This window comes from Arthrobacter sp. LT660, from assembly GCF_056172845.1.
The window spans coordinates 3182835-3240505 of sequence record NZ_CM149651.1 but is presented as its reverse complement, the minus strand read 5'-3'; the positions used below and the strand labels follow the sequence as shown (position 1 = coordinate 3240505).

The 57671-nt window shown below is 68.2% G+C and carries 50 protein-coding genes and 3 pseudogenes (2 of these 53 cut by a window edge); 41 read left to right on the top strand and 12 right to left on the bottom strand.

Features of this window, described 5'->3' with window-relative positions:
• From AC0QSG_RS15140 to AC0QSG_RS15085, 12 genes are all read left to right on the top strand, one after another.
• Positions 1-212 carry the 3' portion of a hypothetical protein gene (locus AC0QSG_RS15140; RefSeq protein WP_475375998.1) on the top strand. It extends 103 nt beyond the left edge of the window, so 212 of the gene's 315 nt are visible here — the last part of the coding sequence; its start codon lies off the left edge, out of view; the stop codon is at positions 210-212.
• Positions 209-805: a hypothetical protein gene (locus tag AC0QSG_RS15135; protein WP_475375997.1), complete on the top strand. Its 597-nt coding sequence runs from the start codon at positions 209-211 to the stop codon at positions 803-805. The genes AC0QSG_RS15140 and AC0QSG_RS15135 overlap by 4 nt, the downstream gene beginning before the upstream one ends.
• Complete coding sequence (locus tag AC0QSG_RS15130; protein WP_475375996.1) at positions 802-993, top strand: hypothetical protein; 192 nt, start codon at positions 802-804, stop codon at positions 991-993. Before AC0QSG_RS15135 ends, AC0QSG_RS15130 begins: the two co-directional genes overlap by 4 nt.
• The gene (locus AC0QSG_RS15125; RefSeq protein ID WP_475375995.1) at positions 990-1175 is read left to right on the top strand and encodes a hypothetical protein; all 186 of its coding nucleotides are present in this window, start codon (positions 990-992) and stop codon (positions 1173-1175) included. Before AC0QSG_RS15130 ends, AC0QSG_RS15125 begins: the two co-directional genes overlap by 4 nt.
• 384 nt (positions 1176-1559) lie before the next feature.
• Positions 1560-3038 (top strand): terminase large subunit domain-containing protein, encoded by a 1479-nt coding sequence (locus AC0QSG_RS15120; RefSeq protein WP_475375994.1) that lies wholly within the window; start codon positions 1560-1562, stop codon positions 3036-3038.
• The gene (locus tag AC0QSG_RS15115; RefSeq protein WP_475375993.1) at positions 3035-4360 is read left to right on the top strand and encodes a phage portal protein; all 1326 of its coding nucleotides are present in this window, start codon (positions 3035-3037) and stop codon (positions 4358-4360) included. Before AC0QSG_RS15120 ends, AC0QSG_RS15115 begins: the two co-directional genes overlap by 4 nt.
• Positions 4357-4884, top strand: coding sequence for a hypothetical protein (locus tag AC0QSG_RS15110; RefSeq protein ID WP_475375992.1), 528 nt, complete (start codon positions 4357-4359; stop codon positions 4882-4884). Before AC0QSG_RS15115 ends, AC0QSG_RS15110 begins: the two co-directional genes overlap by 4 nt.
• A gap of 5 nt (positions 4885-4889) precedes the next feature.
• Positions 4890-5351, top strand: a complete 462-nt coding sequence (locus tag AC0QSG_RS15105; protein ID WP_475375991.1) for a hypothetical protein — start codon at positions 4890-4892, stop codon at positions 5349-5351.
• Positions 5352-5360: 9 nt separating this feature from the next.
• Positions 5361-5768 carry a hypothetical protein gene (locus AC0QSG_RS15100; protein WP_475375990.1) on the top strand — a complete coding sequence of 136 codons (408 nt, stop codon included), beginning with the start codon at positions 5361-5363 and terminating at the stop codon, positions 5766-5768.
• A gap of 111 nt (positions 5769-5879) precedes the next feature.
• Positions 5880-6716: a phage major capsid protein gene (locus AC0QSG_RS15095; protein WP_475375989.1), complete on the top strand. Its 837-nt coding sequence runs from the start codon at positions 5880-5882 to the stop codon at positions 6714-6716.
• Positions 6717-6718: 2 nt separating this feature from the next.
• The gene (locus AC0QSG_RS15090; protein ID WP_475375988.1) at positions 6719-7033 is read left to right on the top strand and encodes a hypothetical protein; all 315 of its coding nucleotides are present in this window, start codon (positions 6719-6721) and stop codon (positions 7031-7033) included.
• Entirely contained in the window at positions 7030-7350 is a 321-nt protein-coding gene (locus AC0QSG_RS15085; RefSeq protein ID WP_475375987.1) for a hypothetical protein, read from the top strand. Before AC0QSG_RS15090 ends, AC0QSG_RS15085 begins: the two co-directional genes overlap by 4 nt.
• 407 nt (positions 7351-7757) lie before the next feature.
• Here AC0QSG_RS15085 and AC0QSG_RS15080 read toward each other — a convergent pair whose 3' ends face one another.
• On the bottom strand, positions 7758-8537 hold the full coding sequence (locus tag AC0QSG_RS15080; RefSeq protein ID WP_475375986.1) for a phosphatase PAP2 family protein: 780 nt from the start codon (positions 8535-8537) through the stop codon (positions 7758-7760).
• Between the two features lie 18 nt (positions 8538-8555).
• Here AC0QSG_RS15080 and AC0QSG_RS15075 point away from each other — a divergent pair, with 18 nt between their 5' ends.
• From AC0QSG_RS15075 to AC0QSG_RS15035, 9 genes are all read left to right on the top strand, one after another.
• Positions 8556-9014: a 23S rRNA (pseudouridine(1915)-N(3))-methyltransferase RlmH gene (locus AC0QSG_RS15075; RefSeq protein ID WP_435728748.1), complete on the top strand. Its 459-nt coding sequence runs from the start codon at positions 8556-8558 to the stop codon at positions 9012-9014.
• Positions 9015-9084: 70 nt separating this feature from the next.
• Positions 9085-9783, top strand: a complete 699-nt coding sequence (locus AC0QSG_RS15070) for a DUF4232 domain-containing protein (RefSeq protein WP_475375985.1) — start codon at positions 9085-9087, stop codon at positions 9781-9783.
• 40 nt (positions 9784-9823) lie between these two features.
• Entirely contained in the window at positions 9824-14668 is a 4845-nt protein-coding gene (locus tag AC0QSG_RS15065; protein ID WP_475375984.1) for an ATP-dependent helicase, read from the top strand.
• A 141-nt stretch (positions 14669-14809) separates the two neighbouring features.
• Positions 14810-15583 carry an Fpg/Nei family DNA glycosylase gene (locus tag AC0QSG_RS15060; RefSeq protein WP_475375983.1) on the top strand — a complete coding sequence of 258 codons (774 nt, stop codon included), beginning with the start codon at positions 14810-14812 and terminating at the stop codon, positions 15581-15583.
• Between the two features lie 112 nt (positions 15584-15695).
• Positions 15696-15905, top strand: coding sequence for a dodecin (locus tag AC0QSG_RS15055; RefSeq protein WP_435728752.1), 210 nt, complete (start codon positions 15696-15698; stop codon positions 15903-15905).
• A gap of 39 nt (positions 15906-15944) precedes the next feature.
• The gene (locus tag AC0QSG_RS15050) at positions 15945-18335 is read left to right on the top strand and encodes an ATP-binding cassette domain-containing protein (RefSeq protein ID WP_475375982.1); all 2391 of its coding nucleotides are present in this window, start codon (positions 15945-15947) and stop codon (positions 18333-18335) included.
• 58 nt (positions 18336-18393) lie between these two features.
• Complete coding sequence (locus AC0QSG_RS15045) at positions 18394-19326, top strand: pseudouridine synthase (RefSeq protein WP_475375981.1); 933 nt, start codon at positions 18394-18396, stop codon at positions 19324-19326.
• Complete coding sequence (locus tag AC0QSG_RS15040; protein WP_435728755.1) at positions 19323-19934, top strand: DedA family protein; 612 nt, start codon at positions 19323-19325, stop codon at positions 19932-19934. The genes AC0QSG_RS15045 and AC0QSG_RS15040 overlap by 4 nt, the downstream gene beginning before the upstream one ends.
• Positions 19927-21525, top strand: a complete 1599-nt coding sequence (locus AC0QSG_RS15035) for a hypothetical protein (RefSeq protein WP_475375980.1) — start codon at positions 19927-19929, stop codon at positions 21523-21525. The genes AC0QSG_RS15040 and AC0QSG_RS15035 overlap by 8 nt, the downstream gene beginning before the upstream one ends.
• 10 nt (positions 21526-21535) lie before the next feature.
• On the opposite strand, the gene AC0QSG_RS15030 is transcribed toward AC0QSG_RS15035, so the two are convergent.
• The gene (locus AC0QSG_RS15030) at positions 21536-21862 is read right to left on the bottom strand and encodes a hypothetical protein (protein ID WP_475375979.1); all 327 of its coding nucleotides are present in this window, start codon (positions 21860-21862) and stop codon (positions 21536-21538) included.
• Between the two features lie 28 nt (positions 21863-21890).
• Between AC0QSG_RS15030 and AC0QSG_RS15025 the strand changes: the two genes are divergently transcribed.
• A complete protein-coding gene (locus tag AC0QSG_RS15025; RefSeq protein WP_475375978.1) occupies positions 21891-22682 on the top strand; it encodes a DUF1684 domain-containing protein in 792 nt (263 codons plus the stop codon).
• A 93-nt stretch (positions 22683-22775) separates the two neighbouring features.
• The gene (locus AC0QSG_RS15020) at positions 22776-25004 is read left to right on the top strand and encodes a GH25 family lysozyme (RefSeq protein WP_475375977.1); all 2229 of its coding nucleotides are present in this window, start codon (positions 22776-22778) and stop codon (positions 25002-25004) included.
• Positions 25005-25056: 52 nt separating this feature from the next.
• Here the strand turns inward: AC0QSG_RS15020 and AC0QSG_RS15015 are convergent, their stop codons facing one another.
• Both AC0QSG_RS15015 and AC0QSG_RS15010 read right to left on the bottom strand, forming a co-directional pair.
• On the bottom strand, positions 25057-26250 hold the full coding sequence (locus AC0QSG_RS15015; protein WP_475375976.1) for an acyl-CoA dehydrogenase family protein: 1194 nt from the start codon (positions 26248-26250) through the stop codon (positions 25057-25059).
• A gap of 5 nt (positions 26251-26255) precedes the next feature.
• Positions 26256-27056, bottom strand: a complete 801-nt coding sequence (locus tag AC0QSG_RS15010) for a 3-hydroxyacyl-CoA dehydrogenase (protein ID WP_475375975.1) — start codon at positions 27054-27056, stop codon at positions 26256-26258.
• Between the two features lie 198 nt (positions 27057-27254).
• Between AC0QSG_RS15010 and AC0QSG_RS15005 the strand changes: the two genes are divergently transcribed.
• The 6 genes from AC0QSG_RS15005 to AC0QSG_RS14980 all read left to right on the top strand — a co-directional run bounded on the left by AC0QSG_RS15005 (position 27255) and on the right by AC0QSG_RS14980 (position 33691).
• Complete coding sequence (locus AC0QSG_RS15005; protein WP_475375974.1) at positions 27255-28313, top strand: iron ABC transporter substrate-binding protein; 1059 nt, start codon at positions 27255-27257, stop codon at positions 28311-28313.
• An 80-nt stretch (positions 28314-28393) separates the two neighbouring features.
• Positions 28394-29929, top strand: coding sequence for an ABC transporter permease (locus tag AC0QSG_RS15000; RefSeq protein ID WP_475375973.1), 1536 nt, complete (start codon positions 28394-28396; stop codon positions 29927-29929).
• Entirely contained in the window at positions 29926-31032 is a 1107-nt protein-coding gene (locus AC0QSG_RS14995) for an ABC transporter ATP-binding protein (RefSeq protein WP_475375972.1), read from the top strand. The genes AC0QSG_RS15000 and AC0QSG_RS14995 overlap by 4 nt, the downstream gene beginning before the upstream one ends.
• A complete protein-coding gene (locus AC0QSG_RS14990; RefSeq protein WP_475375971.1) occupies positions 31032-31811 on the top strand; it encodes a glutamine amidotransferase in 780 nt (259 codons plus the stop codon). The genes AC0QSG_RS14995 and AC0QSG_RS14990 overlap by 1 nt, the downstream gene beginning before the upstream one ends.
• A gap of 9 nt (positions 31812-31820) precedes the next feature.
• Complete coding sequence (locus AC0QSG_RS14985) at positions 31821-32504, top strand: VOC family protein (protein WP_475375970.1); 684 nt, start codon at positions 31821-31823, stop codon at positions 32502-32504.
• A 71-nt stretch (positions 32505-32575) separates the two neighbouring features.
• A complete protein-coding gene (locus AC0QSG_RS14980; protein WP_475375969.1) occupies positions 32576-33691 on the top strand; it encodes an NADH:flavin oxidoreductase/NADH oxidase in 1116 nt (371 codons plus the stop codon).
• A 155-nt stretch (positions 33692-33846) separates the two neighbouring features.
• On the opposite strand, the gene AC0QSG_RS14975 is transcribed toward AC0QSG_RS14980, so the two are convergent.
• Entirely contained in the window at positions 33847-35325 is a 1479-nt protein-coding gene (locus AC0QSG_RS14975) for an MDR family MFS transporter (protein WP_475375968.1), read from the bottom strand.
• Positions 35326-35584: 259 nt separating this feature from the next.
• On the opposite strand from AC0QSG_RS14975, the gene AC0QSG_RS14970 reads away from it, so the two are divergent.
• Positions 35585-36124 (top strand): NUDIX hydrolase family protein, encoded by a 540-nt coding sequence (locus AC0QSG_RS14970; protein ID WP_435728769.1) that lies wholly within the window; start codon positions 35585-35587, stop codon positions 36122-36124.
• A gap of 7 nt (positions 36125-36131) precedes the next feature.
• Positions 36132-37022 (top strand): DUF6707 family protein, encoded by an 891-nt coding sequence (locus tag AC0QSG_RS14965; RefSeq protein ID WP_435728770.1) that lies wholly within the window; start codon positions 36132-36134, stop codon positions 37020-37022.
• A 265-nt stretch (positions 37023-37287) separates the two neighbouring features.
• On the opposite strand, the gene AC0QSG_RS14960 is transcribed toward AC0QSG_RS14965, so the two are convergent.
• The gene (locus AC0QSG_RS14960; RefSeq protein WP_475375142.1) at positions 37288-38682 is read right to left on the bottom strand and encodes an IS1380 family transposase; all 1395 of its coding nucleotides are present in this window, start codon (positions 38680-38682) and stop codon (positions 37288-37290) included.
• A 483-nt stretch (positions 38683-39165) separates the two neighbouring features.
• Between AC0QSG_RS14960 and AC0QSG_RS14955 the strand changes: the two genes are divergently transcribed.
• Entirely contained in the window at positions 39166-41505 is a 2340-nt protein-coding gene (locus tag AC0QSG_RS14955; RefSeq protein WP_475375967.1) for an HNH endonuclease signature motif containing protein, read from the top strand.
• Here AC0QSG_RS14955 and AC0QSG_RS14950 read toward each other — a convergent pair.
• Positions 41502-42575 carry an FUSC family protein gene (locus AC0QSG_RS14950; protein ID WP_475375966.1) on the bottom strand — a complete coding sequence of 358 codons (1074 nt, stop codon included), beginning with the start codon at positions 42573-42575 and terminating at the stop codon, positions 41502-41504. The two genes, AC0QSG_RS14955 and AC0QSG_RS14950, sit on opposite strands and share 4 nt — an antisense overlap.
• Positions 42576-42769: 194 nt before the next feature.
• On the opposite strand from AC0QSG_RS14950, the gene tgt reads away from it, so the two are divergent.
• Positions 42770-44083: a tRNA guanosine(34) transglycosylase Tgt gene (gene tgt, locus AC0QSG_RS14945; protein WP_475377326.1), complete on the top strand. Its 1314-nt coding sequence runs from the start codon at positions 42770-42772 to the stop codon at positions 44081-44083.
• On the opposite strand, the gene AC0QSG_RS14940 is transcribed toward tgt, so the two are convergent.
• From AC0QSG_RS14940 to AC0QSG_RS14930, 3 genes and pseudogenes are all read right to left on the bottom strand, one after another.
• On the bottom strand, positions 44080-44589 hold the full coding sequence (locus AC0QSG_RS14940; protein ID WP_475375965.1) for a hypothetical protein: 510 nt from the start codon (positions 44587-44589) through the stop codon (positions 44080-44082). The genes tgt and AC0QSG_RS14940 overlap by 4 nt on opposite strands.
• A gap of 45 nt (positions 44590-44634) precedes the next feature.
• Positions 44635-45243 (bottom strand): DUF4126 domain-containing protein, encoded by a 609-nt coding sequence (locus tag AC0QSG_RS14935; RefSeq protein ID WP_435728668.1) that lies wholly within the window; start codon positions 45241-45243, stop codon positions 44635-44637.
• Positions 45216-45965 (bottom strand): annotated as a pseudogene (locus tag AC0QSG_RS14930) (queuosine precursor transporter). The gene AC0QSG_RS14935 and the pseudogene AC0QSG_RS14930 overlap by 28 nt, the downstream one beginning before the upstream one ends.
• Positions 45966-46062: 97 nt before the next feature.
• Between AC0QSG_RS14930 and AC0QSG_RS14925 the strand changes: the two are divergent.
• The 5 genes and pseudogenes from AC0QSG_RS14925 to AC0QSG_RS14905 all read left to right on the top strand — a co-directional run bounded on the left by AC0QSG_RS14925 (position 46063) and on the right by AC0QSG_RS14905 (position 50913).
• Positions 46063-46798: pseudogene (locus tag AC0QSG_RS14925) on the top strand (bifunctional hydroxymethylpyrimidine kinase/phosphomethylpyrimidine kinase).
• A 161-nt stretch (positions 46799-46959) separates the two neighbouring features.
• A complete protein-coding gene (locus AC0QSG_RS14920) occupies positions 46960-48930 on the top strand; it encodes an MFS transporter (protein WP_475375964.1) in 1971 nt (656 codons plus the stop codon).
• Positions 48927-49508, top strand: coding sequence for a TetR/AcrR family transcriptional regulator (locus tag AC0QSG_RS14915; protein WP_475375963.1), 582 nt, complete (start codon positions 48927-48929; stop codon positions 49506-49508). Before AC0QSG_RS14920 ends, AC0QSG_RS14915 begins: the two co-directional genes overlap by 4 nt.
• Positions 49505-50221: an alpha/beta fold hydrolase gene (locus AC0QSG_RS14910; RefSeq protein ID WP_475375962.1), complete on the top strand. Its 717-nt coding sequence runs from the start codon at positions 49505-49507 to the stop codon at positions 50219-50221. Before AC0QSG_RS14915 ends, AC0QSG_RS14910 begins: the two co-directional genes overlap by 4 nt.
• Positions 50218-50913, top strand: coding sequence for an esterase/lipase family protein (locus AC0QSG_RS14905; RefSeq protein WP_475375961.1), 696 nt, complete (start codon positions 50218-50220; stop codon positions 50911-50913). Before AC0QSG_RS14910 ends, AC0QSG_RS14905 begins: the two co-directional genes overlap by 4 nt.
• A 13-nt stretch (positions 50914-50926) precedes the next feature.
• Here AC0QSG_RS14905 and AC0QSG_RS14900 read toward each other — a convergent pair whose 3' ends face one another.
• A complete protein-coding gene (locus tag AC0QSG_RS14900) occupies positions 50927-51829 on the bottom strand; it encodes an SDR family oxidoreductase (protein WP_475375960.1) in 903 nt (300 codons plus the stop codon).
• 95 nt (positions 51830-51924) lie between these two features.
• Positions 51925-52455: pseudogene (locus tag AC0QSG_RS14895) on the bottom strand (acyl-CoA dehydrogenase family protein); the annotation flags it as partial.
• A gap of 64 nt (positions 52456-52519) precedes the next feature.
• Here AC0QSG_RS14895 and AC0QSG_RS14890 point away from each other — a divergent pair.
• The 3 genes from AC0QSG_RS14890 to AC0QSG_RS14880 form a co-directional block, all read left to right on the top strand.
• Positions 52520-55612, top strand: a complete 3093-nt coding sequence (locus tag AC0QSG_RS14890; protein WP_237204362.1) for a Tn3 family transposase — start codon at positions 52520-52522, stop codon at positions 55610-55612.
• Between the two features lie 193 nt (positions 55613-55805).
• A complete protein-coding gene (locus AC0QSG_RS14885) occupies positions 55806-57311 on the top strand; it encodes an MFS transporter (RefSeq protein WP_237204363.1) in 1506 nt (501 codons plus the stop codon).
• Positions 57312-57328: 17 nt separating this feature from the next.
• On the top strand, positions 57329-57671 hold the 5' portion of the coding sequence (locus AC0QSG_RS14880) for a TetR/AcrR family transcriptional regulator (protein WP_475375959.1). The gene runs 200 nt beyond the window's last position; the window shows 343 of its 543 coding nt (coding positions 1-343); its start codon is at positions 57329-57331; the stop codon falls past the right edge of the window.

Below are 57671 nucleotides of genomic sequence, written 5' to 3'. Positions count from 1 at the left end.
GAGACGCCGTCGACTTGCTGCACCAGGTTGTTGCCGGCAAGTCCCGGTCATGGTGTGAGCGCAACCTGACCCGCGTTACGGCCATGGACGCCGACGCACTCAGTCACGCGCTCGGCTATGCCGACCCGACCGGAAACGCGGTAGCGCGGAACGTCGACGCGGGCCGAACGTCGCTACGGCGCGAACCAACCAACGGACGGGAGGCTCCGTGAGCTGGGCGAAACTCTCCGACGACTTCGCGGATGACTGCTGGACACTCTCGGACGCCGCGTTCCGTCTGCACACCGAGGGACTGACCTGGAACGGGAGAAAGCTCCTCGACTGCCGACTCCCCAAGAGTGACGTCCGCAGGTTCGCCAAGCATCCCGAGGCCGTCGCCGAACTCGTCGCCACCGGCTGGTGGTCGGATGCGGGAGACAGCTACATCATCCGCCACCATGCCCAATACCAGCGCCTCCGGGAGGAAGTCCTGAAACAACAGGAAGCCAACCGGAGCAACGGGAAGAAGGGCGGGCGCCCGGCCAAGGCGACAAGGGAACGCACGGAGGACGCAACCCAATCGGTTAGCCACTCGGTTACGGAAACCCATTCGCTAAGCGAGTCGACAACCGAAAGGGACAGGACAGGACGGGTCATTGATGAAGAAGTAACTACACAGCAGGAACAACAGGTTCCAGTGACTCCTTCATCGGAAGATCCGTCTGACCCCGGGCAGTGGCAACGGTCACCCGGCCTCGACGCCAGTGGTTGGCCCGCCGTCCCGGGGCACCTGCGAACTCCTCAAGAATTCAGGAAGGCATCATGACCGACCCCGGCCCGAAGCCTGCGAGCTACTGGCGCACCATGGCGAAGAACAGGCAATGGATCATCGGCAAGCTCGAACGGCGCATCGACGCCCTCGAAGAAGAACTACGTGACCTCAAGGAAACCAGGCTGGCAGCGGCTGAAGCTGAGCTTGCCTTGTACCGCGCCCGTGAAAGGACAAGCAAATGACCAACCGAATCAACCACCGCTTCGCGCTCGCCATGACCAAGCTTCAGTACACCGATCCGGCCTCCCACGGCGCGGTACGGGAGAAGCTGGAGGACTTCAGGGCATTCACCCGGTCATGGCAGCGGCGCGCCCTTGCCGCCGAGAGCAGCCTCGCCGCACTCAAGGAGGAGCAGTGTCGCTGAAGCCGTGCATCGCGTGCGGCGAACCCGGCTCCAACGCACGGTGCACCGACTGCCAGACCGCGCACGATGCCAAGTACACGCGCAAGAGCGTGAAGGTCAACGCCTCCGAAAGAGGTTACGACCGACGTTGGAGGGTCTTGTCCGAACGGGCGCGACGTATCCAGCCATGGTGCACCGACTGCGGGACTCCCGACAGGCTCACCGCTGACCACTCCCCCGAGGCATGGGAACGGAAGGCGAAGGGACTGCCAATCCGGCTACAGGACATCGATGTCGTCTGTCAGGCATGCAACAACGACCGAGGCTCAGCACGACCTGGGGGGATGAGGTCAACCATCGGCGCCGCGACCCGCGCCGGTCAGGCCAACAGCGCAAGTATTGCGGGTGATTCTCATTAGGCCGGGGAAGAAAGCCTCAGTAAATGAAGATCCGCTGGTATTTGGCACCCGTGCGTTGGGGGCTGATCGGTTCGCTCGTTTCACGGAGAAATTCATCTTTACTCCGAAGGGTACGGGCGCGCTGAGGCCGATGAAGTTGCGGCCTTGGCAGGTGGATTTGGTGGGTTCTGTGCTGAATCCGGCGCAGCGTCCGCGCACTGCTGGATGGATGATGCCACGGGGCCAGGGCAAGAGCACGCTGGTGGCCGCGCTGGGGCTCTACGACCTGATGTTGGGGGAAGAGGGCGCGTCGGTTGTGGTTGCTGCTGTGGATGAGCGACAGGCGGGGATCGTGTTCAAGACGGCGGCGCGCATGGTGGAACTTTCCGAGGAATTGGAATCACGGGTGCAGGTCTACGCAGACCGGCTGGTGGTTCCTGGCCGTGGTGCAACGTTCCAGTGCTTGCCGGCGTCTCCGAAGTCCTTGGAGGGGCTTGATCCGACACTGGCGATTGTCGATGAAATCGGCGTCGTTAATAAGGACGTGTGGGAGGTTATCGCGCTGGCTCAGGGTAAGCGCGCTCAATCGACGATGATCGGTATCGGCACGCCCGGTCCTGATCCTCACGATTCGGTGCTGACCAATTTGCGGGATTACGCACGGGCTCACCCCGAGGATGCATCACTGGTGTGGCGGGAGTTTTCGGCGGCTGGATTTGAGCATCACCCGGCTGACTGTTTGCACTGCCTGGAGTTGGCTAATCCGGCGTTGGATGACTTTTTGCACCGTGACGCGATTATGGCGCTGCTACCTCCGAAGACTCGGGAGTCCACGTTTAGGCGTGCCCGGTTGTGCCAGTTCGTCACAGAGACGACGGGCGCGTTTCTTCCCGATGGGAAGTGGGAGGCACTGAGCACGGGAGAGGACGTGCCTGATGGTGCCGACGTCGTTGTGGCCCTGGATGGTTCGTTCAACTCCGATGCCACGGCGGTGCTGGTGGCGACGGTGGGTATGCAGCCGCACATGGACGTTGTGGGGCTGTGGGAGCCGCCTGTCGGTGATCCGGCCTACCGCGTCCCCGTGGAGGCCGTGGAGGACACCATCCGGGCGGCGTGCAAGCGGTGGAACGTGGTGGAGATTATCGCCGACCCGTTCCGCTGGACCCGGACCTTGCAGGTACTCGAAAAAGAGGGACTCCCGATCGTGGAATTCCCGTGGTCGACGTCGCGCATCACGCCGGCCACAACAGATTTTTACTCGGCTTGCATCAACGGTGCACTGACCCATTCCGGTAACCCGGACTTTGGGCGGCACATCGGAAACGCGGTGGTCCTGGAGACCGTCCGTGGTGTTCGCCTCGACAAGTCGCGCCGTGGTAGTTCCCGGCACATCGACCTGGCGGCCTGCGCGGTGATGGCCCATTCACGGGCCACATGGCGGGCAATGCGAAAGCAGAAGAAACGGAAAGTTGGGAGCTTTAAATGATCGATGTTTTGACTGGTCTCATGCAGAAACTGGACGAGAGCGAGGCCAAGTACGCCCGCCTCGATACCTACTACCGGGGCAACTCGCCCTTGACCTTTCTCTCCCCCGAGGCGCGGGAGGCGCTGGGCGAACGGTTCGGCACCATGGGCTCGAATCTCTGCCGGCTGGCGGTCACGTCACTGGCCGAACGTCTCCGCGTCACCGGCTTTACCATCGACGGCGTCCCGGCGCCGGACCTCTGGGAGGACTGGATCCGCAACGACCTTGACCAGGTCGCATCCGTGGCGCACCGGGAGGCGTTCATCCTGGGCTCCGCGTTCGTCATCGTCTGGGCTGACGAGGCGGGGCAGCCCTCGATCAGTGTCGAGTCCGCCCGTCAGGTGGCCGTGATCCGCGACCCGGGCACCCGCAAGATCATGGCGGGCGTGAAGCGGTGGGAGACGAAGACGACGACCGAGGCCGTGCTGTACGAGGCCGACACCATCACCCGGCTGCGCGCCAATCACAAGGGCGCAACGGGACCGGCCATGGCGGTGGTGGAGGTGCTGGGCAACCCGCTGGGCGTCCCTCCGATCGTGGAGCTGAAGAACAACGACCGGCTGCTGGACGGCGGCGTCTCGGAACTCACCGACTTGGTGCCGTTGCAGGACGCGCTGAACAAGCTGCTCTCGGACATGATGGTCGGTTCCGAGTACTACGCCCGTCCCCGGCGCTGGGCTTCCGGCGTGGAGCTGGTGGAGGAGGAGGTCCTGGACGAGGCGGGCAACCCGACCGGCGAAGTCGCCACGGTGAACCCGTTCCCCGAGGGCAACCGCATGATGATTGCCGAGGACCCGGGCGCGAAGTTCGGCCAGCTGCCAGCCGCCGACCTTGCCAGCTACAGGTCCGCCATCCAAGTGATCGTGGAACAGATGCAGGCCGTCTCTGGGCTCCCCGCGCACTACGTCGGCGTGACCTCGAACTCCCCGCCGTCCGCTGACGCACTGCGCGCCGCCGAGGCATCCCTGACCGCACGCGCCGAGCAGCGGCAACAGGTGTTTGGGCGGGCGTGGGAGGACGTCGCCAGGTTGGCTCACGCCGTCCGCACCGGCACCGATCCTGAGCAGGCCCGGGTCCGCGTCACTTGGGCAGATCCCGCGACACGGTCAATCGCCCAAGAGGCGGACGCCGTGGTCAAGCTCTACCAGACCGGGCTGCTCCCCGCGTCCTATGCGCTGGCACGTCTGGGCTACTCGGACGACGAGGTTACCGCGATCCGTGGAGCACGTCGCGCCGAGGCCCTAGACACCGCCGGCACCGACCTCACGGCGCTGCTGCCATGACCCTGCACGACGTCATGGGCACGCTCAGCGGGCAGGCTCAGGACGCCGTCGTGGCGCTCTGGGAACGCTGGGACGCCGGGGACATCACCGAGGCCCAATTCAAGGCGCTGGCGGCGGCTGCGCTGGCCCGCTACGGGGCGAAAGGCGCGGCGGTCGCGGATGCAGCACTGTCCGCGTCCCTGACCGCGCTCATGGGCTCCATCGTCGTGGCGACCGGGGACCTGCTGGACCCCACCGAGGGCGCGGGCCGTTCGGTGGAGGAGACGCTGGGCTCCGAGGCGTTCACCCGCGGCCCGTCCGCAGCCATCGGGACCATGGGGTCCGCGTTCGCGCTCTCCTCGATGCAGGACGCCTACAGCAAGGGGATGCAGGACCGAGGCGTGGAGCTATGGGTCCGCGTCCCCAACCCGGGCGCATGTGACATGTGCCAGGACCTCGCGGATGCCGTCATGCCGGTCTCCGTCGATATGTACCACCACCGAGGGTGCCAATGCATCCAAACACCCGTCGAAATGAAGGGCTAGTAGATATGTCTACCACCGAAGAATCCGCAACCACCCCTGAGACGTCCACAGAGACGCCACAGGCGGCCGCAGACGCCACAGAGGCACCGGAGGCCGTTGAGGCCCCCGAGGCGCCCACAGAGGACGCTACAGACACCGCCGAGACGTTCCCCCGCGACTACGTGGAGAAGCTGCGGAAGGAGTCCGCAGGCTACCGCGACCGCGCCAAGCGGGCCGACGACCTCGCCGAGCGACTGCACACCGCGCTGGTCACCGCCACGGGCAAGCTCGCGGACGCCCGGGACCTCCCGTTCAACGAGTCCCACCTGGACGACCCGGACGCGCTCAATGAGGCTATCCAGAGCCTGCTCACTGACCGCCCCCACCTCGGCAGCCGGACCCCACGCGGCAACGTTGGTCAGGGCATCGTGTCGGGGGCCTCCGATACCGTAGATCTCGCCGGGCTACTCCGAGCCCGCGCCAGCTAGGAGGCAACCTTGGAACCATACGTGTGGCGCGAAGCCGAAGTAACTTATCCAGACTATGTAGGCACTGCTCAGCTGGATGAAAAAAAGACGGGAGAGAGCCCTCTCAGTGTCGCGGGAATCGATGAAGACAAGTGGCTCGTCGTTGGTTTCGACATTGGCGGCGGCGAATCGAGCCACAACCTTCATATCGTTGCCGTCGACATGGAACAGGTCCCTGAGGGTGACGGCAATGTGTTTGATCGCCTCATGAAAGAGCATGGACACATTCCCGTGTGCGACCTGCTCCTTCACGACGTGGACCCATACGCGTTCCTGAAGAGTATTTCGCACATGTTTGAGCTCCGTATGCGTGCCCGCAACACCGTGGACAAACAGATCATCGTCACCGAATGTGGCGACATTCGATCTCAGGACTGATACCCCCCGGGGTATGTGATACACTGAAGGGGACGGGCCTGGTGCTCGTCCCCTTCGCTCGTCCCGGCGGCCAGCGTGAAAACCACACTCCCTTTCACGTTAGGAACCGCAATGACACTCGACACCACGACCGGCGCCCCACTCATCCGCGAACAGGTCGCCAACATCCTGGTCGAACCGCTTGAGGCCGCATCCGTCGTCCTCGCAGCCGGCCCCCGCATCTTCGATTCCTCGGAACCGCTGCGCATCCCCACGCTGACCGGCTCCACCGACCCGTCCTGGGTCGCCGAAAACGGGCTCATCCCCGACTCTGACGTCTCGTTCGGTGAAATCAAGCTCATGCCCTCGGACCGCAAGTCCATCAAGGCGCTGACCAAGTTCTCCAACGAGATGGCCCGCCAGTCCAACGTCGGCCTCGACTCGGTCCTCAAGGCCCGCATCGTCAAGGACGTGGCTGACAAGCTGGACACCGCGCTCCTGACCGGCGACGGTGCAGTCAACACGGTGACCGGGCTCATCAACCAGCCCGGCGTGCAGACCGGCGTCCTCGACGCCGCCAACGCCGACTCGTTCCTGGACGCCCTCGCCCTCGCAGCCGCTGCCGAAGTCAACCCGAACCGCTGGTTCATGTCGGGCGCCGACTTCTTCACCGTCCGCAAGCTCAAGGACGTCAACGGCAAGTACCTGCTGGAGTCGGACATCACCGCCGGCACGACCTACCGCCTCTTCGGCGTCCCGGTCACCGTGACAAACAAGCTCGCCACCGGCAAGGCCGTACTTGCCGACATGGCACAGGTCGCCGTCGTCCGCGACATTGACCCGTCCGTGACCGTGCTCTCCGAGCGTTTCGCCGAGTACGACCAGCAGGCCATCCGCGTGGTCACCCGCTACGACCTCGGGCTGCTGCACCCCGAGGGCGTCGTCGTCCTGACGAAGCCAGCGGTCTAACCATGGCAACGGTCACCGGACAAGACGTGGCCGACTTCCTGGGCCAGGGCGACAACACAGAGCTTGTCGCCCTGGCCGGGGAGCACCTGGTCATCACCACCGCCATGGCACGCGCCTACACCCGCAGCGGAGGCTTCACCCTCACGGAGCCCAACGACGAGGTCGCCGCCGTCATCACCACCGCCACCGCCCGTCTCCTCGCCAACCCCGAGCAGATCGACTACAGCGTCGGCGGGACCCGGCTGGGACGCGGCTTTCAAGGCTGGTCCCTCGCGGAGACGTTCGTGCTGAACCGCTACCGGAAGAGGTCCGCGTGATCTTCCACGACCGGATCGAAACGGTGGAACTCATCGAAACCGGGGAGTACGACGACTACGGCAACCCGATCACCGAGGAGATCCGCACGACGCACCGCGCCGACGTGCAGCCCCTCGCCAGCTCCGAGACCGTAGCCGCCGGTCAGCTGGTCGAAACCCGCTACCGGGCCTTCCTCCCCCGCGGCGTCGTCCTGGGCTCCTCAGGCGCGATCTACTGGGACGGGAAGAAGTACGAGGTGGAGGGTGACGTCGAGACTCACAAGGTCCTCGGGCGTCCCCACCACAAGGAGGCCGTGATGCACCGCGTCACCGGCTAACACCTGTTATAGCACCTGCCAGGCAAGTGCTAGTGGGCAGGATCTGTGCCCACATTTTGCCCACACTTACACCTAAAAGCACGTGATTCAGCATGACCCCCGGTGATGAGTTTCCACAGAATCTAGGGGATTTCCACGCCAGCATAGGCCCCGGATAAGGTTTCAAATCCCACCGTCACCGCCAGCCAGAAAGGCCCCCGTTTCCCCTGTTTCAGGTGGATCCGGGGGCTTTTCTCCTGCCACGCCAAACCGATCCGGCCGCCGCACAGCCACGGATGCGCGGCGGCCGGACAGCACAATGCCCCTGCCGGTCTCAGTCGGCAGGGGCATCTCTGTGCTTGTCTCGCGCCGTTGGGTTAGCGAAGAGATGGCACGACAGTACTATTCGGTCACGTTTTTGTAAAACATCAATCCGCGCGTGTCTCCAGGGCGCCCGCCCCGGACGCCGGGAGTCCGCGCTCCCGCCGGACGCTGCGCACGGTGCGGAACACGCGGTGCGCCAACACCACCAAGGCGGCCCACGCCAACCCCAGCGCCCACGCCGCCGCGACGTCCGTGAACCAATGGTGGCCCAGGAACACCCTGCTGATCCCCATCAGCACCACAAACAGCGAGCAGCCCAGGATCACCGCAACCCGGCCCAGCGTGGAGTCGATCTCCAGGCAGCACAGGTACGCGATCACGGCGATGATCGCCGTCGCGTTCAGGGTGTGCCCGCTCGGGAACGACGGCGATGCCTCGTACGGGGGAACGGCGTCGGCCAGGTCCGGCCGCGCACGGCCAATCACGTTCTTGCCCACCACCGTCATCGCCAGGGACCCGAGCGCCGTGATCCCCACCAGGATCAGCGGGCGCCACGACCTGCTCACCCGGGACAGCACGGCGATCACCACCACGGCCAGGGCCGGCATGCCGATGGTCCCGCCGACGTGCGTGAACATCGTGGTCGCCGAACTCAGTTCGGGCGTCCGCAGGCCGATCATCCAGCTCAGCAGCGGCCGGTCCACCCCGGCGACGCCGTTGTCCTCCGCGACCGACTCGTAGACCTCCGCGGCCACGGCCGCCAACGCCACGACGAAGGCCCCGCCGATCAGGAGCGTGATCCACATCGCGCCGTACGGCCCCAGCCCCGTGGGGAGCTTCCCCAACGTCGTCCGCAACCAAGCGGTCACCGGTTCGATTCGCATTCCTGAAAGGATAGACCCATGTCCCTGAAGATCATCGCCATAGGCAAGAAGCACGAATCCTGGGTGGCCGAGGGGATCGGACGCTACGACAAGCGCATGAAGAAACCGTTCGACCTCGCGTGGCAACTCCTCCCCCACTCCTCCCGGGAGGGCACGGCCGCGCGCACCGAGGAATCCGAGCGCATCCTCGCCAAGGTCGGCGAGCGCGACTTCCTCGTCCTCCTCGACGAGCGCGGCAAAAACATCGACTCGCCCGGCCTCGCCGGCACCCTGCGGGCGCCGCTCGACGCCTCGCGGAACGTCGTCCTGGCCATCGGCGGCGCCTACGGGGTCGACGACTCCGTCCACCGGCGCGCCGACTTCGTCTGGAGCCTCTCCAAGCTGGTCTTCCCGCACCAGCTGGTCCGGCTGATCCTCGCCGAGCAGCTCTACCGCGCGCAGGAGATCGCCGCGGGACGCCCGTACCACCACGAATAGTCCGGGAGGTGCCGGCCGGCGCGGGTAGCGTGGTGGTACGGGAACACATCCCTTCGAGGAAGGCAGCACCATGACACGGCGTCCACTGACCCTGATCGCGGCCGCACTGACCATCCCGGCCCTCGCCCTGGCCGGATGCTCGGCCCCCGGGCCCGACGCCGGGACCTCCTCGAACGGGTCGGGTTCGGCCACGCCGTCCTCCCCTTCAACGAGTACGACGCCGGCTCCCTCGCCGTCGTCGGCCGCTTCCTCGTCCGGCTCGGCGGCCGACACTTCGACGCCTTCCGCGGACGAACCCTGCAGCGCGATGAACTTCGAGGTCGCGCTGGAGGACCTCGACGGCGGCGCCGACGCCGGCGGCACCACGCGCTCCCTGCACATCACGAACCAAGGTGACGCCTGCACCCTCGCCGGGCACCCGATCGTCACCCACCAGGTGAACGAGGGCCTGATCGTCGGCGCCCCGGCCCAAAACGCGGGAACGCCGGCTCCCGAGATGGTCGTCGCGCCCGAAGCGACCGTCACGGCCACCGTGCGCGAACGCCAGGCGGGGAAAATCGATCCCGCGGACTGCCGCCCCACCGAGGCGACCCTGCTCGCCGTCGCACTGCGGGACGGGGGCGAAACCAACTACATCAAGCGCAGCGCCACCGCCTGCGCCTCGACGTCGGTCCCCCTGCTCGAGGTCGGCCCCTACGAACTGCCCGAGGAGGAGCCCACGCTCGATTCGGAGTCGGGCACGGAGTCGGACGCCGAGCCCGAGGAGTAGGCCACCCAACCCGTCGGGGGCGCGGCGTAGGCTAAGGCCGATGGCCAAAGAGTCGACCGCAACCTCGGTGCTGGACCGCTTCACCCCGGCCACCCGCGAATGGTTCAGGGGTGCCTTTGCCGCGCCGACCGAGGCGCAGTTGGGTGCCTGGGACGCGGTCTCGGCCGGAGACAACGCGCTGGTGGTCGCCCCGACCGGATCCGGCAAGACGCTCTCGGCGTTCCTCTGGGCGCTGGACTCCTTTATCCGCGAGTCGAACAACCGGCCGGAACCCGAGAAGGCCCCGCGACGCATAACGCGCGTCCTGTACATCTCCCCGCTGAAGGCCCTCGGCGTGGACGTGGAGCGGAACCTCCGGTCCCCGCTGATCGGCATCACCCAGACCGCCGCCCGGCTGGGGCTGCCCGCCCCGGAGATCACGGTCGGCGTCCGTTCCGGGGACACGCCGCCCGCGGACCGCCGCCGCCTGCTCACCCGGCCTCCGGACATCCTGATCACCACCCCGGAGTCGCTGTTCCTGATGCTGACCTCCCGGGCCCGCGAGACGCTCGCGGCCGTCGACACCGTGATCCTGGACGAGGTCCACGCCGTCGCCGGGACCAAGCGCGGCGCCCACCTGGCCGTGTCGCTCGAGCGCCTCGACGCGCTGCTGCCTAAACACGCCCAGCGGATCGGGCTCTCCGCCACCGTCGAGCCCCGCGAGGAGGTGGCCCGGTTCCTCGGCGGCGCCCGGCCCGTCCGGATCGTCGCCCCGCCGTCCACCAAGCGGTGGGACCTTACGGTCACCGTCCCGGTGGAGGACATGACGGACCTGCCCGCGGCCGCGGCCGCCCACGACCTCGGGCCGGCGTCCGGGCTGCAGCCCCAGGCCAGCATCTGGCCCCACGTCGAGGAAAAGATCGTCGACCTGATCGAGGCGAACCGGTCCACGATCGTCTTCGCCAACTCGCGGCGGCTCGCCGAGCGCCTCACGGCCCGGCTGAACGAGATCCACGAACAGCGCGCGATGGCGGGCCCGGACGATCCGTGGGTACGGCCGGACACCGCGCCGGGGACCGGGCCCGGGACCGAGCCGGGGAACGCACCGACCCCGCGGAACGGCCCGCCCGCGGAACTGATGGCGCAGGCGGGCTCGACGTCCGGCGCCGAGCCGCTCCTCGCGCGCGCCCACCACGGCTCGGTGTCCAAGGACCAGCGCGCCCAGATCGAGGACGACCTGAAGTCCGGCCGCCTGCGCTGCGTCGTCGCGACGTCGTCCCTCGAGCTCGGCATCGACATGGGCCTGGTCGATCTCGTGGTCCAGGTCGAATCCCCGAACTCGGTGGCCTCGGGCCTGCAGCGCGTGGGCCGCGCCGGACACCAGGTCGGCGAGGTCTCCCAGGGCGTCTTTTTTCCCAAGCACCGCGGGGACCTGGTCAACACCACGGTGACGGTCGAACGCATGCGCGCCGGCGGCATCGAACCGCTGTCCATCCCCGCGAACCCGCTGGACATCCTCGCGCAGCAGACGGTCGCGGCCACGGCGCTCGGCTCCGTCGACGCGGAGGAGTGGTTCGACGTCGTCCGCCGCTCGGCGCCGTTCGCGTCCCTGCCGCGCTCCGCGTTTGAGGCGACGCTGGACCTGCTGGCCGGCAAGTACCCGTCCGACGAGTTCGCGGAGCTGCGACCGCGGATCGTCTGGGACCGCGGCGCCGGCACCATCCTCGGCCGCCCCGGCGCCCAGCGGCTCGCGGTGACCAGCGGAGGCACCATCCCCGACCGTGGGTTGTTCGGCGTCTTCCTCGTCGGTTCCGAGGACGCCGCCAAGGGCGGACGGCGCGTGGGCGAGCTGGACGAGGAGATGGTCTACGAGTCGCGCGTGGGTGATGTGTTTGCCCTGGGCGCCACCAGCTGGAAGATCGAGGACATCACGCACGACCGCGTCCTGGTCTCCCCAGCTTTCGGCCAACCGGGCAAGCTCCCGTTCTGGAAGGGCGACTCCCTGGGCCGCCCCGTGGAGCTCGGGCGGGCCCTCGGGGCCTTCCGGCGCGAGCTCGCCGCCTCCACCCCGGACGACGCCGGCGCCCGCCTCGCGGCCGCGGGCCTGGACGCGTGGGCGGCCGCCAACGTCACCGCCTACCTGCGCGAACAGCAAGAGGCCACGACCGTGGTCCCGAACGACACGACGCTGGTGGTCGAGCGCTTCCAGGACGAGCTCGGCGACTGGCGCGTGGTGCTGCATTCCCCCTTCGGCCTGCCCGTGCACGCCCCCTGGGCCCTGGCCGTCGGCGCGCGCCTGCACCAGCGCTACGGCCTGGACGGCTCCGCCATGGCGGCGGACGACGGGATCGTGCTCCGCGTCCCGATGATGGAGGACGAACCGCCCGGTGCCGAGCTGTTCCTGTTCGAGGAGGACGAGCTCGACGCGATCGTCACCGCGGAGGTGGGCGGCTCCGCGCTGTTCGCCTCGCGCTTCCGCGAGTGCGCGGCGCGGGCTCTCCTGCTCCCGCGGCAGAACCCCGCCAAGCGGACGCCCCTGTGGCAGCAGCGCCAGCGGTCGGCCCAACTGCTGGACGTCGCCCGGAAGTACCCGACGTTCCCGATCATCCTCGAGACCGTCCGCGAGTGCCTCCAGGACGTGTACGACCTCCCGGCGCTGCGCGCCATCGCCGCGGCCATCGGCAAGCGCGAGCTCCGGATTCTGGAGACCACCACCCGCCAACCGTCGCCGTTCGCGCAGTCCCTGCTGTTCGGCTACGTCGCCCAGTTCCTCTACGAGGGCGATTCCCCGCTGGCAGAGCGCCGCGCCGCCGCCCTGTCGCTGGACCCCGGGCTGCTGAACGACCTGCTGGGCCGAGCCGAACTCCGCGAGCTCCTGGACCCGGCGGTGATCGCCCGCACGGAGGCCGAACTCCAGCGGCTCACCGAGGACCGCAAACTCAAGGGCCTCGAGGGCACCGCGGACCTGCTGCGCCTCTTGGGCCCGCTCGGGGCCGGGGACATCGACCGCCGGCTCCACCCCGATCCGGGGTCGGGGGGCGCCGAGGCCCACGTCCGGGCGCTGGTGCGCGCGAACCGCGCCCTGACCGTCAACGTCGCGGGCCGGCAGGTGCACGCCGCGATCGAGGACGCCTCCCGGCTGCGCGACGCGCTGGGGGTCCCCCTGCCGATCGGCGTGCCGCTGGCCTTCATCGAGCCGGTCGCGGACCCGCTCGGGGACCTCGTCGGACGCTTCGCCCGCACCCACGGCCCGTTCACCGCCGCCGAGGCGGCGGAGCGGCTGGGACTGGGCACCGCCGTCGTGCTCTCGGTGTTGCGGCGGCTGGGCACGGAGGGCCGCGTCGTCGAGGGCGAGTTCCGGCCCACCGAAACCGCGCAGACGGACGACGCCGCGCGCCCGGCGCCCAGCGAATGGTGCGACGCCGAGGTCCTGCGGAAGATCCGCCGCCGTTCCCTGGCCGCGCTCCGGGCCGAGGTCGAGCCCGTGGACACCGACACCTACGGGCGGTTCCTCCCCAAATGGCAGTTCGTCGGCGAGAACCTGCGCGGCATCGACGGGGTCGCGACCGTGATCGACCAGCTCTCCGGCGTCCCGGTCCCGGCGAGCGCCTGGGAGACGTTCGTGCTGCCGGCGCGCGTCCGGGACTACCAGCCGGCGATGCTCGACGAGCTCATGGCCACCGGCGAAGTGCTGTGGTCCGGGGCGGGCGGCCTGGCGGGAAACGACGGCTGGGTGTCGTTGCACCTGGCCGAACACGCGCCGCTGACGCTGACCCCGCAGACGGGTTTCGAGCCGGGCGCGGTGCACCGATCCCTGCTGGACGTCCTCGGCACGGGAGGTGGCTATTTCTTCCGGCAGCTGGCCGAACCGGTGCGGGAAGCCCACCCCGCCCTGAACGACGTGGACATCCTCGGCGCGCTCTGGGAACTGGTGTGGGCCGGCCTCGTCGGGAACGATACCTTCGCCCCGGTCCGCGGCCTGCTGGGTGGGGGACGGACCGCGCACAAGCAGCGCGTCGGCGCTCCCCGCGCCCGCGCGGCCCGCATCGGCCGGCTCCGCGGCATGCGCGGACCCGGAATGCACGACGCCGGCCTCGCCACCGAGGCACGCGGGGCGGGACTGCGGCCCGGCGCTGCCGCGCTCGCCACGCCTTCGCTGCCCGGGGCCGCCGGGCGCTGGTCGCGGCTGCCCGAGCCGGAGGCGGACCCCACACTGCGGGCCCACGCCACGGCGGAGTACCTGTTGGACCGCTACGGCGTGCTGACGCGCGGCTCCGTGATGGCCGAGGACGTCCCCGGGGGGTTCGGGCTGCTGTACCGGGTCCTGAGCCGGCTGGAGGAATCCGGGCGGACCCGCCGCGGCTACTTCATCGAACGCCTCGGGGCGGCCCAGTTCTCCGTCCCGGCGACGGTCGACCGGCTCCGCGGCCACACTCGGGACACCGACCTCGACGCGGTCCACGCGGCGGATTCCGCGGCGGGAGGCGCCGGTTCCTCCGCCGGGACGCCCGGCCGGGTTCCGGCAGGCGTCGCCCTGGCCGCCACCGATCCGGCGAACCCGTACGGGGCCGCCCTCCCGTGGCCCTCTCTGGAGGCGTCCCCGGACTCCCCCGCGGCCACGGGCCACCGCCCCGGGCGGAAGGCGGGCGCCGTCGTCGTGCTGGTGGATGGGGCGCTGTGCCTGTACGTCGAGCGAGGCGGCAAGACCGTGCTGGCGTTCGGGAACGACGCCGGCGCCCTCGCCGCCGCGTCCCGCGCGCTGGTCGCCGCGCTGCGGACCGCCCGGGTGGACAAGATGTCCATGGAACGGGCCAACGGGTTGCCGATCCTGGATTCGGCGCTCGGGTCCGCGCTGCTGGAGGCGGGCTTCTATTCGTCCCCCAGCGGCATCCGGTTCCGCCTGTGAGCACCCCGAACACGGCCGTCCACAGGATCCGCCGGACATTTCCCGCCCGCAACGTGCGCGTTCATGCAAGGATTGCTAGAGGTAGGGGAACCGCAATCGAGGACGTGATGTTCATTGGCTGAGGGAGACAGTGTCCACCGCATGGCGCGGATGCTGGACGCGGCCCTGACCGGTCGTGTCCTGCGCTCGACCGATTTCCGCGTGCCACGTTACATCGGCCTGAGCCTGGCGGGATCCCGCGTGGGATCGGTGGTCTCCCGCGGCAAGCACCTCCTCATCCGCCTGGGTGAACTGAGCATCCACTGCGATCTCGCCGGCGAGGGGCGGTGGGACGTCTACGCCCCCGGCGAGCGCTGGCGCTCACCGGCGTTCAAGGCCAAGTGCGTCCTGAAGAACAACGACTTCCACGCCATCGGCTTCGAGCTGGCGTCCCTGCAGGTGATCCGCACGGTCGAGGAACCCGCCGTCGTCGGACACCTGGGTCCCGACCCCCTGGGCCACTACTGGGACGCCGAAGAGGCCACGCGGCGGTTGCTGCTCTGCCCGGACCGGGCCATCGGCCACGCGCTGGTGGACCAGCGGCTGATCGCCGGGCTCGGCAACGTCTTCCGGTCCGAGATGCTCTTCCTCGCCCGCGTGCACCCGCACCTTCCGGTGAGCGAGGTGCCGGACCTGCGGCTAGTCGTCGACCTGGCCCACCAGTTGCTGCACGCCAACAAGGACAGCGCCCGCCGCGTCACCACCCCGGCCGCGCATCCCGAACCGCACTGGGTCTACGGGCGCGCCGGGCGGCCGTGTCCGCGCTGCGGACAGGACATCGCCCACGAGCTCACCGAAACGGCAGACCTCTACTGGTGCCCCCAGTGCCAGTCGCTGCCGAGCAACGTGGCCGCCTCGGCGGGCACGGCCCGCTGAGGGGACCGCGGACGCCGGCGGCGGACGGCCATGGACGGACGCGCACCGCGGCGGTAGGTTGGCCGAACGGGCCCCGCGCAGGTCGGGGCCGCCGATACTTGGAGGATCTCCCATGGCGAACCACGTGTACAGCGTTTCCGAAATCGTCGGCACGTCCCCGGACGGCGTCGAGGCGGCCGTCGACAACGCCGTGGCCCAGGCGAACAAGACCCTGCGCAACCTGGACTGGTTCGAGGTGGGGCAGATCCGCGGCCACATCGTCGACGGCAAGGTCGCCGACTGGCAGGTGGCGATCAAGCTAGGCTTCCGTATCGACGACTAGCCGCGCCCGGCGGTGCCGGGCCACGACGATGGAGCAGCGATGAGCACGCCAGCGCCGAGGGACGCCCCGGGCGCCGTGCCCCACGCCGCGGACACGCACGCGGTGATCCGCGTGCAGGGCGCCCGGGTGAACAACCTCAGGGACGTCAGCGTCGATATTCCGAAGCGGCGGCTCACGGTGTTCACCGGGGTGTCCGGCTCCGGCAAGAGCTCCCTGGTCTTCGGGACGATCGCCGCCGAGTCCCAGCGCATGATCAACGAGACCTACAGCGCGTTCGTGCAGGGCTTCATGCCCTCGCTGGCGCGCCCCGAGGTCGACGCGCTCGAGGGGCTGACCACCGCCATCCTGGTGGACCAGGAACGGCTGGGCGCCAACCCGCGTTCCACGGTCGGGACGGTCACGGACGCGAACGCGATGCTACGGATCCTGTTCAGCCGGCTCGCAACCCCGTATGTCGGCCCGCCGACCGCGTTCTCCTTCAACGTCCCCACGCGCAAGGCCAGCGGGGTGATGAGCACCGAGAAGGGCGGACGGACCGAGCGGAGCGTGGTGCGCAACGTGGTCTACCTCGGCGGGATGTGCCCGCGTTGCGAAGGCACGGGGGCGGTCTCCGACTTCGACCTCACCGCACTGTACGACGACGACAAGTCCCTCGCCGAGGGCGCGCTGACCATCCCCGGATACAGCATGGACGGCTGGTACGGCCGTATCTTCAGCGGCGCCGGCTTCGACATGGACAAGCCCATCGCGAAGTTCAGCAAGAAGGAACTCGACGACCTCCTGTACAAGGAGCCGACCAAGATCAAGGTCGAGGGCATCAACCTCACCTTCGAGGGCGTGATCCCGAAGATCCAGAAGTCCATGCTCTCCAAGGACGTCGAGGCCATGCAGCCGCACATCCGGGCGTTCGTCGAGCGGGCCATCACGTTCCAGGCCTGCCCCGAGTGCGGCGGGACGCGACTGAGCCCCGAGGCCCGGTCCGCGAAGATCCAGGGCCGGGGCATCGCCGACCTGTGCGCGATGCAGATCAGCGACCTGGCCGCCTGGGTCCGAACCCTCGAGGAGCCCACGGTCGCTCCCCTGTTGAGGGGCCTGCAACACCTGCTCGACTCGTTCGCCGAGATCGGCCTCGGCTACCTCTCCCTGGACCGGCCCGCCGGCACGCTCTCCGGAGGCGAGGCCCAGCGCGCCAAGATGATCCGCCACCTCGGGTCCTCGCTCACCGACGTCACGTACGTCTTCGACGAGCCCACCATTGGCCTCCACCCCCACGACATCGAGCGCATGAACCAGTTGCTGCTGCGATTGCGCGACAAGGGCAACACGGTCCTCGTCGTCGAGCACAAGCCGGAGACGATCGCCATCGCGGACCGCGTCGTCGATCTGGGCCCCGGCGCGGGCACGGAGGGCGGCCGCGTCTGCTTCGAGGGCACCGTGGAGGACCTGCGCGCGAGCGACACCGTCACGGGGCGCCACCTCGACGACCGGGTCCGGTTCAGGGACTCCGTGCGCGCGCCCGCGGGAGCCCTCGAGGTACGCGGCGCGTCGACACACAACCTCCGCTGCGTCGACGTCGACATCCCCCTCGGCATCCTGTGCGTCGTCACCGGCGTCGCGGGTTCCGGCAAGAGCTCGCTGATCAACGGCTCGGTCGCCGGCCGCGAGGGCGTCGTCGTCATCGACCAGGCCGCGATCAAGGGTTCGCGCCGCAGCAACCCGGCAACCTACACGGGACTGCTCGAACCGATCCGCAAGGCGTTCGCCAAGGCCAACGGCGTGAAGCCGGCCCTTTTCAGCTCCAATTCCGAGGGCGCCTGCCCCACCTGCAACGGCGCGGGCGTCCTCTTCACCGAACTCGGCGTGATGGCGACCGTGGAGTCCACGTGCGAAGAATGCGAGGGCCGGCGCTTCCAGGCCGCCGTGCTGGAGTACACCCTCGGCGGCCGCGATATCTCGGAGGTCCTGGCGATGTCCGTGGCCGAGGCGGAGGCGTTCTTCGGCTCCGGGCACGCCCGCACCCCGGCCGCGCACAAGGTCCTGGACCGGCTCGTCGACGTCGGGCTCGGCTACCTCACGCTCGGCCAGCCCCTCACGACGCTGTCCGGCGGCGAGCGGCAACGCGTGAAGCTGGCCACGCAGATGGCCGAAAAGGGCGACGTCTACGTCCTCGACGAGCCGACCTCCGGCCTGCACCTCGCGGACGTCGAAAACCTGTTGGGCCTGCTCGACCGACTCGTCGACTCCGGCAAGTCGGTCATCGTGATCGAGCACCACCAGGCCGTGATGGCGCACGCGGACTGGATCATCGACCTGGGTCCGGGCGCCGGGCACGACGGCGGCAAGGTCGTCTTCGAGGGGACGCCGGCGGACCTGTCGGCCGCCCGCTCCACCCTCACCGGCAAGCACCTCGCCGCGTACGTCGGGGGCTGAACGGACCCGCCGGCGTCGCGGGGCCACGGCCGCACCGTGGGACACTGGGGGGATGGCCATGCAATCCCCCCTCCCCGTGCGCGACGGCGTCAACGCGACGCGACTGCGCCTGCCCAGGGACGGCGAATGGGACACGGTTATGGACTACGTCCTGCACCGGTTCGGCCATGTCGACCCGGACGGGATCGTCCGGCGGTTCCACGACGGCGAGGTGGTGGGGCTCGGCGGCCGTCCCCTCGACGCGCACACCCCGCTGGGCCCGCACGAGTTCCTCTGGTACTACCGGAACCTGCCGGCGGAGGAACCCATCCCGTTCACCGAAACGATCCTGCATCGGGACGACGATCTGCTGGTGGTCGACAAGCCGCATTTCCTGCCGACGACGCCGGGCGGCCGGTTCGTGCAGGAATCGGCCCTGGTCAGGCTGCGCAACCGGCTGGGCCTGCCCGACCTGATTCCCATGCACCGCCTGGACCGCGCGACGGCCGGCGTCATCCTGTTCTCTACGAACCCGCGCACCCGCGGCAAGTACCAGATCCTGTTCGAGAGGCGCCAGATCCGCAAGGAATACGAGTGTGTCAGCGCGCTCCCCGGCGGTTCCGCCCACGACGGTCCCGTCGTCTTCCGGAACCGGATGGCCAAGACGAAGGGCACGCTGCTGTCCGTCGTCGAGCCCGGGACGCCGAACGCCGAGAGCCGGATCTCGCTGCTGCGCACCGGGAAGAGCGCGGGCACGCACGCGGGCACCGACGTCGGGCTGTTCCGTCTCCAGCCGCACACCGGCAAGACGCACCAGCTGCGGGTGCACATGGCCGCGCTCGGACGCGGGATCCTCAACGACGCGTTCTACCCCGCCCTGCTGGACCAGGCCCCCGACGACCATGCGCGCCCCCTGCAACTGCTCGCCCGCTCCATCGCGTTCACCGATCCGCTCTCCGGCGCGGAGGTCGAGTACCGTTCGGGGCAGACGCTTCGCGAGCGGCCGGAGTGAGCCTGGACGCCGCCCTTTCCGGAGACCTCGGATCCTGGTACTACCCGCTGACGTTCGTGCTGGTCGCGCTGGACGCGCTCCTGCCGCCGCTTCCGTCGGAACTGCTCGTGCTCGGCGCCGGCCCGCTCGCGGCAGAGGGGCACCTGCTTTTGCCCGCCGCCGCCCTGGTGGCCGCCGCGGGTTGCTGGGTCGGCGACATCGCCCTCTATCTGGTGTTCCGGCATGGCCTGACGCGCTGGTTCGACCGGTTCGCCTGGGGTCGTTGGATCCACCGCAACACCATTCGGCTGGTCAACCGCGTCGGACGGGAAACCACCTATGCCGGATTGGTGGGCGTGAGGTTCGTCTCCGGCGGTCGGACGGCCTCCGTCGCCGCCGCCGGGATCGCCGGCGTGCCGCTGGCGCCTTTCCTCGTGTTGTCGGGTGTGGGCGCCGCGCTCTGGGCGGTTTGGATGGTGTCGCTGGGTTACGCCACGGGTACGGCAACCGGACTTCCCTCTTGGGCCTCCGCCATGATCGGGATGGCATTGGGTACGCTAGTCGGTGTGGTTCTGGCGGGTTTGATGGCCCTCCACTCGCGATCGAAAGGGATGCACGGCAATGGCTGAGACGCGCGAGGGGACCTCCGCGACTTCGTCGGCGCTCGAGCGGCTCCGTTCGAGCCAGCCGGTCGGCTCCGCAACCTCCGACGCGCCCAGGGCGCCCGGATCCACCGCCGACGCGCACGCCCTTCCGCCTGAGGCGCCGCGCCCCACGGCGCCGGCGAAAAACGCGCCGCGACAGGGCAAGTCCGCCCAGGACAAGCCCGCCCGGCCCACGACCCCACCGACCCCCTCCAGGCCGCCCGCCGCGCGTCACATGGGCACGGGCCGCCCCGCCGTCGACGCGTCGGGCTCCCCCAAGCGACTCAGCGACTGGTTCGACAACCTGCACCAGCCCGACTGGGCTGCGACGCGCGTCCAACTGTCCGACGCCATGGGGCGCCGCCGGGCCGCCGCGGCCGAACGCTCGCGGGAGCGCGCCGCCGCCCGCCGGGTGCGCGAACGCGCCCGCGCCGCCCAGGAAGCCGCCGACCGCGCCGCGGCGGCCGAACGCGCCGAAACGAAGCGGCTGGAGGCCGAACGGGCCGCGGCGGAACGCGCCCGAGAAGAGCTCCTGAAGCGCGAGGAAGCCGAACGGGCGGCCTCGGCCGCCCAACATGCCACCCTCGTCGAAAGAGCGCGCCAGGCGATCGAGACCTCGCACACGCTTCCGCAAAGCCCCATCGACGACCTCCTCGAGGAGGAGGAACTTCCGGACCGGCAGCCCGTCTGGGTCGAGGAGCCGGACGAGGAACCGATCTACATTCCCCCGTACAACCTCCCGTCCACGGACCCGGACCCGGCCGAGAACCGGCAGGACGCCTACCGCCGCGTCGCCGTCTCCGTGGCCGCGGCACTGACACTGTTCCTCGGATTCCCGGCACTGGGCTGGTTCGGCGGAACCACCGTCCATGCCACACCGGATTCCCCGTTCCATCCGGACGTCGCGCTCCTCTCGATCGAAGTCGATTCGTTTGCCCTCTGGGGCGTCGTCTTCCTTGCCCTCGGGGCCTTCGCCGCCTTCCAGTGGCACCCCACGCAACGGTCCTCGCCCCGACAACGGTCGCTCGGTTACGTCGCGGGCGGCGCCGGGGTGTTGGGCGCGCTGTGGCTGCTGGCCGCACGCAACGGCATGGTCTCGACGTCGTTGTGGATCTCCATCGTCACGACGGGTTTGCTCGTCTACGGACTGCGCATGCTCAACCTGCGCACCGCCCGGAGCCGGACGGAGCGGATCCTCGTGGACGCGCCCGTGGGCCTGTACCTCGGATGGATGCTGGTGGTGGCACCCATGAATCTGGGCGTCTGGCTGACCTCGCGCGGCATCGACGTGCTGCTGCCGGAGAGCCTGTGGGGCGTGGTCGCGCTGCTCGGGGCCACGTGGGCCGCGGTGTCGTTCTGCATGTCCGAGCGGGGACGGATCGTGGTGGCCATCGGCTTCGCTTGGGGCCTCTTCTGGCTGATGATGGCCCGGTTGATCGGGCAGAACGAATCCGCCGCGGTGGCGATCATGGCGGGCCTCTGTGCGTTCATCACGCTGCTCGCGACCGAGAACCGGCGCTACCAGATCGGCCACGCCGAACGCCGCGCCGCCCGCGGCCAGCGCACCGAGTTCTAGGACCCGAGTTCTAGGACCCGCCGCCGGGGTGCCGCATCGGGCTCCAGCGTCCGCGGATCCGCCGCAGGACCACCAGCCGCTCCGTCACGGCGACGGCCTCGACGGCGGCCCGCATCCGTGCCGCCGACTCGCACGCACGCCGCGTCTCGCCGTCCCACTCGTCGTCGCCTACCGTGAAGCGCAACGTGATCCTCGGCGTCCCGGCCACGATGTCCAGCTGGTTGGCCTCGACGTGGTGCCGCGCGGCGAGGGATTCCACGGCGGCCTCCATCACCGCCTCGGGGCGGCGCCCGGGGCGTAGCGAGACGATGTTCAGCTGGGCGCGGAAGGAAGGCACCGCTCAACACTAATGGGACACTGGCTGCATGGCAGACGTCGAATCCTGGAAGCGCTGGCGCCGGAACCGCGAGGATTCCCTCGCCTCCGAATACGGCTGGCTCACGTTGACCTCCTTCCAATGGCTACCGGCCGCGCCGGGCAGGATCGATCTGTTCCCCGGCCTGTGGAGCGTCGACGGTGGCGCCGCCGTGCTGGAGGCCGCGGCGCCTGAGGGCATAGTCGAGCACGACGGCGGTGCCTCCACGGAACCGGACGTCCCGTTGGTGGGCACGCACCACCGTTCGCTGGGCGAGGGCGAATCCCTGCTCTGGGTGCGGCACGGCTCGACGGTCGTCGAGCTGGGGCTGCGCGATGCGCGGTACATGGTCCGCACCCGCGAGCGCCGCACCACGGCGCTCGACGATTTCGGCGGCGTCCCGACCTTTCCCCACGACGCGGCGTGGGTCGTGTCCGGCCGGTTCGAACCCGCTGACCGCCCGCGGCGCGTCGGGATCGCCACCTATCGCGACGACACGCGACTGACCGCGACAGCCGTGGGAGAAGTGGTTTTCGAGATAGAAGACCGGGAGCACCGGCTCACGGCGGTGGCCGGGGGCTCCGGTGAATTGATCTTGTCCTTCCACGACCAGACCAACGGGGTCACGACGCCGGCGTGGCGGTTCCTGACCGCCGCGCCGGCCGCTGATGGAACGGTGGTCCTCGACTTCAACCGCACGCTCGACTATCCCTTTGTGTTCACTCCCCACGCGGTGTGCCCGGCACCGGTCGACGGCAACCGCCTGGACCTGTCCGTCACCGCCGGGGAGCAACTGCCCTAGCCTTACGAAACATCGCGGGTACACTGGAAGCACACCAGCCCCATGCTTCCCTGCATTCACACGGCCCCGAGCGGTCGCGACCCCAGGACGTTTATGCTTCACCGCAACCCGGTTTCCCACCTCGTCGCAGCAACGGTCGCTCTGGCGCTGGCCGCATCCGTTGCCCTACCCGCCGGGGCTCAACCCCTGGACGCGCCCGAACCCGCAGTGCGGGTCCCCGTAGCCACGGCACCGGACCCCGCGACCACGGAGCCCGCACCCGATCCCTCGGAGGCCGCCCAGGCCGCCGCGTCTCTGCGCAAGGAATTGGCGGCAGCCGGCGATCCGGGGGCGGCTGAACGCGTCCGGCTCTCGGAGCAGGCCTACGCGGCGCTGGGCACCGGAGCCGCGGACGCCCACATGGGCCAGGGGCTGAAAAGGCTCGAAGAGACCGACAACCCGCAGGCTCCCACGATCGAGGAACTGGAGCGGCTCGCTGCCGCCGCGGAGGATGTCGCCGCCGGAACGGCTGCGGAACAGCCCCAGCAGGGACAGTCCCCCACCGAACAGCCCCAAACCGCACCCGCCCCGGGCACATTCGGGGTGTTCCACGCCGAATCCGCCGCCCTGCAGGTCCAGGCGAACACCGAATCGCTGCGCACCTGGCGTCCGCCCGGCGTGCTGGGCGTCGACGTCTCGGGCCACCAGGGCAACGTGGACTGGAGCTACGCGTGGGGCAAGGGCGCGCGTTTCGCGTACGTCAAGGCCACGGAATCGTGGGGCCCGTACGCCAACCTGTACAAGAACCCCTACTTTCCCCAGCAGTACAACGGATCGGCCAACCAGGGCATGGTGCGCGGCGCGTACCACTTCGCCAAACCCGCGCACTCCTCGGGCAGGGACCAAGCCATCGAGTTCATGGACAACGGCGGAGGCTGGTCCGCCGACGGCAAGACGCTCCCCCCGCTGCTGGACATCGAATGGAACCCGTACACCAGCACGACGTACCCCGAGGGCGAGGGCGACTCGTGCTACGGCCTGACGCCGGCCCAGATGGTGTCGTGGATCGAGGACTTCGGCAGCACCGTCGAGGAACGCACCGGTCGCCTCCCGATGATCTACACGGCCCAATCGTGGTGGGACGTGTGCACGGGCGACTCGACGGCGTTCAAGGACTGGCCGCTCCACGTCTCGCTCGTGCCGACGGCGACCAGCGTGCCGAAGAACGCGCGGGAACTCCCCGAAGGCTGGACGACGTTCAACATCTGGCAGTACACCTTCACCGCCGACCTGATCGGCAGCACACAGGAGGTCGACGGCAACGTCTGGAACGGCGACCTCGCCACGCTCAAGGATTTCGCGAACAACCGGCGGTCAACCCCCTACCGGCTGACCACGGAGTACCTGGGTGACGGCGACGTGTGGCCGACCCGGCTGGCGCCCGTGCGCCTCGGAGGCCCTGAGGGATACTCGACAGCAGTGGCGGCATCCCGCAAGACGTTCCCAACCTCGTCGGCCACCGTTGTCGTTGCATCTGGTGCTGACTTCAGAGAAGCCCTCTCCAGCCCTTCGCTAGCCAGAAAAAATAACGCGCCCTTACTGCTTACAGGAAAATACGATGTCCCTGCAACAACCATGAGTGAGATTCAGCGGCTCTCGCCAAGTAGAATCCTGGTTGTCGGCAGTACCTACACGATCACTTCGGCAGTCGTCAGGCAGCTCTCGGCCATCGCTCCAGTCTCACGTATGTACGGAACGGATCGCTACGGAACTGCCAAGGACGTTTCCGATGCTTGGGCCTCCACAAGCACGGTTTTCCTTGCATCCGGCGAGCGATACCACGACGCCCTTTCGTTGGGCGCTGTCGCAGCGCAACGTAAGCAGCCACTGCTGCTGACGACCGCCAATAACCTTCCATACGCAACGAAGCTCGCCCTGCGACGTCTCCAGCCGCGCATGGTCGTCATTGCCGGGTCAACGAGCACGGTTTCATCGAACGTCGTGTCGCAAATACGTTCGGTTCTCCCCGGCGCCTACGTTGTCCGCCGATCGGGGAGCAACGCGTACGGCGTCTCTTCGAACATCGCGAATGTTTACTTCGGGACGGGCTCGCAGCGCCAGATCCTCTCGGCCGTCAGTGACTTCCCGGGCGGGTTAGCGGGGTCGGCCGTCGCTGCATACAACGGCGCCCCACTGCTCCTCACTCGCGCCGCATGCATGCCGGACCCCATAGCTGCTTCCATGTCGCGAATGAAGGGGTGGACTAACGTCATCATGGGCAGTCCTGATGATCTGTCATCCACCGGCGTCTACTCCGCGGGTGGCGAGCCGAGCGTCTGCTGACGCGCGCGGCGTCCCGGTGCCCCGCCTCCGGCGCCCGGGGCCGTCCGCGGGGCTAGCCGAAGGCCGAAATTCCCGTCACCGCGCGGCCGACGATCAGCGAGTTGATGTCGTAGGTGCCCTCGTAGGTGAAGACCGCCTCGGCATCGGCGAAGATCTTGGCCATGCGCCGGTCCGCGACGATCCCGTTGCCGCCGAGCAGCGCCCGCCCGGCCGCGACGGTCTCGCGCATCCGCAGGGTCGTGAACGATTTGGCGAGCGCCGCCTGCGGCATGTTCTCCTGCCCCACACGCTGCAGGGCCGCGAGCTGCGCCATCATCGTCAACGACGCCGTGGCGTTGCCGAGCATCTGCGCCAGGTGCTGTTGGACCAGTTGGAACGACGCCAGCGGGCGTCCGAACTGCCGCCGACGAAGCACGTAGTCGCGCGCGACGTCGAACGCGGCCAGCTGCTGGCCGACCGCCACCCAGCCGACCATGATGCGGCTGGAGCGCAGCAGCTGGTTGGTGTCCGCGAACGAATCGATGCCGGGGAACCGGTCCAGCTCTGAAATCCGCACGTCGCGCAGCACGATGTCCGCATTCTGCACCGTGCGCAACGCGATCTTGTCCTCGATCCGCGTGGCGGTGAAACCCGGCAGCGAGGTGTCCAGGACGAACCCGCGCACTTCCCCGGTGTCGGCGTCGTTCGCCCAGAGCAGCATGTGGTCGCAGAAGGTCCCGTTGCCGATCCACCGCTTGCGTCCGTTGACGACCCATTCGTCGCCGTCGCGCCGCGCCGTCGTCTCCATGCCGCGGGCAACATCCGAGCCGTGGTCCGGTTCCGTCAGCGCGAACGCGCCGGTGGTGCGCAGGGCCGCCGCGTCCTCCAGATACAGGCTCCGCTGGCGGTCGGTGCCGAACGCGTGCAGCGACTCGACGAAGAGGTCGTGGTGGATCATGAAGAACGTGGCCAGCGACGCGTCGGCGCGCGCCAGCTCGGCGATCAGGAGGCCATGGAACAGGTGCGAATACCCGTGCCGGGTCGGCGTGCTGATGCCGAGCTCGCCGAGCCGGCCCAGCAGGTGGTGCGGGAACTCCTCCCGGCTCCACCAGCCGGAGGCGTGCGGCAGCACCTCGCGGTCCAGGAACTCGCGCACCTCGGCCAGCTTGATGCGTTCGCGCGGCGGAAGCTGCGCCTCCACGGCCAGGAAGTCGGCGTCCGGCAGTCCCGCGGCGGCCGCCGTGGCGTGAGTGTCCTCCCGCGTCACCGCGGTCACCTCGGCGCCATGCGGATGGCGCCGTCCAGCCGGATGGTTTCGCCGTTGAGCATCTGGTTCTCCACGATGTGGCCCACCAGCGCCGCGTACTCGGCTGGCTTCCCGAGCCGGGCCGGGTGCGGCACCTGCTTGCCCAGCGACTCCTGCGCCTGGTCCGGCAGTCCCGCCAGCATCGGGGTTTCGAAGATGCCGGGCGCGATCGTCACGACGCGGATGAGCTTGCCGGCCAGTTCCCGGGCGATCGGCAGCGTCATCGCGGCCACCGCCCCCTTGGACGCGGCGTAGGCCGGCTGGCCGACCTGGCCGTCGAACGCGGCGACGGAGGCCGTGTTGACCACCACGCCGCGCTCCCCGGTGCCGGTCGCCGGATCCACCACCGGCTCCGTCGCGGCGATCGCCTCCGCCGCCAACCGCAGCACGTTGAACGTCCCCACGAGGTTGATCCGCACGACGCGCTCGAACGCCTCCAGCGGCAGCACGCCGTCGCGGCCCAGGACCTTGCCCGGCGTGGCGACGCCGGCGCAGTTGACGGCCACGCGCAGCGGGCCCAGCGAGGAAGCCAGTTCGACGGCGGCGCGGACCTCGCTTTCGCTGGTCACGTCGGCCGCGGCGAACCTCGCGCGGTCGCCCAGGCGTTCGGCCGCGGCCACGCCGTCGGAGGAGGGTAGGTCGACGAGCACGACGTACGCACCGGCGTCGTACAGTGCCTTGGCCGTGGCGGCCCCCAGGCCGGACGCCCCTCCCGTCACGAGCGCGACTGACTCGGCGATCCTCAATGTGGCCTCCTGTGTGGGCATACGGTCATCGGTTAATGGTCATTAACCGAACCCAGCGTAAGTGATGATCCCCGCGCTGGCCAGCACACCCAGAACAGGGAGTCCTTACCGTCACATACGCAATTTGGGTACACGCAGATGGTGTAATAGGCGCTGGTCGTGTATTTGTTGATACTGCCGTCTCGAGCTGACACGGCAAACCCAAGAAAGGCTCCTCGCATGTACCTGAAGCGTCCCGTCGTTGCGGCCGTTGCCGCGGCCGCACTCCTTGGCCTGACCGCCTGCGGAGGTTCGACCGACCCGTCCGGTTCCAGCTCGGCGGACGGCGCCGCGGGATCCACCGAAGACCGCATCACGCTCTACAGCGGTCGCAACGAGGGACTGGTGCAGCCGATCATCGACCGGTTCGTCGAAGAGACCGGAATCGCCGTCGACGTGCGTTACGGAAACACGGCCGCTATGGCCGCCCAGCTGCTGGAGGAGGGCGACAAGTCCCCGGCCGACATCTTCTTGGCGCAGGACGCCGGTGCGCTGGGCGCCGTGGCCGAGGCCGGACTTTTCGAGCCACTGCCCGAATCGCTACTGGAGAGCGTCCCGGCGGAGTTCCGTGACGACGACGGCGAGTGGACCGGCGTCACCGCGCGCGCCCGCGTCCTCGTCTACAACAAGGACATGGTGGAGGAAGCGGATCTCCCCGCCACCGTCGAGGAACTCAACTCCACCGAGTACGCCGGGAAGGTGGGGGTCGCGCCGTCGAATGCTTCCTTCCAGTCGTTCGTGACCGCGCTGCGGGAAATGAAGGGCGACGAAGCCGCCGAGAAGTACTTGGCGGACCTGGCCGGGAACGATCCGGCTATCCGTGACGGAAACAACCCCATCGTCGCCGATGTCAACGCCGGGAAGATCCCGTTCGGCCTCGTCAACCACTACTACCTGTACGAGTTGGCCAAGGAACAGGGCGTTGACGCCGAGGAACTCAAGGCAGCCAACCACATGTTCACCGGTGGCGACGTCGGCGCCCTAGTGAACATCTCCGGCGTCGGATTGATCAAACACGCGGCCGACGACGAGGCGTCGCAGCTGTTGGAGTACTTCCTCTCCCCGGAGGGCCAGCAGTACTTCGCCGAGGAGACCAGCGAATACCCGATGCTCGAGGACGTCGCCGGCCCGAAGGGCCTGCCGGCACTGACTGAACTCGACGTTCCTGACGTTGACCTGAACAACCTCGACGACCTCGAGACGACGATCAAGATGATCACGGAAGCCGGGCTCGCCTGATCTCTCCACCAGCCGAGGTGACAGGGCGGCCGCACCCGCAGGGTGTGGCCGCCCTTCGGCGTACCTGGCGCCGGGGTTGGATGGCGCGTCACCCGGTGTTGACCGTCGGCGCCCTACTGGCCGCCGCCGTCGCACTGATCCCCGTCGTCTACTTGGTTATCCGGACCGGCCAGTACGGGCTCGACGCGCTGTTCGCGGAACTGCTGACCGAACGCGTTGGCCGCCTCACGGCGACGTCGCTCGGGCTCGTCGCCGTAGTGACCATCCTCTGCCTAGCCATAGGGGTAGGCCTCGCGGTGCTGGCGACGCGAACGAACGTGCCCGGCCGCCGGGCGCTGGCGGTGGCCGCCGCCCTGCCGCTGGCCGTACCCAGCTACGTCGCTGCCTTTGGGTGGTCGTCGCTGGCGGACCTGATCGATCCGACGTCGACTTTCGAGGGCTTCTGGGCGGCCGCGTTCGTGCTCACGCTGGTCACCTACCCCTACGTGTATCTTCCGGTGAGCGCGTCGCTCCTGTCCGTGGACACCACTCAGGAGGAGGCCGGCCGTTCGCTGGGTCTGTCCCCGGCCCGCACGTTCTTCCGCGTCACGCTGCGGCTGGTGATGCCTGCCATGGCGGCCGGCGGGTTACTTTGCGCGCTGTATGTGCTCGCGGATTTCGGCAGCGTCTCTATCCTGCGGGTCGACACCTACACCCGCGCGATCTTTACCTCATTCAACATGGGCTTCGACCGCTTGGGCGCAGTGTCACTGTCCTCTGTTTTGCTGCTGATCACCATCTTGGTTCTGGTGGTTGAGGGACGGTTCCGGCGCACCGGCACACGCTACGCCCGCATCGGTTCCGGAGCCCGCCGCCCCCATCCGCTGCTGGCCCTCGGTGGGGCGGGACTCGTGTGGGCCGCCGGGGCATGGCTGCTGGTGGTCGTCGCCGTGGGCGGCCCACTGGGAGCGATGTTGGTCTGGAGCATCCGCGGCGTTTCGCGCCCAGGGTCCCTACAGGAGGTTGCCCAGGCCTTCGGCGGTTCACTGTCGGCCGCGGGCGGCGGCGCCCTGCTCACGACGGCGCTGGCCATTCCGCTCGGCCTGGCGATCGCCAAGTCCGGCGCGCGTTGGGCGCGTCACCTGGAGCGGGTGGTATACGTGGCGCACACGATTCCGGGAATCGTGGTGGGCCTCGCCGTCGTCTTCCTCGGTGTGAACACTCTGTACTCTCTGTACCAGACCCAATGGCTGCTGACTTTGGCCTACTGCACGCTGTTCCTGCCGCTGGCGCTCGGCCCCATCGTCGGCGCCGCCGTGCTCACGTCGGCGCACACGGAGGAGGCCGCCGTGTCCCTCGGTAGGAATCCGGTGACGGTGTTCCTCCGCGTGACGCTACCGCTCGCGTTGCCAGGGATCGCCTCCGGCGCGCTATTGGTGCTGCTGACCGCCATCAAAGAGCTTCCCGCCACGCTATTGTTGCGCCCCACCGGCATGGAGACGCTGGCGACGCGCTTGTGGACACACACGTCGGTCAACGCCTACGCCGCAGCCGCACCCTACGCCGCGTTGCTCGTCCTGCTCGCTATCGCTCCCACGTGGATTCTGGTGGCGCGCGTCTTCAAGGAGAAGAAATGAACCCTACTTCCCTCCCCCTCGACACCGGCCACGAACACCTCGCCATCACAGGTGTCTCCAAGCATTTCCCGGGCACGCGCGCGCTGGATGACATTTCGTTGGGCGTTCTGCGCGGCACCACGACGGCGATCGTCGGACCTTCGGGGTCCGGGAAGACCACCCTGTTGCGGATCATCGCGGGCTTCGAGGTTCCCGACGAGGGATCGGTGCGACTCAATGACCGCGTGGTCGCCGAAGGGGCACATATGGTCCCACCACACCAGCGCAACATCGGCTTGGTCGCCCAAGACGGTGCGCTCTTTCCGCATCTGGACGTCGCAGCGAACATCGCCTTTGGGTTGAACCGGGCACGGTTTCGGGGTACGCGTGCCAAGGACCGCGTCGTCGAACTACTGGAGATGGTCTCGCTGACAGCCGAACACGCCCGGCGCCGCCCGGACCAGCTCTCCGGCGGTCAGCAGCAGCGCGTGGCGCTTGCTCGGGCGTTGGCGCGCGAACCCGAACTGATGCTCCTCGACGAACCTTTCTCCGCCCTCGACGCGGGCCTGCGCGTCGCCACGCGGAAGGCCGTCGCACAGACACTCGCCGCCGCCGGTGTCACCACGATATTGGTCACTCACGACCAGTCGGAGGCGTTGTCCTTCGCCGACCAAGTCGCGATTCTGCGCGACGGAAAGCTGGCACAGGTGGGAGCGCCCTTCGTGGTCTACACACGGCCGTCAGATCTTGAGACGGCCCGGTTCCTCGGCGACGCGGTGATCCTCGACGCCGATGTTCGTGGATCGCTGGCGAGTTGCGCGTTGGGCCACATCCCGGTGCGGCTGCCCCCGGGCCAGGGCGCGATGAAACTGCTGTTGCGGCCGGAACAGATCCGCATCGCTGGCAGCGGAGAAATCCACGGCACCATCATCGAAACCGACTATTTCGGTCCGGAGGTCACCGTCACCATCCGTCTGGACGACCGTCCCGACCACACCGGAACAGCCCAGACCATCAGCATCAGGCACTGGAATGCCGGCGTCGCACGGCCCGGCGCACAGGTCTACCTACGGGTGGTCGGCGAGGGCGTGGCCTTTCCGCCACCCGCGGTCGGGGCCGCGTGATGCCTGTGGGGCAGAATCCGTTTCTGCTGATTTCTACCCGTGAGGACGATACCGCCGCCGCGGACGAGTTCCGCGGGTTTTTGGAGCTGTCCGGGCTGGATGCGGGACGGCTGAAGGTGGTGCGTCTGGAGAAGGGTTCGCTCCCGGACGGCCTCGGTTCGGATGACGCGTCTCAGCGGGCCGCGGCGCTGGAGGACTACGCGGGCATCATGGTCGGCGGCAGCCCCTTCAACACGTCCGATCCGCGAGACAGGAAGTCGCCCGTGCAGCTACGGGTCGAGGCGGAACTGGGGCGCCTGCTCGACGTCGTCGTCGAACTAGACTTCCCGTTCCTTGGTGCCTGCTACGGCGTCGGCACCCTAGGCACGCACCAGGGCGCAGTCCTTGACCGCACCCACGGCGAGCCGGTGGGCACCACCGAAGTGACACTGACCGCGGCCGGTCGCCGCGACCCACTCACGGCCGGTGTGCCCGAGACCTTTACGGCGTTCGTCGGGCACAAGGAAGCCGTCGCGTCGCTCCCGGAGCACGCGGTGCTGCTCGCCGGGTCCCCCGCATGCCCGGTGCAAATGTTCAAGTTCCGCGAAAACCTGTACGCCACGCAGTTCCACCCCGAATTGGACGCCCGAGGCTTGGCCACCCGCATAGACATTTACCGTGACGCGGGATACTTTCCGTCGTCGGAAGCGGACTCGCTCACCGAATTGGCCTACCGATCCGACGTCCGCTGGCCCGGCCTGCTCCTCCGTAACTTCGTCGCCCGCTACGGCGGGGCCTAGCATCGAACCATGCTGCGACTGCGCCCCATCCGGACCACCGAACGTCTCGACGCCTGGACCCGGCTGCTGGAGGGTCTGGGGCTCGTCAAGGCCCTTGATCTAGGCCACTGGGCCGAGTTCGATTCCGCCCACGGGCGCGTGGCGCTGCAACGCAGGAGCGCCGCCGATCCGGCCGCCGGAACGACCCGCCTCGCGTTCGAGGTCGGCGACCTCGACGAGTTCGCGAGCCGCACGCGCGAGGCCGGCACCGGCGTCGTCATCAGCGAGTCCACCCGCGATCGGACCGCCGTGATCGCCGGCCCAGACGGTCTAGAAATCCTGGCCACCGACGAAAAGCCGCGACTGGAGCCAGCTGGTCCCTCCCTACACGTCATGCCCCTCTGGACCACGCCCGACGCCGCCGGCGCGGTCAAAACCCTCCGGGACCTTGGGGCCAAGGAGTTGGCGCCTAACGGAGACATGGTGCGACTGGCCGCGAAAAACGGCGGCCGGGTAGGTGTCCGCGCAGGTTCCGTGATTGGGCTGGAGCTCTCCTTCGAGTACGACGGCGACGCGTTCCGTCTCCTGGACCGGCTCGCCGACGCGGGGGTACCGGCCAGGGTCCTCGAGGAGCCAACCGGGCTCACAGTGCACACCGCCTGCCCGGACGGCGGACCGGATCTCCGGATCATGGGGCGACCCGCCGTCGAGTAACCCAGAGCCAGTAGCGAGTAGACACAACGCATCGTGGGAATACGTGTCTAACTCCGCCGGTTGCAAAGGACGTGCCACTACTTTTCGAACCCGCGACCCTGACCACCCCCGACGGCTCCGGCCTGAGCCTGCGCAACCGGACCGCGCTGGCCCCCATGTGCCAATACTCTGTGACCGACAAGGACGGTGTCCCGCACGCGTGGCACCTGATGCACCTCGGTGCACGCGCCGCCGGCGGCTTCGGCATCGTCTACACCGAGGCCACCGCCGTGGTCCCCGAAGGGCGCATCTCGGACCAGGACACCGGCCTGTGGAACGACGCCCAGCGCGACGCCTGGACCCCCATCGTCGACTTCATCCATTCCCAAGGCGCGGCGGCGGGCATCCAGCTGGCCCACGCCGGCGGCAAGGCCTCGACCTACCCTTGGCTGCCCGAGGCAGCCGCGGCCGGCGCCCGCGGTTCCATCCCCGCGGCTGACGGCGGCTGGGAGACCCTCGCGCCGTCGCCCACCGACATCCACGAACTGGCGTCCCCGCGCGCGATGACCACCTCGGACATCGCCGACTCGGTGCGTGCCTGGGCCCAGGCGGCCGAGCGCGCGGACGCGGCCGGCTTCGACGTCGTCCAGATCCACGGCGCGCACGGCTACCTCATCCACCAGTTCCTCTCGCCGCTGACCAACACCCGGACCGACGAGTACGGCGGCGGCTTCGAGAACCGGACCCGCTACGCCCGCGAGGTCGTCGCGGCCGTCCGCGAGGTGTGGCCCGCCCACAAGGCGCTGGCGATCCGGCTCTCCGGCGAAGACTGGGTCGAGGGAGGCTGGCGCATCGCGGACACCGTCCGCTTCGTGCGCGAGGCGCGCGAGCTGGGCGTGACCGTGTTCGACCTCTCCAGCGGCGGGATCGGCGCGTTCCACGGTCCGTCCGGCCCCGGCTACCAGGTTCCGCTGGCCGCCGCCGTCCGGGAGGCACTGGAGGGGACCGATTCGTTCGTCACGGCCGTCGGCCTCATCGAGGACTCGGACCACGCGGAGGACGTGCTGGCCGGCGGCCACGCCGACGGCGTCAGCATCGGGCGCGCCGCACTGGTCCAGCCGCACTGGCCCGCCATGGCCGCGAAGGAACTCGGACTCGGGCGGGACGACAACCCCCGTCCGGCCCAGTACTGGCGCGCAGCCTGGTAAGACCGGCGCCGTTTCGACGGAGCTAGATGCCACCCCTTTCGTTTCGACGAAGGTAGATGCTCGTTTTCGTTCGGAAATGGACATCTACCTTCGTCGAAACGGGGGCGGGGGTTGCCTACCTTCGTCGAAACGTGGAGCGCGGTGGAGCGGCGCGGCTACTCGCCGGACGGGTCCTCCACCGTGGACTTGCCAAGGAGGGTGGCCAGGAAAACGACGCCGAGACTGACGATCGCCGCCGTCAGGAACCCGGCGCGGAACCCGTCCACCTGCGCCGTGATCGGGCCCGCACCCGCGGCGGCCGGAAGCGCGGTCGACGACGCCATGATGCCCACCAGCAGGGCCGTACCGGCGGCACCGCCGAGCTGCTGCAGCGTGCTGAGCACCGCGGAGCCGTGCGAATGCAGGTGGTGCGGCAGCGGGTTCAGGCCCGAGGTGAACGCCGGGGTGAACAGGAACGCGAAGGCCAGCGACATCAGCAGGTGCATCGTCACCAACATCCAGATCGGCGTTTCAGGCGTCAGCCGCGAGTATGCGAAGAGCACCAGGGCGAGCAGAACCGATCCGGGGATCATCAGCGGGCGCGGGCCCACGCGGTCGTACACCCGGCCGACGAACGGTGCCAGCAGACCCATCAGGAGTCCCCCCGGCAGCAGCAACAGCCCCGTGCCCAAGGTATCCAACCCGCGCACGTTCTGCAGGTAGATCGGAAGCAGGATGATGACGCCGAACAGCGCCACCATGGCCAGCACCATCAGCAACAGCGCCACGGTGAACGGACGGTAGGTGAAGGGCCGGAGGTCCAGGACGGCCCGGTCGCTGCGCTGCAAACGCAGCTGCAGCAGCGTGAAGGCGGCCAGGCACAGCAGGGCCACGACCAGCGCGACGATGGCACCGGCGTCGGGCCCCTGTGCCGCGGCGCCGTCGTGTCCTCCGCCGATCCGGCTCAGGCCGTACACGAGGCCGCCGAAACCTGGAATGGACAGCAGGACGGAAGGGATGGAGAAGGGCATGTCGCCGGCGTCGGCCTTGGGATCGAGCCGGGGTGCGCCGATCAGGAGCGCGGCGACGGCGATCGGGAGCACCAGCAGGAACATGAAGCGCCACTCGAGGAACTGCAGGATCAGGCCGGAAATCGTCGGTCCCACGGCCGGGGCCACGGAAATAACAATGCTGACGTTGCCCATCATGGCGCCGCGTCGGGACGGCGGCACCAGGTTCAGGATGGTGGTCATCAGCAGCGGCAGCATGATCGCCGTGCCGCTGGCCTGGACCACGCGGGCTCCGAGCAATACCTCGAACCCGGGGGCCAAACCCGCCAGCAGCGTTCCGGCGGAAAATAGCCCCATGGCGAGGACGAAGACCCTGCGGACGGAGAACCGCTGCAGCAGATACCCGGTGGTCGGGATGACCACGGCCATCGTGAGCATAAAGGCCGTGGCGAGCCACTGCACGGTGTCCGCCGAGACGTCGAAGGCGACCATCAGCCGCGGCAGTGCCACGTTCATGATGGTCTCGTTGAGGATGACCACGAAGGAGGCGACCAGCAGCACGCCGATCGTGGTACGGGACGAGGCCGTCAGTCTCCTCGGGTCGGCAAGCGCGGCCGCTGGGGTGGGGCTGCTCGTGTTCTGCACGGATGTTCCTGTCCGGAAAGGGACCCGCCGGTGGGCGGGTTCGAAAGGGCGGGGCTGAGGCTGGGAAGCGGCTGCCCGAGCGATTGCCCACTGCGGGACCGGGGCGGGGCCGGCGGCGGGCCGGCCGCCGTCGTTCCGCGGCAATCTAGCGTAACCCCCGGGGCGTCCGCGGTATTCCGCGGTGTTCGCTTCCGGGGCAATCCGTCCGCGGGCGGGATGGGGGCGTGCCCTGACCGCCGTGATGGGATAAACATGACGTATGAACGTGCGCACCCCCGATCCATACCCCGGCTGGCTCTCCGACGAGGACCTCTACGAGGCCCGGCAGCGCCTTCCCATCCTGTATGTGGAGGCGATCCCGGTGCGCCTGGACCCGCTGGGCTACGTCAACGAGATCGGCCTGCTGTACACGGCGGACGCAGAGGGCCAGTTCACCCGGACGCTTGTCTCCGGACGGGTGCTGTACCGCGAGACCATCCGCGCGGCGTTGGTCCGGCACATGGAGAAGGACCTCGGTCCAATGGCCATGCCACAGTTGCCCGCCAGCCCCGTGCCGTTCACGATCGCCGAGTACTTCCCCTCCCCCTCGGAGACCGGCCTCACCGACGACCGGCAGCACGCGGTCTCCCTCGCCTACATCATCCCTGTGCGCGGCGAGTGCAGCCCCCGCCAGGATGCCCTCGAGCTCACCTGGCTGAGTCCCGAGGACGCAATGAGCCCCGACGTGCAGGACGAGTTTCAGGGCGGACGCGGCAACCTGATCCGGCAGGCGCTGGCCCACGTCGGCTGGTGCCGGTAGGAGCGTCGTGGAGCAGACTCACATTAGGTCCGTACGCGCCGAGAAGGTCGCGCCCGGCAACCGTTTCATCACGCGCACGGGCGCACCGAGCCTCCCCGTCACCGGATTGCGCACCGTCCAGGACAGCTTCGGGACGCCCGCCTACATCGAGGCAACGTTGGAGAGCGGACAGACCGTCACCATCGCCTGCGGGTCGACGCTGCGCGTCCACACCACGGAGCCCCCGCCAGAGGCGACGTTGGACGAGCTCACAGTGATTCCTGTCGAGGAGGGTTCGCCCGAATCGGTGCTCATCTCAATTGCCCGTGAGTATCCGTGGGACCAGCGCGTGCTGGCGCCGGTTGCGCGGTTGAGCCGGGGATTCAACGCCAAGGCCGGCGCGCAGCTTGAAGACGTCCGCGATTTGGCCCACCTCCTGCTGGTCGAGCTCGACGACCGCACGAACGCCTGGCGCGCACTGGGCATCCTCACCGAACTGCCGTTCGACGGCAACTTCGGCCGCTGGAAGAGCATCCAGGGCGCCCTCGCCATGGCGGCTTTCCTCGCGGAGGACGACGGCGATGCGGCCTCCGCGCGGAACTACGCCGAGGCGCTGCGTGCCACGGACCACTTCGAGGAAGACCCGCTGAAGTCCAAACTGACCGCCGAGGTGCGCCAGCGCCAGATGGATTCGCCGAACCTCTTCGACCGCGAGATCCACCGTGCGGCGGCGGCTACCGACACCGCGGCGGAACACGAGTGGCGCACGCAACGACTGGACGCACTCTTCCACCTCCGTGCGCACGGAGGCTCGCGCACGCTCGACGCGGACGAGCTCGGGCGGATGATCCGTCACGAACTGGACGTCCTGCGCTCGGGCGATGCGGACCGCGGCGCCGGGGACCAGTCGAGTTCGTAGGCGAATAGGCGTGCGCGGTTGAGAGTGGTTTCTGCTGGATCAAGCCGCTTGTCGGCGCCTCGTGGCTGACCCGTAAACGAGGCTCCGGCGCTCCGGCGCTTGGGCCGCCTTAGCCTCGATCCACCGATGCGTGGTGAGTGATAGATCGTTTACGTGAACTTTTGAGTTACGTGGTTTTGGGTGTCGTTGATGTCCCGGCCTCGCTGCCGGTGGTGTTCCACGTTGTTTTTCCGGTAGTGCCGCGGTACGGCTGACTGGTCGGTTTTCAGGAAGGTTGTGGTGGTGCGTTCACTGCGGTGAAGAGTCGTTCCCACGCCGATTGCCAGGGCCATGCCTCGGGTAGGCGTAAGCGGATTCTTCGGCCACTGGAGGCGATTCGGGCCGGGACGTTGACGAGCTTGGCCCGGATTGTTGCGGTCCTGGCTTTGGTGAACTTCCCAGCGGCCAGGACGCCCGCGGTCCGGGCGAGGTTGTAGGCCATTACGGCCAGCGCCAGCCAGGCGGAGTTCGCCCCGAAGTGCCCGGATGGAAGGTGTGCCAGGGCACTGTTTTTCAGGTCGGCGTTGACTTGTTCGATGATGGCGTGTTTGCGGTGGGCCGCATCCGCGGCGACTGTGTCCAGAACGTCGTTGGTGACGGTGGTGAAGAACGCGTGGAACCGATGCGCCTGGAACAGGGTCGGCTGGCCGACTCCGGATTGCGGGTTCAGCTCGGGTATGCGGCGCACGACGAGGCGTCCGGTGACTTGTTCGCCCTTCTTGCGGGAGGTGAACGCGGTGAAGGATGTTTCGGCGACTTCCGCGCGGGAAATCCAGGCGCCGGCGTCCTCGTCGAAGACCGCGTCGGTGTATTCGATGGTTGTCCACGCGGAGTCCTCGATGCCGGCGATGGCGCGTTTCACTGCCTGGTCCATGCGCACGGTTACCGAGATATCGGCCCTGGCGGCCAGGGCGGCGGATACCGGCGCGTGGCCGTAGTAGGCCGAATCGAAGCGGCAGAGCACCGGGGCCCCCTCACGGATGCGCCCCAACGTGGACAGGGCATCGGCAACCAGCCGCCTGGCGCCGCGGGCCGAGTTCGCCGCGCCCTTGCGCAACCGTTGGGCCAAAACGATCGGGGCGGCGTCCTTCGTGGAGGCGGTGGCCAGGAGGGCGTTCAGTCCCCGCACCCCGGAGTAGCCGTAGCCCGATCCCTGTTTCTGGTAGCCGTGGACCTCGATGATCGTGTCGTCGACATCGACGAAGACGAAGCCGGGGTCCGAGGGGTTTCCCAGTGGTGCTGCCCTGTCGGCGAGGTTGACCAGGAAGCGGGAGGCAACCGCGTCGATCTGGCGGACGTGTCCGAAGGTAAAGGACCGCAGGAACGAACCCAGAGTCGAGGGAGCATAGGCGGAGCTGAAGATCCGTTTGGTACCGCCGTGGCGCAGCACTGCCATGTCGTCGATGGAATCCGCCCCGGCGGTCATCCCGGCCACCAGCGAGGTGACCTTCAAGCCGGCGTTCGCGCCCTTGTCCGTGGGCACAGTGAGCCGCGCGTCGGCCAGTTCGCGCAAGCCCGCGTCCCTGGCCAATCCGAGGATCGGCACCAGCCCCGCGGCAGACACGAGGTTGGGCTCGTCGAAGGAAACTGACACGGCGGAGGGACTGTGGGAAACTTGCACCTGCGAGATGCCCTTCTGATTCAGGAAACTTGTTCTGTGGTAAGTCCAATTTTCCCTGAAAAGACGGGCATCTCCTCATTAATGACGTCCTACCCCACCCGAGCCCGTCGGTGGATCAAGGCTTAGTCGGAGGGTCGTCTCGGTCGGAGGCTTTTCTGCACCGGAGCCCGTCGGCTCCAGTCCCGATTCCTTGGTGCGGCGGGGGTTGTTCCTCCACGGTCCCGAATGAGTGGGAAATTAGCATCTCTTTTCCCCAAATGGTGTCTTGGGGTCTATTCTGTCGTATCTGTTTTCTAGTGTTGGTGTATGGACGGGAAGCGGGATTCGGAGAGTGGCCGGGGGGACGCGCGGGGCGCGGTCCCGGGCCCTGGCGGGTCCGAAGGCTCCGCATCCACCGGGTCCGCGGGTGGCGCGGCGCCTGCCGCGGATTCCGGTTCCGCCCGGCCTTCGGGGTCTGCCGGGGAGCCTGGCGGGACGGGGCTGGTGGAGCCGGTCGAGGCGGTGGAGGGCGTGTCGGCGGAGCATGCGTTGTTCGTGGGTGGGCGGTTGCGGGTGGTGGATCCGGGGGCGCTGACGTTGGAGGAGGCGGTGTTGCTGACCCGCGAGGGCGCCCGGCGGCGTGCGGGGCTGGACGCGGACGAGGTGCGGTTGCGGGCCGCGGCCGTGGAGGCGGTCCACCGCGAGCGGTTGGCGGAGCTCACCGAACTGGCCAGGACCTCCCGGGGCGTCTACCGGCCGTGGGCGGAGCGGTTGCGCGCGGAGTTCGCCGAGACGGACCCGAAGGTGGATTGGTGGGCGACGGCGGCCGCGGCGACCGAACTGGCCCCGGCGACCGGAACGTCCGAGGCGACGATGCAGGCGCGCGTCGCCCACGCGATCGAGCTCACCACCCACCGGAAGGCGTCCCTTACCGCGCTGGGGAACGGGGAGCTGGGGTTCGGGCACCTGCGGGTGATCCTGGAGGCCTGCGAGGCCGTCCAGCCCGCCGCGGTCCCCCCTCCGGGGAACGGGGCGGACCCGGCCGTGGTGGAGCGGTACCGGCGGGACGTGGCGGCGGAGGTGGAGTTGATGGAGGCGCAGCGGGACTGGTTGGAGGCCGAGCTGCTGGCCTTCGCCCCCGGACGCACCCCGGCGGATTTGGGGAAGAAGGCCCGGCGGGTGCAGGCGAAGATGGGTCCGGGGGTGCTGCGGGAGCGGGTGAAGGCCGCCGGGGAAAAGCGCGGGGTCTGGGTCGAACCCGGAACGGACGGGAGGTCTCGGATGCACGCCGAGCTCCACGCGGTGGACGCGGTGGCGATGATGGACCGGATCCAACGCATCGCCACGACCCTGCACCGCGTCCAGGGCGAGGAGCGGACCATGGCGCAGCTGCGCGCCGACGTCCTGGCCGCCCTGGTGCTGGGCACCGAGGACGGGGACACGTGGGCGAACATCAAGGCCGAGATCATGGTCCTGCTCCCGCACGACGTCCTCACCGGCGACGCCGGCACCCTCCTGGAAACCACCCTCGCCGCCATGGACGCCATGGACGCCACGGACGCCACGGACGACGCCGGGAACGCCGATAGCGCGGGCGCCACCGACGACGCCGACGACGCGGACGGCGCGGACGGCGCGGACGCCACGGGCGCTCCCTCCGGCGCTGGCGGCGGAGGCGGCGCTGGCCGCCCCACCGGCGTTCCTCCCCACCGCACGGCCGGGACGGCCCCGCCTGGCGATCGAGGCGGCAGGGACGGAGCGTCGTTCGGGGGCAGGGACGCTGCCGGCGGCGGGGCCGTCCATGGCGCAGACGCCGCCGGCGACAGGGCCGCCGACGGTGGTGACGGCGCTGCCGTCGCCCACGAGCGGGGTGTCGGGGCGTGCGGGGCTGATGGGGCGGTCGGCGGCGAAGGAACCCGCGGGGGTGGCGCCGCGGACATTCCGGCGGGCACCCGCCCGGCGCAGGCCCGCGGTCCGGCCACGGCCACGGCCCCTGCCAGGGCGTCTGAAACGACCCCGGACGCCGAAACCGCGGACGGACCGGCCACGGCAAACGAAACAACCACCACGGACACCGCGGCCACCGAGACCGGCGATCCGGACGCCGCGGCCGCAGACGCCGACCCGGCGGACGGCGCCAAACCCGGCGCGGGACCCGGCGCCGGACCCGGTGCGGGATCCGGCGGGGTTCCCGGTGGCGGTCCCGAGGTGTGCGAACTGGCCGGATACGGCCCGATCGACCCCGGCGCCGCACTGCACCTGGCCCGGCTTGCCGCGACGTGGGCGACGCTCTACGCCTCCCCCGACGGCACCGCGATCGTCGCCATGGGACGGGCCCGCTACCGACCCACCGAACCGATGCGCCGGATGCTCACCGCCCGGGACCCCTACTGCACCCACATCGGCTGCGCGCGCGTGGACTCCGAAAACGACCACATCACCGAATGGCAGGACGGCGGAACCACCGACCTGGACAACCTCGCCCCGCGCTGCCCGAAACACCACAAGATGAAAACCGTCGGACTCTGGCAAACCCTCACCACCGGAAACGGCTCCATCACCCACACCTCGCCGGCCGGATTCACCTACAACACCGACACCGAAATCCCCTGGCAAACCACCAAATCACCCCCGCCGCCCGGCGGCCGAAGCGATCGTGGCCCGGACCCCCACAACGGCGGAATCCGAACCGAGCACCAAGCCGAAGCCGAAGAATCCTGGCGACGATCACTGGCCGAACTCCGCCAAAAAACCGACACCAACCAACCCCAACCAACGGACCCAGAACCGGAGCCGGACGCCGCGTCACCCGAGAGCGCCGCCGACGACGAACCACCGTTCTAGACAGCGGCCAGTCCCTCGCTACGGCGCATGCGATTCCCGTAGGCCGATCCGCCCAGGACCACCGCCACCCCGATCATCGCGCCGATAACGGTCTCCACCATGCGGTCGTACACGAGCGATGGGCCCAAGCCGGCGGCGAGGGATGTTCCCACCAACGCCAGAGGAGTCACGCAAACCTGCGCCCAGAAGTAGTTGCGGGCAATCAGCAGTTCCGCGCAGAACTGCATGACGCCGATGAACAGGACCACCCCCCACGGCCCCGGGTTCACCAGAATGACACCGGCCATGACCACCAGCCCGGCAACCGTCCCCAGGATCCTGTGGAAGCCACGCGCCACACGGTGTCGGGTAGTGTGGCCGGCAAGCGGCACGACGGCGGCCACCATCGCCCAGTATCCGTGCCCCACGTTCAGTGGATCCGACAGGAGCGTCGCCACAGCTCCGGCGATGCCGGCCGCCAGCACGTAGCCGACTGACTCGATCCAGATCGCCCTGCGGACGTTGGGCGACAACGGCTCCGGCGCGGTGCGGACCCAGCCAGTGCGACGTGCGGGAAGCACCCAGCTGCACACCCCGATGAGCACGCACAGGAGAACAACGGCGGCGGATGTGCCGACCGCCTCGATAAACCGCGGGACCTCGGGTATCGATGCAATGGCGGCGAAGGCAAAGATGTGGAACAGCGAACCGCCCGGCCGGATGCGGAGAAAACCCGTGGCAAGCGAGCAAGCCCAGGCCACAAGCGTGGTCAGCGCGACGAGCGTCCATGAACCGACCCCCGTGCCGTGTTCGACCAGGAACGCCGAGGAAGCCCACCCGAAAACGATGACGGTCAGCAACAACAGGCCCGAACGAACCTGCGCCGCAACCCTGTCCCGGTGAGTTGGCGCGCGCCCATAGATACCCGTGAACGCGGCAAAAATGGCGAAGACCGCCAAATCCAGTCGGTCCAGCCCCATGAGCAGAACCAGCGGAAGGAACACGCCGAGGGCCGCCCGCGAGGCGATCAGGTGGTCCCGGTCCGACGGCCCAAGCGTGAACATCTGGCGCCAGTGAAGCGGGTTGCTCATCGGTCCCTCTCCGGTGTGTAACGGCTCGTCCATTTCCACCCTAAGCGCGGATCCGAGCGACGGGCTCCTGGGGCACGTGAGACCGCCGTATCTGTGACGGAGGAGACTGCCGCTTTGTGTCGCGCACCGCCGGCTCGGGCACCGATACCGGCTACGGCAGAAGCAGGGGCGTTCCGGCGCCGCGCGGTTCCGGAATGCGGCAAACTGGTTGGGTGCCTGAATCCATCCCGTCGCCCACCGCAACCCTGCCTACCCATCCGCGGCAGGCGGACTTCACCTTCGAGGTTGGCGCGCGCCTGACGGCACCGGACGGTTCGCCACTGGCGGGACGGACCGGCACCATCTCCACCCCGCACGGAGAGATCCGGACTCCGGCGTTCATCGCCGTCGGAACCAAGGCCACCGTCAAGGCCGTACTGCCGGAATCGGTCCGGGAACTCGGCGCCCAGGCGGTACTGGCGAATGCGTACCACCTCTACCTCCAGCCTGGCGCGGACATCCTCGACGCGGCAGGCGGCCTCGGCACCTTCATGAACTGGCCCGGCCCCACCTTCACCGACTCCGGAGGGTTCCAAGTCATGAGCCTGGGCTCGGGCTTCAAGAAGGTCATCGACATGGGCACCGCCGACCAGTCAGGTGCGGACGACGCCGTCGCGCCCGGCAAGGAACGCCTCGCCAACGTGGACGACGACGGCGTCTGGTTCAAGTCGCACCTCAACGGCGACATGCACCGCTTCACGCCGGAGATCTCCATGGGTGTCCAGCACCGGATCGGGGCGGACATCATGTTCGCGTTCGACGAGCTCACCACGCTGCACAACTCGCGCGCGTACCAGAAGGAGTCGCTGGAACGGACCCGCCTGTGGGCCGAGCGCTGCATCGCCGAGCACTTCCGGCTAACCGGCGAGCGGAAGGACAAGCCGTACCAAGCCCTGTTCGGAGTCATCCAGGGCGCGCAGTTCGAGGACCTCCGGCGGAAGGCGTGCGCCGACCTGGGCGCGATGCCGTTCGACGGCTACGGGATCGGCGGCGCCCTGGAAAAAGAGAACCTGGGGACCATCGTCGGCTGGTGCGCCGACGTGCTGCCCGAGGACAAGCCGCGCCACCTGCTGGGCATCTCGGAGCCAGACGACATGTTCACCGCCATCGAAAACGGCGCCGACACCTTCGACTGCGTCTCCCCCACGCGCGTGGCCAGAAATTCCGCGTTCTACACCCCCCACGGCCGGTTCAACCTCTCCGGCCGGCGATACCGGGACGACTTCACCCCTCTCCAGGAGGGTTGCGACTGCTACGCCTGCGCGAACTACACGCGCGCCTACATCCACCACCTGTACAAGGCGAAGGAGCTACTTAGCCACACGCTGATCTCCATCCACAACGAGCGATTCGTGGTGCGCCTGGTCGACGACGCTCGCCGCGCCATCAAGGACGGTACGTTCTTCGAACTCAAGGAACGGACGCTGGCCGCGTATTACGCCAAGGAGCCGGACCCGCAGGGCCTCTAGGACACCTCATCCTCCGGCGGGACAGCCTCGTGGTGCGGTCGTCCGCGGCTGCGGCGGCTTTCCTTCATCTCCGCTTCGAAAAGGTGCCGCTTGCCGTCGAGGAGCTCGTCGCGCGCCCACCTCTCCATGTCCTTGAACGCCGCGTAGTAGTTGTCGTCGTAGTCCTCCACGATTTGGAACGTCCAGCGCCCGTGGATGACGTTGCGTCCCACGATCTCCTCGTCCACCCGCGCTGCAAGGTCGGTGTGGCCGGCGTCGCGGAGCAGTTGGACGGCCTCGCCGAGTGCCAAGTCGGCGGTGCCGGTCAGCCGATGGAAGCCGTAGAGGAGGCCTCGGGCGTGCTCGACAACCTCGAGCGCTTCGGAGACCTTTCCGAGGGCCTCCACCGTTGCGTCGGTGGCGCCCGGCGGACGGACGTGTTCGGCGTCCGGCCCGTCGGCGGGCTGTCCTGGGGTGGGATTGCCATTCCGATTGTCGTTCTGGGCGTGTTCGGGTTTCTCAGCCATGGTCTAGATCATGGCAAGGTTCTCCGCGTTTGTATGCCCTTGGAGTCAGGCCGCCGAGCGCTGCCACGGCGCCCCCGGCGTGTTGGGGCGCCTGAACCTGCGGACGATCCAGACCGCGAGACCGGCGAGGGCAAGTAGGAGGACAAGCACCAAGACCGGCAGGAAGAGCGCCGCCGCCACCAGACCAAGGGCCGCGCCGTCCTCCGCTGTGCTGACGATCGGCGCCGCGGTTCCCACGGTGGTCGCGTTCAGGATGGGGCGGGAGGTCATCTTCACCAGATGCACCACGAGGGCGATGCCGACGCCGATGACGACGGGAATCCACTGGTCGCCGGCGAAGAAGGAATCCGGGTCGGACACCGTCACGGTTTCAGCGCCTATGCCCGAGGCGAAGACCACTCCGCCGGCAGCCGGGCGCACCAGCGTTTGCACCCAGTCGTTAATGCTGTCCACCACCGGGATCTTGTCCGCCACAACCTCGAGCACCAGGAGCACGCCGAGGATCCCCAGCATCCAGTCGTTGGACAGCCATTCCCAGCCGACGGGTAGGCTGACCAGCGACGTGAACCGGTCGAGCAGCCCCAGCGCGAGCATGGGGATGTAGGCGTTCAGCCCGGCCGCCGAGCTCAGGCCGGCCGCAGTGAGGAATTCCATAGGCTCAGGGTAGTCTCAGCGCCGGGACCCGCCAGCGCGTCGTAGGCCTCTTGAACGACGCCGTAGGTCGGTTCGCGCCGCTTGAACCAGGCGATCACCCGGTCGTGGCGGGGACGAGGACGAACTCGACGCCGGTCTTGTACGGGAACCCAACGACCACGTAGTTCGTGAAGGTGCCGGGGTCGCTGATGCCGATGACGGGCGCCGCGATGGCGCAGAAGATCAGCGTGTCGGAGAACTCGCCGACGCCCGTGGAGCCCATGAGCCGGATGACCAGGCGCTCCTCCCCGAAGCGCGCCTTCATCCGGACGAGGACCCACGAGTTCAAGGGTCTGCCCGACGGCGAAGCCCAACAGGGACGCCGCGACGATCTGCCAGATGGGTCCTAGCGTGCGCGTGAGGGCTTCCTGCCCGTCGTACCACTCTGCCGCGGGCAGGGCGATGATGATCCAGAAGCACAGGGCGGAGAGGGCGAACGTCGTCACGATGGCGCGCCGGGCCGCCTTGAAGCCGTACACCTCGCTGATGACGTCTCCCAAAATCTAGGCGAGGGGGAAGAGGAAGAAGCCGCCGTCGGTGACGATCGGGCCGAACGTCACGCCTTTCGAGGCTCCGACGTTGAGCAGCACCACCACCACGGCCATCAGGGCCAGCACGATGGAGAAGTGGGGGCTGCCTGCGGTGGGGTTTCCCCTTCTGTAGGTGGCGACAGGGTAGGTAATTCGACCCCGCGGGCGATTGGACCTCGGATGTGATTCGACCCAAATTCCTCCCACACGCCCACGGTCGCCATCCGAGACGCCACTCCTAAATGGACGGATGACCGCCACGGACCACGCCACCGCATCCGCCATCACCCTCACCATCGCCGGTTCGGAAACCACCGGCGGCGCGGGGGCGCGGGCTGACCTGAAAACGTTCCAGCAACTGGGTGTCTACGGCATCACCGCCCTGACCTGCATCGTCTCGTTCAACCCGCGCGACAACTGGGACCACCGCTTCGTTCCCATCGAACCGCACGTGATCGCCGACCAGCTCGAGGCCATCCAGCCCTGCTACTCCGGCAGCCTCGAGACGGTGAAGCTCGGCATGTTGGGCAGTCCCGCCACCATCGACACGGTCGCCGCCGCGCTCGGCACGCAAAAGTGGCGCCACGTGGTGCTGGACCCCGTCCTGATCTGCAAGGGCCAGGAACCAGGGCACGCGCTGGACACCGACCAGGCGCTCAAAATCGACTTGCTGCCGCTGGCCACGTTCGTCACCCCCAACCACTTCGAGGCGGAGTCGCTCTCCGGCATCGCGATCGAGGACGTGCAGGACCTCGAGCGCGCCGCGCGCATCATCCACGAGGCGAGCGGCGCCGTCGTGCTCGCGAAGGGCGGCGTGCGAGTCCCGGGACCGGACGCCGTCGACGTCTATTACGACGGCGAGCGCGCCGAGGTGCTCAGCGCGCCGGGCAGCGCGCACCGCCAAGGCGTTCGTCACGGAGGGCATCGCGAACCGCGTCCCCTCGATCGCGCCGTTCGACGCCCTCTGGCAGGGCGGCCCCCGCTAGATGCACGGCCCGCACTCCGACCGGAGCCCGGACCCGGCCGGCCCGGTCCGCGCGTTGCCATCGCTTGACGCGTGGGAGCCCCCGTGATCAGGTGGGACGGTAAACGCCTGTTCACACGCGGCCGCCACTCCGCCAGCCGGCCCGCCATCCGAAAGGCCGCCGTGCCCTCAAGCGACCGCACCGTTCCCCCTTGGGCCACCATCGCGGTGCTCGCGCTCTGCGGGATGATCGTCTCGCTGCAGCAGACTCTGGTCATCCCCCTGCTCCCGGAGTTCCCGGTACTCCTCGGCGTATCGGTCGACGACTCCTCCTGGCTGGTCACGGCCACCCTGCTCAGCAGCGCCATCTTCACGCCGATCGTCTCCCGGATGGCGGACATGTACGGCAAGCGCAAGATGCTCCTGCTGGCGTTGGCGGTCATGGTGCTGGGCTCCGTTATCGCGGCGGTCGGCGGCACGTTCGCGGCGGTGATCGTCGGCCGCGCCATGCAGGGGTTCGCCTCCTCGCTGATCCCGGTCGGCATCTCCGTGCTGCGCGACGAGCTGCCGCGGGAGAAGATCGGCTCCGCCGTCGCGCTGATGAGCGCCACGCTGGGCATCGGCGGCGCGCTCGGCATGCCGCTGTCCGGAGTGCTCTACAACGCGCTGGGCTGGCAGTCCCTGTTCTGGTTCACGGCCGCGGCCGGCGTCGTGTTCATCGTCGGCCTCCTGCTGCTGGTCAAGGAGTCCACGCTGACGACGCCGGGGCGCTTCGACGTCGTCGGCGCCGTGATCCTCTCCGCGATCGTGACGTCCATCCTGCTGGCCGTGTCCAAGGGCGCGTCGTGGGGCTGGGGCAGCCCGCTGGTGCTGGGGCTGTTCGCGCTGGCGATCGCGCTGCTGACGGTCTGGATCCCCCTGGAGCTGCGCGTCAACCAGCCGATGGTGGACCTGCGGACCTCCGTGAAGCGCGCGGTCCTGCTGACCAACCTCGCCTCCTTCTTCGCGTGCTTCGCGATGTTCGTCAACATGCTCATCACCACCCAGCAGCTGCACCTGCCCGTCGGCACGGGCCACGGGTTCGGCCTCACGGTGCTCGGCGCCGGTTTGGCCATGGTCCCCTCGGGCCTGGTGATGGTGGCCCTGGCGCCGGTCGCCGGTTGGATGCTGAACCGGCTGGGCGGGCGGTTCACGCTGGTCTTCGGGACGGCGATCATGGGCGCGACGTACGTCGGACGCGTGTTCTTCGACGATTCCGTCGCGCAGGTGATCGTCGCGGCCACCCTCGTGAACGTCGGGGTCGCGTTCGCGTTCGCCGCGATGCCGACGCTGATCATGGGTGCCGTCCCGATCACCGAAACCGCGTCGGCGAACGGCGTCAACGCGTTGGTGCGTTCGCTCGGCACCTCGGTGGCCAGCGCAACCACGGGGCTGTTGCTCTCCGCCGTCGTCTTCCAGTACGACGGCGGCACCGTCCCGTCCGTCGACGCGCTGCACCTCGCGTTCTGGCTGGCCGCAGCGAGCTCCGCCGTCGGCATCGGGATCGCCCTGTTCCTGCCGCGGCCCCGCGCCGCCAGGGCCGATCCTCGCGACGCCGTGGGCGCCGGCACCGGGGCCATCGGAGTGGTGAAGGCGGCCGGGGCCGGCGCGCGGGAAACCATGGTCCACGGGCGGGTGCGCTTCCGCGGCCATGCCTCCCCGACGGGGTTCGCCATCGTCACCTTCGTCCGCGAGGACGGCACCCCGGCCGACTGGGCGCGCACGGAACACGACGGGCGCTTCTCGGCCGTGCTTCCCGGCCCCGGCCGCTACGTGGTGGTGGTGAACGCGGCCGGCTGGTCCCCACGCGCGGTGGTCATCGATTTCAGCGGCACCAGCGAACAGGACCTGGAGCTGACCGAGAAGCTGTCGCTGTCCGGGACGGTCACCCGGGACGGCTTGCCCGTGTCCGCCGCGCTCGTGACGATGAGCGCCGGCATCGGCGACTTCATGTCCTCCACCCACACCGGCGGGGACGGGACGTACCAACTCCCGATGCCGGCGGTCGGCACCTACGTGCTCACCGCGGTCGACCCGGCCGTCGGCAGCGCCTGGTCGCTCAAGGTGAACCTCAGCGCGAAATCCGAGAACATCGACATCGGGTTGCCCCGGTGAACCGGCCCGGGAACCGCGGGACCGTCCACGCCGTCGCGCGCGCCCTGTTCGCCGAGCGCGGCTACCAGGGCGTCACGGTGCGGGACATCGCCGCCGCCGCGGGCGTCTCCCCCGCCCTGGTGGTCAAGCTGCACGGTTCGAAGGCCGAGCTGTACCGGGCGGCCGGGCCCGTCCCGTTGCCCTTCGCCGCGCTCGACGTCCCGCGCGGGAAACTGGGCGCCGCACTGGTCCGGCAGGTCCTCGAGCGCCGGGACCGCGGGGCCACCGACCCGTGGTGCGCGCTGCCTCCGAGCGTCCTGCAGTCCCCCGACCCCGACCGGACCCGCGCGGAGGTCCGCGAACGCGTCCTCGGCGACCTGGCCGGACTGATCGGGGACACGACGGCGTCTCGCCACCACGCCGCGGCCGTCGCCTGCCAGCTGATGGGGTTCGCGGAGGGGGTGCGCGTCCTGGGACTCCTGCCCTCCCGCGAGACCGACGCCGACGAGTTGGTGGGGCTCTACGCCCCGGCCGTGCAGCTCCACATCGACGCCTGCGGCGGCGGGGTTCCCCCCGGAGCCGGCGGGGGCGCCGCATGACCCGGGAGGACCCGACCGTGCGCTTCGAGACCTCCGGCGCCGGGCCGGAAACCTACGTCCTGGTCCACGGGATCGGCGCCTCCTCCCGCTATTTCCGGCCGCTGGCCCGGGAGCTGTCCCGCGGCGCGGTGGTCCTCAACGTCGACCTTCCCGGCCACGGCAGCGCACCGAAGCCGGCGCACGCGTTGTCCGTCCCGGACTACGCCCGCGTGCTCTGGTCGGCGCTGGAGAAGACCGGCGTGGAGAACCCGGTGCTCGTGGGGCACTCCATGGGGGCGCAGGTGGTCGTGGAGATGGCCCGCACGGGGAGACCGGTGGCCGGCGTCGCGCTGTTGGCGCCCACGAACTACGCCCCCGAACGCTCCCTGTGGCGGCAGGCGCTGCGCCTCGCCCAGGACACGCTGCGCGAGCCGCCTGCCGTCAACGCGATCGTGTTCGCCGACTACAACTTCCGCTGCGGGCCCTCCTGGTACCTGAAGACGTCCACCGCGATGCTGGGACACCACATCGAGGACCGCATCGCCGGCGTCGCTGCGCCGCTGGTCATCGCCCGCGGCGCCCGCGACCCGATCGTGCCGCGGCGCTGGGTCAGTGAGCTGGCGGACCTACGCCCCGGCACCCGGACGTTCGAGGTCGACGGCGAGGCGCACGTGCTGATGTTCCGTTCGGCCGCGGAGGTCGCGGGACTCTGTCGGGGGTTGGTGGAGCCGTGATCCGGCCCGCGGAGGTTCTCCGGCGCGGGTGGGCGTGGTTCCTCGACTACGTCTACGTCGCGTACTGGCAGGTCCACGCCTTCCTGTTCCCGGCGGCGCACGAGCATCTGCTGGAGGATCCCGCACCCGGCGCGGCACCCGTGGTCCTCATCCCGGGCATCTACGAGACGTGGCAGTTCCTGCATCCGATCGCCGAGCGGCTGCACGCCGCGGGACATCCGGTGCACGTGGTGCGGGAACTGGGTTACAACCACGGAAGCGTCCCGGCGATGGCGACGCTCGTGGCGCGGTTCCTGGAGGAGCGGGACCTGCGGTCGGTGGTGATCGTGGCCCACAGCAAGGGCGGGCTGATCGGCAAGTACGTCATGAGCGCGTCGGACCAGGCCTGGCGGGTGTCCCGGATGACGGCCGTCAACACGCCGTTCTCCGGTTCCGTCTACGCGCGGTTCGCCCCGCTGCGCAGCCTCCGGGACTTCTCCCCCCGCAACGCGGAACTGCTCAAGTTGGCGCGCAATCTGGAGATCAACCGGCGGATCGTTTCCGTCTACAGCGTCTTCGATCCGCACATTCCCGGCGGGAGCTTCCTGGAGGGCGCCGTGAACATCGAGCTGGGGGCCATGGGCCACTTCAGGCCCATCGGCGATCCCCGGCTGCTCGACGTCGTGGAAGGCCGTGTCCGCGGCCAGGCCTGAGCGCCGTTTCGCCCTAGAAGACCGGCATCCCTCCGGTGACACCGAGCACGGTGCCGCTGACGTAGCTGGCCTCGTCCGGGCTCGCGAGGAAGACGTAGGCGCCGGCCAACTCCGCCGGCTGGCCGATCCGCCCCAAGGGAGTGTCCCGGCCCATCTTCGCCACGGCCTCCGGCTCCTTCGTTGCCGGTTGCAGCGGGGTCCACACCGGGCCCGGTGCCACCGCGTTCACGCGGATCCCGTCCAGCCCGAGCTCTGCGGCGAGGTTGGCCGTGATGTTGTTGAGCGCGGCCTTCGTCGCCGCGTAGTCGATCATGGTGACGGACGGGTCGTACGCCTGCAACGACGTCGTGTTGATGATGCAGTCCCCGCGCGTCAGGTGGGACAGCGCCGCCCGCGTGATCCACAACGTCCCATAGACGTTGGTCCGCATGGCCTGGTCCAGCGCCTCGGTGGTCAGCCCGCGCAGTCCGTGCTCCCCGCGCGCCCAGTGGTAGCCGGCGTTGTTGACGAGAATGTTCAGGCCGCCCAGCTGAGCCGCCGCGCGCTCCACGATCACGGAGCAGGTCTCTTCGTCCCGGATGTCCCCGGGCACCAGGACCGCGGTCCGTCCCGCCTTGCCGATCCAGCCCGCGGTGTCCTCGGCGTCCTCGGCCTCGGCGGGCAGGTAGTTGATGGCCACGTCCGCGCCCTCCCGGGCGTACGCGATGGCGATCGCGCGGCCGATGCCCGAGTCCCCGCCGGTGATCAGCGCCTTCAGTCCCACGAGGCGGCCGCGTCCGGTCCAGGAGGATTCGCCGTGGTCCGGCACCGGATCCATCCGGACGGTCCGGCCCGGATGCTCCTGCTGTTGCGGTTCCATGCCGCCCTCGCCGTCCGCCAGGTCGCGGGCGCGCCGCGAAACGTCTGATTCGGCCACCGGAGGCTCCTCTCGTGGGGTCCCTGCTGTCCCGGACAGCCTAGGAGCGCGGGCCGCGTTTGTCTGCGCGTGGGCGCCCGGGGTTTTGCGGATTCCTAAACGAACGCGGACTTCCCCGTCACGGCGCGTGCGACGATCAGCGAATTGATTTCGTAGCTTCCCTCGTAGGTGTACAGGATTTCCGCGTCCCCGAAAAGCTTGCCCATCTCGTAGTCCGTGCTGATCCCGTTGCCTCCCATGAGCGACCGGCCCATCGCCACCGTGGAGCGGGCCAGCCGCGTGGTGGTGGACTTCGCCATGGCCGCCTGGGCCATCTCCAGCCTGCCTTCCTCCTGGATGCGGGCCACCTGCGCCATCAGCGCCAAGGAGACGGACGCGTTGCCCAGAATCTCGGCCAGCTGCTGGGCGATGAGCTGGAAGCTCGCCAGTTCCCTGCCGAACTGCTTCCGGCCCAGCGCGTAGTCCCGCGCGACGTCGAACGCGGCCAGCTGGATGCCGGCCGCCTGCCAGCCCACCCAGGCGCGGGAATCGCGCAGCAGGTCGTTGGCCTTCGAGAAGTCCGTGGCGCCCGGCAGAAGGTTGGATTCGGGGATGCGGACGTCGTCGAGCGCGATGTCCGCATTCTGGGGTCTGAGCTGTAGCGGAACAGTGGTTGGCGCTAAGTCTTCGCGATTGGCTTAGGTTGGTGCCATGCCAGTTGAATTTCTCAGTGATGACCAAGTAGCGGTGTATGGCCAATTCTCAGGTCCGGTTTCACGAGCCGAATTGGAACGGTTCTTCTTTCTTGATGACCGGGATATGGATTTGGTTGGTCGCCGCCGTGGCGAAGGTAGCCAGCTTGGGTTTGGTTTGCAGTTGGGGACACTGCGTTTTCTGGGGACGTTTCTTGATGATCCGGTGGCGGTACCAGAAGCGGTGGTTGACTTCGTGGCATCGCAACTCGGGATCACCGATGGTTCCGTTTTGGGGAGTTACGCAGAGCGGCCAAAAACCCCCTACGAACACCGCTGGGAGATAGCCCGAGTGTATGGGTACCGACGGTTGTCTGAGCCCGAAACGGTCGCCGAATTCAAGAGCTTCCTGACAGCTCGTGCGTGGACGCGGGCCGAGCGGCCGACCCAGCTGTTCGATCAGGGGGTAGCGTGGCTTCGTGCGGAGCAGGTGCTGTTACCGGGGGTGAGTGTGTTGGCCAGACTCGTCGGCGAGGCCAGGGGCGCGGCTGGCGATAGGTTGTATTCGGTGCTGTCGGATCGAGTCTCCCCGGAACTTGGTCGTGGTCTTGATGGTTTACTCACGGTACCGGCTGATTCACGGTCCTCGGGTTGGGAGCGGCTGCGTCGCGCCCCAACTCGAGCCTCGGGCCCGGAGATGGTCCGGGCCTTGGAGCGCGCTGCGGAGATTGCCGGGCTGGGTGTCGGCGACGTTGATCTGGGCGAGATTCCGGCGGGGCGTATCCAGGTGCTTGCACGACAGGGTCTGTCATCGGATGCTGCGGCGCTGCGACGGATGCCGGAACATCGCCGGTGGGCGACGTTGGCGGCCACCGCCGGGGCGTTACAGGTATCGGCGGTTGATGATGCCCTTGACTTGTTCTCCGTTCTGATGGCGACCAAGCTCATCGGGCCCGCAGTGCGCGCATCGGCCAAGGACCGGATGAAGTCCTTGCCTCAGTTGAGGCGGGCATCGGTGACGTTGGCTGCAGCGGCGAAGGTGATGCTCGAATGTGCCGAGGCCCAGTGTACGGGGCTGGACCCGGCTGAGGCGTGGACCCGGTTGCAAGAGGCCATATCGAGGGAGAAGCTAATGTCCGCGGTGGCGACCGTTGCCGAGCTGGCACCCGATGCCGGGGACGACGCGGACCAGGGGCAGGCGGAACTGGTGAAGCGATATGCCACGGTCCGGCCCTTTGTGCCAGCGATCTCCGAGGTTCTGCCACTGGCCGCAACCCCGGCGGGCACTGCACTGTTGACCGCGGTGAAGGGCCTGGGGTTCTTGGTTGGACGCAAGCGGGTTGCCCGGGCAGAGATTGTAGATGAGGTCGTGCTCGGGTCGTGGCGACGGCTGGTGTTTCCTTCTCCGGAATCGCCGGAGGATCCCGTGGATCATCGGGCCTACACGCTCTGCGTGCTCGAGGCATTACATCGGGCGTTGCGTCGTCGGGATGTGTACGTGGTGGATTCTGCCCGGTGGGGCGACCCTCGGGCGCGCCTCTTAGATGGTGAGGCGTGGGAACAGGCCCGTCCCGATGTTCTCACAGCACTGCGATTACAGGACCCCGTTGATGCGCACCTTAGCGACCTTGCCGCACGACTGGACACGGCTTACACGGGCCTCGCCGCCCGGATCCAACCCACTGAAACGACCACAAGCGCTGTCCCTCTTCGTTTGGAAACGGGCCCCGATGGGCGCACGCGAATCCATCAGTCACGGCTGGAAGCGGTGCCGGATCCGGACACGCTGACTGCGTTGCGGGACACCGTCGAGCGAATGCTGCCTCGAGTGGATCTCCCTGACGTACTACTGGAAGTGAACACCTGGACCGGCTATCTGGACGACTTCACCCATCTGGGGATGACGGGGCAGGCCTCCGGTTCCAGGCTCACCGATCTGGCGACCTCGATGGCCGCGGTGCTGATCGCTGAAGGCTGCAACCTTGGGTTCGCGCCGGTTATCAAGCACGGGCATCCGGCACTGAGCCGTCGCCGGCTCTCACATGTGGCGCAGAACTACCTGCGCAGCGATACCCTGGCTGCCGCCAACGCTCGCCTAATCGAGGCCCAGGCCGGTGTTCCCACGGCCCGGGCATGGGGCGGTGGGCTGGTGGCCTCCGTCGACGGGTTGCGGTTCGTGGTCCCGGTCCGCACTCTGGATGCCGGCCCGAATCCACACTATTTTGGTCAGGGCCGTGGCGTGACCTGGCTCAACGCCATCAACGACCAGGTCTCCGGCATCGGGGCCGTGGTGGTGACCGGCACGATGCGCGACTCCTTGCATGTCCTAGATGTGATCCTCAACCGTGATGGCGGAGCTGCACCGCAGATGATCGCGACGGATACCGCTTCCTACTCCGATATCGTGTTTGGGCTCTTCCGTCTGCTGGGCTACCAGTTCAGCCCGCGATTGGCCGACATGCCTGACCAGCGTCTGTGGCGCCTCACCGTTCCCGGCGGGCCCGCTGCTGATTATGGTGTCCTGAACGCGGTCGCGACGAACAAGCTTTCCGCCGGGCGCATCCGGGACCAATGGGCTGACATGCTGCGCGTGGTGGGGTCTCTGCACAGCGGTTCGGTCGCCGGCTATGACCTGTTGCGGATGCTGGGCCGCGACGGCAACCCCACCCCGCTCGGGGCAGCGTTCTCCGATTATGGACGGGCAGCGAAGACTCTGCATCTGCTGGCGATGTACGACCCGGATGATGAGAGCTATCGTCGATCGATCCACGTTCAACTCACCGTTCAGGAATCCCGGCACCGCATGGCACGGAAAATCTTCTATGGCCAGCGTGGGGAACTACGCCAGCGGTACCGTGAGGGTCAGGAGGACCAGCTCGGTGCCCTGGGGCTCGTTTTGAACGCGGTCATCCTATGGAACACCCGCTACATCGACGCTGCCTTGGCCGCACTGCGGGAGCAGGGGCATCTTGTGGATGACAAGGATGTGGCGAGGCTTTCTCCCCTGGGGGACGCGCACATCAATGTCCACGGCAGGTACGCCTTCACCATGCTCTCGGATGGCACCCTCAGGCCGTTGCGTGACCCGACGATTTCCACCGATGACGAATAGGGATGATGGTGAATACGTGAAAAATCGTGGGCAAGTGAATACCACCAAACGGTATTGGAGCCGGTGCTGCCAAGACTTCATGCCCTAGTCCACTGTTGGCATTTAAGCTCATGTGCTCTTGTCACACTTCTTCCCCATGATCATAACTATACCTTTCAAAAGGTATAGTTATGACTATGATTGAGGAGATGACATGACAATGAGTTCAAATCGCCGGTGGGTGTTGTTGGCGACAGTGTCGGCAGGGTTGTTGCTGATCGCGTTGGATAACTCCATTCTTTACACAGCTTTGCCTACCCTGGTGACGGATCTGGGTGCGAGTAGTTCCCAGAGCCTGTGGATCATTAACGCCTATCCGGTGGTGATGGCCGGGCTGCTGCTCGGGGCTGGCACTTTGGGGGACAGGGTGGGGCATCGCAAGATGTTTTTGATCGGGTTGGTGATTTTCGGACTGGCCTCGATTTTGGCGGCGTTCTCACCGACTCCTGAGGTTCTTATCGCTGCCCGGGCGATCCTCGCTGTGGGTGCTGCGGCGATGATGCCGGCGACGCTGGCCCTGATTCGCATCACGTTCGAGGACGAGCGTGAACGCAACGTCGCGGTCGCGATCTGGGGAACCATAGCCGTCGTCGGCATGGCGTTGGGCCCCATCGTCAGCGGGCTATTGCTGCTGAGTTTCCCGTGGGGTGCGGTGTTCTTGATCAATGTTCCCGTAGTCATCCTGGCAGTCATTGCGACTATGATCTTGGCGCCGAAAAACGATCCAGACCGTTCAAAATCGTGGGACTTGATCTCCTCAGTCTTCGCACTGGTGACCCTGGTTGGCCTGGTGATTGCGATCAAGGAAGTAGCTCGGCAGCCTTCCCCTCTAGTGATCATCGCCGTTGTCGCAAGCGTTGCAGGCGGGTGGGCCTTCGTACATCGGCAGGGCAGACTTGAGCACCCATTGCTTGACTTTAAGATCTTCCGTAATCCTGCGTTTACCGCAGGTGTCTTCGCGGCCGGTGTAGCGATGTTTGCCGTCGCCGGTATCCAGCTCATCACGACCCAACGATTCCAGCTCATCGAAGGATTCACACCCCTTGAAGCTGGTCTGCTCGTCGCAGCGGTCGCGGCAGGGACCTTGCCAACGGCGATCCTCGGCGGGAGTATCCTCTGGAAAGTCGGGCTCCTGCCCCTTATTGCTGGCGGATTCGCCCTGAGCGTCCCGGGAGCGGTTCTTGTCTTGTTCAACTTTGACTCGAACTTCGGCATGCTCATCGCTGGCCTTGTGCTCACCGGTGCGGGGTTGGGGGCAGCGATGTCCGTTGCCTCCACCGCGATCATTGGCAACGTACCTGTGAGCCGGGCCGGGATGGCATCCTCCGTAGAGGAAGTGTCCTACGAATTTGGCGGCCTGACCGCCGTAGCAGTGCTCGGCAGCATGCTGAGCGCGATTTACACGGCAACGATCAACGTTCCGGCCGGGATACCCGGCACCGCTGCCGAGAGCTTAGACAGTGCCTTGGCTCTTGCACACGATCGCGGTGAGGCCGGTTCAGAGCTATTCTCAGCCGCTTCCCAGGCCTTCGATGGTGCCTACTTCACGGTCATGATCGTTATTGTCGCAGTCCTCGCCGTTGGTGCAATCCTGACTGGATTCCTGCTCAGGCATAACGGCCCCGCCACCGCACAAACTGACGCCGTTGTCAGCCACTAACCCCTCAGGAGAAAAGCATGAGAACCAGTAACCGGTCAAAGATCCTCGAGGCGGCGGCTCGTGTTGTTCAGCGCGAGGGCATCAGAAGCTTCACCTACGACGCCGTCGCCGAAGAAGCAGGACTGACTAAGGGTGGACTCTTGTACCATTTTGCCTCCCGTGAAGAACTCGTTGAAGCCGTGCACGAACACCTCGCCCAGGAATGGGAGGACGCGATGATTGCCGCCTTGGGGAAACCTGACGACACCGCCACACCAGCGGAGCGTCATGCCGCTTACGCAAAATTTAACGCGACCGGTGCGAAGCGCGCTGAATTGTTGTTCATCATCGAAGGCTCCACCTCGGCACAGTATTCCGCAC

Excerpts from the sequence above, each read along its gene's own strand:
- AC0QSG_RS15130 (WP_475375996.1), top strand. The coding sequence starts at position 802 with ATGACCGACCCCGGCCCGAAGCCTGCGAGCTACTGGCGCACCATGGCG.
- AC0QSG_RS15125 (WP_475375995.1), top strand. The coding sequence starts at position 990 with ATGACCAACCGAATCAACCACCGCTTCGCGCTCGCCATGACCAAGCTT.
- AC0QSG_RS15115 (WP_475375993.1), top strand. The coding sequence starts at position 3,035 with ATGATCGATGTTTTGACTGGTCTCATGCAGAAACTGGACGAGAGCGAG.
- AC0QSG_RS15110 (WP_475375992.1), top strand. The coding sequence starts at position 4,357 with ATGACCCTGCACGACGTCATGGGCACGCTCAGCGGGCAGGCTCAGGAC.
- AC0QSG_RS15105 (WP_475375991.1), top strand. The coding sequence starts at position 4,890 with ATGTCTACCACCGAAGAATCCGCAACCACCCCTGAGACGTCCACAGAG.
- AC0QSG_RS15095 (WP_475375989.1), top strand. The coding sequence starts at position 5,880 with ATGACACTCGACACCACGACCGGCGCCCCACTCATCCGCGAACAGGTC.
- AC0QSG_RS15090 (WP_475375988.1), top strand. The coding sequence starts at position 6,719 with ATGGCAACGGTCACCGGACAAGACGTGGCCGACTTCCTGGGCCAGGGC.
- AC0QSG_RS15080 (WP_475375986.1), bottom strand. The coding sequence starts at position 8,537 with ATGCGAATCGAACCGGTGACCGCTTGGTTGCGGACGACGTTGGGGAAG.
- AC0QSG_RS15075 (WP_435728748.1), top strand. The coding sequence starts at position 8,556 with ATGTCCCTGAAGATCATCGCCATAGGCAAGAAGCACGAATCCTGGGTG.
- AC0QSG_RS15070 (WP_475375985.1), top strand. The coding sequence starts at position 9,085 with ATGACACGGCGTCCACTGACCCTGATCGCGGCCGCACTGACCATCCCG.
- AC0QSG_RS15065 (WP_475375984.1), top strand. The coding sequence starts at position 9,824 with ATGGCCAAAGAGTCGACCGCAACCTCGGTGCTGGACCGCTTCACCCCG.
- AC0QSG_RS15060 (WP_475375983.1), top strand. The coding sequence starts at position 14,810 with ATGGCGCGGATGCTGGACGCGGCCCTGACCGGTCGTGTCCTGCGCTCG.
- AC0QSG_RS15055 (WP_435728752.1), top strand. The coding sequence starts at position 15,696 with ATGGCGAACCACGTGTACAGCGTTTCCGAAATCGTCGGCACGTCCCCG.
- AC0QSG_RS15050 (WP_475375982.1), top strand. The coding sequence starts at position 15,945 with ATGAGCACGCCAGCGCCGAGGGACGCCCCGGGCGCCGTGCCCCACGCC.
- AC0QSG_RS15045 (WP_475375981.1), top strand. The coding sequence starts at position 18,394 with ATGCAATCCCCCCTCCCCGTGCGCGACGGCGTCAACGCGACGCGACTG.
- AC0QSG_RS15035 (WP_475375980.1), top strand. The coding sequence starts at position 19,927 with ATGGCTGAGACGCGCGAGGGGACCTCCGCGACTTCGTCGGCGCTCGAG.
- AC0QSG_RS15025 (WP_475375978.1), top strand. The coding sequence starts at position 21,891 with ATGGCAGACGTCGAATCCTGGAAGCGCTGGCGCCGGAACCGCGAGGAT.
- AC0QSG_RS15020 (WP_475375977.1), top strand. The coding sequence starts at position 22,776 with ATGCTTCACCGCAACCCGGTTTCCCACCTCGTCGCAGCAACGGTCGCT.
- AC0QSG_RS15010 (WP_475375975.1), bottom strand. The coding sequence starts at position 27,056 with ATGCCCACACAGGAGGCCACATTGAGGATCGCCGAGTCAGTCGCGCTC.
- AC0QSG_RS15005 (WP_475375974.1), top strand. The coding sequence starts at position 27,255 with ATGTACCTGAAGCGTCCCGTCGTTGCGGCCGTTGCCGCGGCCGCACTC.
- AC0QSG_RS15000 (WP_475375973.1), top strand. The coding sequence starts at position 28,394 with ATGGCGCGTCACCCGGTGTTGACCGTCGGCGCCCTACTGGCCGCCGCC.
- AC0QSG_RS14995 (WP_475375972.1), top strand. The coding sequence starts at position 29,926 with ATGAACCCTACTTCCCTCCCCCTCGACACCGGCCACGAACACCTCGCC.
- AC0QSG_RS14990 (WP_475375971.1), top strand. The coding sequence starts at position 31,032 with ATGCCTGTGGGGCAGAATCCGTTTCTGCTGATTTCTACCCGTGAGGAC.
- AC0QSG_RS14985 (WP_475375970.1), top strand. The coding sequence starts at position 31,821 with ATGCTGCGACTGCGCCCCATCCGGACCACCGAACGTCTCGACGCCTGG.
- AC0QSG_RS14970 (WP_435728769.1), top strand. The coding sequence starts at position 35,585 with ATGAACGTGCGCACCCCCGATCCATACCCCGGCTGGCTCTCCGACGAG.
- AC0QSG_RS14950 (WP_475375966.1), bottom strand. The coding sequence starts at position 42,575 with ATGAGCAACCCGCTTCACTGGCGCCAGATGTTCACGCTTGGGCCGTCG.
- tgt (WP_475377326.1), top strand. The coding sequence starts at position 42,770 with ATGCGGCAAACTGGTTGGGTGCCTGAATCCATCCCGTCGCCCACCGCA.
- AC0QSG_RS14940 (WP_475375965.1), bottom strand. The coding sequence starts at position 44,589 with ATGGCTGAGAAACCCGAACACGCCCAGAACGACAATCGGAATGGCAAT.
- AC0QSG_RS14935 (WP_435728668.1), bottom strand. The coding sequence starts at position 45,243 with ATGGAATTCCTCACTGCGGCCGGCCTGAGCTCGGCGGCCGGGCTGAAC.
- AC0QSG_RS14910 (WP_475375962.1), top strand. The coding sequence starts at position 49,505 with ATGACCCGGGAGGACCCGACCGTGCGCTTCGAGACCTCCGGCGCCGGG.
- AC0QSG_RS14890 (WP_237204362.1), top strand. The coding sequence starts at position 52,520 with ATGCCAGTTGAATTTCTCAGTGATGACCAAGTAGCGGTGTATGGCCAA.
- AC0QSG_RS14885 (WP_237204363.1), top strand. The coding sequence starts at position 55,806 with ATGACAATGAGTTCAAATCGCCGGTGGGTGTTGTTGGCGACAGTGTCG.